Annotated in this window: 59 protein-coding genes and 4 pseudogenes (1 of these 63 running past the window's edge); 16 read left to right on the plus strand and 47 right to left on the minus strand. The window is 61.5% G+C overall.

Going from position 1 to position 53630, the window contains the following annotated elements; all coding sequences use genetic code 11:
• Positions 1 to 169: 169 nt before the first annotated feature.
• Both rimK and EGJ22_RS10215 read right to left on the minus strand, forming a co-directional pair.
• The gene (gene rimK / locus EGJ22_RS10210) at positions 170 to 1075 is read right to left on the minus strand and encodes a 30S ribosomal protein S6--L-glutamate ligase (protein ID WP_009681234.1); all 906 of its coding nucleotides are present in this window, start codon (positions 1073 to 1075) and stop codon (positions 170 to 172) included.
• Positions 1072 to 1554: an ATP-dependent zinc protease gene (locus EGJ22_RS10215; protein ID WP_009681235.1), complete on the minus strand. Its 483-nt coding sequence runs from the start codon at positions 1552 to 1554 to the stop codon at positions 1072 to 1074. The genes rimK and EGJ22_RS10215 overlap by 4 nt, the downstream gene beginning before the upstream one ends.
• Positions 1555 to 1663: 109 nt before the next feature.
• Between EGJ22_RS10215 and EGJ22_RS10220 the strand changes: the two genes are divergently transcribed.
• Entirely contained in the window at positions 1664 to 2065 is a 402-nt protein-coding gene (locus EGJ22_RS10220) for an RNA-binding S4 domain-containing protein (protein ID WP_029887607.1), read from the plus strand.
• An 83-nt stretch (positions 2066 to 2148) separates the two neighbouring features.
• Here the strand turns inward: EGJ22_RS10220 and EGJ22_RS10225 are convergent, their stop codons facing one another.
• Positions 2149 to 2943, minus strand: coding sequence for a phosphatase PAP2 family protein (locus EGJ22_RS10225; RefSeq protein WP_009681237.1), 795 nt, complete (start codon positions 2941 to 2943; stop codon positions 2149 to 2151).
• 109 nt (positions 2944 to 3052) lie between these two features.
• On the opposite strand from EGJ22_RS10225, the gene hslO reads away from it, so the two are divergent.
• The 3 genes from hslO (at position 3053) to EGJ22_RS10240 (ending at position 6378) form a co-directional block, all read left to right on the plus strand.
• A complete protein-coding gene (hslO, locus tag EGJ22_RS10230; RefSeq protein WP_029887606.1) occupies positions 3053 to 3952 on the plus strand; it encodes an Hsp33 family molecular chaperone HslO in 900 nt (299 codons plus the stop codon).
• Between the two features lie 179 nt (positions 3953 to 4131).
• Positions 4132 to 5673, plus strand: a complete 1542-nt coding sequence (locus EGJ22_RS10235; RefSeq protein ID WP_009681239.1) for a phosphoenolpyruvate carboxykinase — start codon at positions 4132 to 4134, stop codon at positions 5671 to 5673.
• Positions 5674 to 5937: 264 nt separating this feature from the next.
• Positions 5938 to 6378: a thioesterase family protein gene (locus tag EGJ22_RS10240; protein ID WP_029885612.1), complete on the plus strand. Its 441-nt coding sequence runs from the start codon at positions 5938 to 5940 to the stop codon at positions 6376 to 6378.
• A 54-nt stretch (positions 6379 to 6432) separates the two neighbouring features.
• Here EGJ22_RS10240 and EGJ22_RS10245 read toward each other — a convergent pair whose 3' ends face one another.
• From EGJ22_RS10245 to fdhD, 3 genes are all read right to left on the minus strand, one after another.
• Complete coding sequence (locus EGJ22_RS10245) at positions 6433 to 6855, minus strand: glycine zipper domain-containing protein (protein WP_125920221.1); 423 nt, start codon at positions 6853 to 6855, stop codon at positions 6433 to 6435.
• 290 nt (positions 6856 to 7145) lie between these two features.
• Complete coding sequence (locus EGJ22_RS10250; protein WP_029885611.1) at positions 7146 to 9491, minus strand: FdhF/YdeP family oxidoreductase; 2346 nt, start codon at positions 9489 to 9491, stop codon at positions 7146 to 7148.
• A 5-nt stretch (positions 9492 to 9496) separates the two neighbouring features.
• Complete coding sequence (gene fdhD / locus EGJ22_RS10255) at positions 9497 to 10327, minus strand: formate dehydrogenase accessory sulfurtransferase FdhD (RefSeq protein ID WP_029885610.1); 831 nt, start codon at positions 10325 to 10327, stop codon at positions 9497 to 9499.
• Between the two features lie 178 nt (positions 10328 to 10505).
• Between fdhD and lysM the strand changes: the two genes are divergently transcribed.
• Complete coding sequence (lysM, locus tag EGJ22_RS10260; protein WP_009683781.1) at positions 10506 to 10946, plus strand: peptidoglycan-binding protein LysM; 441 nt, start codon at positions 10506 to 10508, stop codon at positions 10944 to 10946.
• Between the two features lie 129 nt (positions 10947 to 11075).
• Here lysM and yrfG read toward each other — a convergent pair whose 3' ends face one another.
• Positions 11076 to 11738, minus strand: coding sequence for a GMP/IMP nucleotidase (gene yrfG, locus EGJ22_RS10265; RefSeq protein ID WP_029885609.1), 663 nt, complete (start codon positions 11736 to 11738; stop codon positions 11076 to 11078).
• Positions 11739 to 11802: 64 nt separating this feature from the next.
• Here yrfG and nudE point away from each other — a divergent pair, with 64 nt between their 5' ends.
• Positions 11803 to 12369: an ADP compounds hydrolase NudE gene (gene nudE, locus EGJ22_RS10270; protein WP_029885608.1), complete on the plus strand. Its 567-nt coding sequence runs from the start codon at positions 11803 to 11805 to the stop codon at positions 12367 to 12369.
• Positions 12366 to 13184: a 3'(2'),5'-bisphosphate nucleotidase CysQ gene (gene cysQ, locus EGJ22_RS10275; protein WP_029885607.1), complete on the plus strand. Its 819-nt coding sequence runs from the start codon at positions 12366 to 12368 to the stop codon at positions 13182 to 13184. Before nudE ends, cysQ begins: the two co-directional genes overlap by 4 nt.
• A 148-nt stretch (positions 13185 to 13332) precedes the next feature.
• On the opposite strand, the gene EGJ22_RS10280 is transcribed toward cysQ, so the two are convergent.
• From EGJ22_RS10280 to rfbC, 4 genes are read right to left on the minus strand one after another with little or no spacing between them, the layout of a single operon-like run.
• Positions 13333 to 13788, minus strand: a complete 456-nt coding sequence (locus EGJ22_RS10280) for a YiiD C-terminal domain-containing protein (protein ID WP_029885606.1) — start codon at positions 13786 to 13788, stop codon at positions 13333 to 13335.
• Entirely contained in the window at positions 13788 to 15194 is a 1407-nt protein-coding gene (locus EGJ22_RS10285; RefSeq protein ID WP_029885605.1) for a sigma-54 dependent transcriptional regulator, read from the minus strand. The genes EGJ22_RS10280 and EGJ22_RS10285 overlap by 1 nt, the downstream gene beginning before the upstream one ends.
• Positions 15191 to 17005, minus strand: coding sequence for an ATP-binding protein (locus EGJ22_RS10290; RefSeq protein WP_009684783.1), 1815 nt, complete (start codon positions 17003 to 17005; stop codon positions 15191 to 15193). Before EGJ22_RS10290 ends, EGJ22_RS10285 begins: the two co-directional genes overlap by 4 nt.
• Before the next feature lie 42 nt (positions 17006 to 17047).
• Positions 17048 to 17593, minus strand: coding sequence for a dTDP-4-dehydrorhamnose 3,5-epimerase (rfbC, locus tag EGJ22_RS10295; protein ID WP_029885604.1), 546 nt, complete (start codon positions 17591 to 17593; stop codon positions 17048 to 17050).
• A gap of 277 nt (positions 17594 to 17870) precedes the next feature.
• Between rfbC and aguA the strand changes: the two genes are divergently transcribed.
• From aguA to EGJ22_RS10310, 3 genes are all read left to right on the plus strand, one after another.
• Positions 17871 to 18977: an agmatine deiminase gene (gene aguA, locus EGJ22_RS10300; protein WP_009684781.1), complete on the plus strand. Its 1107-nt coding sequence runs from the start codon at positions 17871 to 17873 to the stop codon at positions 18975 to 18977.
• 184 nt (positions 18978 to 19161) lie between these two features.
• Positions 19162 to 19359: a hypothetical protein gene (locus EGJ22_RS26475; RefSeq protein ID WP_080709188.1), complete on the plus strand. Its 198-nt coding sequence runs from the start codon at positions 19162 to 19164 to the stop codon at positions 19357 to 19359.
• A gap of 406 nt (positions 19360 to 19765) precedes the next feature.
• Positions 19766 to 21085, plus strand: coding sequence for an OprD family porin (locus tag EGJ22_RS10310; RefSeq protein WP_029885603.1), 1320 nt, complete (start codon positions 19766 to 19768; stop codon positions 21083 to 21085).
• A 185-nt stretch (positions 21086 to 21270) separates the two neighbouring features.
• Here the strand turns inward: EGJ22_RS10310 and EGJ22_RS10315 are convergent, their stop codons facing one another.
• Both EGJ22_RS10315 and EGJ22_RS10320 read right to left on the minus strand, forming a co-directional pair.
• Positions 21271 to 22647 (minus strand): ATP-binding protein, encoded by a 1377-nt coding sequence (locus EGJ22_RS10315; protein WP_033744427.1) that lies wholly within the window; start codon positions 22645 to 22647, stop codon positions 21271 to 21273.
• The gene (locus EGJ22_RS10320) at positions 22640 to 23362 is read right to left on the minus strand and encodes a response regulator (RefSeq protein WP_029885601.1); all 723 of its coding nucleotides are present in this window, start codon (positions 23360 to 23362) and stop codon (positions 22640 to 22642) included. The genes EGJ22_RS10315 and EGJ22_RS10320 overlap by 8 nt, the downstream gene beginning before the upstream one ends.
• A gap of 139 nt (positions 23363 to 23501) precedes the next feature.
• On the opposite strand from EGJ22_RS10320, the gene EGJ22_RS10325 reads away from it, so the two are divergent.
• Together EGJ22_RS10325 and EGJ22_RS26890 are read left to right on the plus strand one after the other, a co-directional pair.
• Entirely contained in the window at positions 23502 to 25799 is a 2298-nt protein-coding gene (locus EGJ22_RS10325) for a TonB-dependent siderophore receptor (protein ID WP_029885600.1), read from the plus strand.
• Between the two features lie 154 nt (positions 25800 to 25953).
• A pseudogene (locus tag EGJ22_RS26890) lies at positions 25954 to 26137 on the plus strand (IS110 family transposase); the annotation flags it as partial.
• Between the two features lie 438 nt (positions 26138 to 26575).
• On the opposite strand, the pseudogene EGJ22_RS10340 reads toward EGJ22_RS26890, so the two are convergent.
• Positions 26576 to 26893: pseudogene (locus EGJ22_RS10340) on the minus strand (tyrosine-type recombinase/integrase); the annotation flags it as partial.
• 216 nt (positions 26894 to 27109) lie between these two features.
• Between EGJ22_RS10340 and EGJ22_RS10345 the strand changes: the two are divergent.
• On the plus strand, positions 27110 to 27337 hold the full coding sequence (locus EGJ22_RS10345; protein WP_029885598.1) for a hypothetical protein: 228 nt from the start codon (positions 27110 to 27112) through the stop codon (positions 27335 to 27337).
• On the opposite strand, the gene EGJ22_RS10350 is transcribed toward EGJ22_RS10345, so the two are convergent.
• Entirely contained in the window at positions 27334 to 27657 is a 324-nt protein-coding gene (locus tag EGJ22_RS10350; RefSeq protein WP_029885597.1) for a helix-turn-helix domain-containing protein, read from the minus strand. The genes EGJ22_RS10345 and EGJ22_RS10350 overlap by 4 nt on opposite strands.
• Before the next feature lie 721 nt (positions 27658 to 28378).
• Here EGJ22_RS10350 and EGJ22_RS10355 point away from each other — a divergent pair.
• Positions 28379 to 29431: a hypothetical protein gene (locus EGJ22_RS10355; RefSeq protein ID WP_125920188.1), complete on the plus strand. Its 1053-nt coding sequence runs from the start codon at positions 28379 to 28381 to the stop codon at positions 29429 to 29431.
• A 107-nt stretch (positions 29432 to 29538) separates the two neighbouring features.
• On the opposite strand, the gene xerC is transcribed toward EGJ22_RS10355, so the two are convergent.
• The 12 genes from xerC to EGJ22_RS10415 all read right to left on the minus strand — a co-directional run bounded on the left by xerC (position 29539) and on the right by EGJ22_RS10415 (position 37161).
• A complete protein-coding gene (gene xerC / locus EGJ22_RS10360) occupies positions 29539 to 30714 on the minus strand; it encodes a tyrosine recombinase XerC (RefSeq protein ID WP_125920189.1) in 1176 nt (391 codons plus the stop codon).
• Positions 30711 to 30923 (minus strand): DUF4224 domain-containing protein, encoded by a 213-nt coding sequence (locus tag EGJ22_RS26480; protein WP_029885336.1) that lies wholly within the window; start codon positions 30921 to 30923, stop codon positions 30711 to 30713. The genes xerC and EGJ22_RS26480 overlap by 4 nt, the downstream gene beginning before the upstream one ends.
• A 101-nt stretch (positions 30924 to 31024) precedes the next feature.
• The gene (locus EGJ22_RS10370) at positions 31025 to 31663 is read right to left on the minus strand and encodes a hypothetical protein (protein ID WP_125920190.1); all 639 of its coding nucleotides are present in this window, start codon (positions 31661 to 31663) and stop codon (positions 31025 to 31027) included.
• Positions 31664 to 31675: 12 nt separating this feature from the next.
• On the minus strand, positions 31676 to 31912 hold the full coding sequence (locus EGJ22_RS10375; RefSeq protein WP_125920191.1) for a hypothetical protein: 237 nt from the start codon (positions 31910 to 31912) through the stop codon (positions 31676 to 31678).
• A 166-nt stretch (positions 31913 to 32078) separates the two neighbouring features.
• The gene (locus EGJ22_RS10380; RefSeq protein ID WP_125920192.1) at positions 32079 to 32279 is read right to left on the minus strand and encodes a hypothetical protein; all 201 of its coding nucleotides are present in this window, start codon (positions 32277 to 32279) and stop codon (positions 32079 to 32081) included.
• Between the two features lie 63 nt (positions 32280 to 32342).
• Positions 32343 to 32636: a hypothetical protein gene (locus EGJ22_RS10385; RefSeq protein WP_029885333.1), complete on the minus strand. Its 294-nt coding sequence runs from the start codon at positions 32634 to 32636 to the stop codon at positions 32343 to 32345.
• A 13-nt stretch (positions 32637 to 32649) separates the two neighbouring features.
• A complete protein-coding gene (locus EGJ22_RS10390) occupies positions 32650 to 35448 on the minus strand; it encodes a toprim domain-containing protein (protein ID WP_177432061.1) in 2799 nt (932 codons plus the stop codon).
• Positions 35449 to 35459: 11 nt separating this feature from the next.
• Entirely contained in the window at positions 35460 to 35702 is a 243-nt protein-coding gene (locus tag EGJ22_RS10395) for a hypothetical protein (protein WP_125920194.1), read from the minus strand.
• A 78-nt stretch (positions 35703 to 35780) separates the two neighbouring features.
• Positions 35781 to 36149 (minus strand): hypothetical protein, encoded by a 369-nt coding sequence (locus EGJ22_RS10400; protein WP_125920195.1) that lies wholly within the window; start codon positions 36147 to 36149, stop codon positions 35781 to 35783.
• A complete protein-coding gene (locus EGJ22_RS10405; protein ID WP_125920196.1) occupies positions 36146 to 36448 on the minus strand; it encodes an ogr/Delta-like zinc finger family protein in 303 nt (100 codons plus the stop codon). Before EGJ22_RS10405 ends, EGJ22_RS10400 begins: the two co-directional genes overlap by 4 nt.
• Positions 36445 to 36930 (minus strand): YmfL family putative regulatory protein, encoded by a 486-nt coding sequence (locus EGJ22_RS10410; RefSeq protein WP_125920197.1) that lies wholly within the window; start codon positions 36928 to 36930, stop codon positions 36445 to 36447. Before EGJ22_RS10410 ends, EGJ22_RS10405 begins: the two co-directional genes overlap by 4 nt.
• 30 nt (positions 36931 to 36960) lie before the next feature.
• Entirely contained in the window at positions 36961 to 37161 is a 201-nt protein-coding gene (locus tag EGJ22_RS10415; protein ID WP_125920222.1) for a DNA-binding protein, read from the minus strand.
• 85 nt (positions 37162 to 37246) lie between these two features.
• Between EGJ22_RS10415 and EGJ22_RS10420 the strand changes: the two genes are divergently transcribed.
• On the plus strand, positions 37247 to 37570 hold the full coding sequence (locus EGJ22_RS10420; protein ID WP_125920198.1) for a helix-turn-helix domain-containing protein: 324 nt from the start codon (positions 37247 to 37249) through the stop codon (positions 37568 to 37570).
• A gap of 80 nt (positions 37571 to 37650) precedes the next feature.
• Positions 37651 to 38121: a hypothetical protein gene (locus tag EGJ22_RS10425; protein ID WP_125920199.1), complete on the plus strand. Its 471-nt coding sequence runs from the start codon at positions 37651 to 37653 to the stop codon at positions 38119 to 38121.
• 284 nt (positions 38122 to 38405) lie between these two features.
• Here EGJ22_RS10425 and EGJ22_RS10430 read toward each other — a convergent pair whose 3' ends face one another.
• From EGJ22_RS10430 to EGJ22_RS10520, 20 genes and pseudogenes are all read right to left on the minus strand, one after another.
• Positions 38406 to 39629, minus strand: coding sequence for a phage late control D family protein (locus EGJ22_RS10430; protein WP_125920223.1), 1224 nt, complete (start codon positions 39627 to 39629; stop codon positions 38406 to 38408).
• Between the two features lie 38 nt (positions 39630 to 39667).
• Complete coding sequence (locus EGJ22_RS10435; RefSeq protein WP_125920200.1) at positions 39668 to 40108, minus strand: phage tail protein; 441 nt, start codon at positions 40106 to 40108, stop codon at positions 39668 to 39670.
• A 6-nt stretch (positions 40109 to 40114) separates the two neighbouring features.
• Positions 40115 to 43924 carry a phage tail tape measure protein gene (locus EGJ22_RS10440; RefSeq protein ID WP_125920201.1) on the minus strand — a complete coding sequence of 1270 codons (3810 nt, stop codon included), beginning with the start codon at positions 43922 to 43924 and terminating at the stop codon, positions 40115 to 40117.
• Complete coding sequence (locus tag EGJ22_RS10445) at positions 43914 to 44033, minus strand: GpE family phage tail protein (protein ID WP_125920202.1); 120 nt, start codon at positions 44031 to 44033, stop codon at positions 43914 to 43916. The genes EGJ22_RS10440 and EGJ22_RS10445 overlap by 11 nt, the downstream gene beginning before the upstream one ends.
• Before the next feature lie 8 nt (positions 44034 to 44041).
• The gene (locus EGJ22_RS10450; protein ID WP_063424009.1) at positions 44042 to 44380 is read right to left on the minus strand and encodes a phage tail assembly protein; all 339 of its coding nucleotides are present in this window, start codon (positions 44378 to 44380) and stop codon (positions 44042 to 44044) included.
• A gap of 20 nt (positions 44381 to 44400) precedes the next feature.
• Entirely contained in the window at positions 44401 to 44916 is a 516-nt protein-coding gene (locus EGJ22_RS10455; RefSeq protein ID WP_125920203.1) for a phage major tail tube protein, read from the minus strand.
• A gap of 14 nt (positions 44917 to 44930) precedes the next feature.
• Positions 44931 to 46103: a phage tail sheath protein gene (locus EGJ22_RS10460; protein WP_125920204.1), complete on the minus strand. Its 1173-nt coding sequence runs from the start codon at positions 46101 to 46103 to the stop codon at positions 44931 to 44933.
• Between the two features lie 101 nt (positions 46104 to 46204).
• Positions 46205 to 46669: a hypothetical protein gene (locus EGJ22_RS10465; protein WP_125920205.1), complete on the minus strand. Its 465-nt coding sequence runs from the start codon at positions 46667 to 46669 to the stop codon at positions 46205 to 46207.
• 22 nt (positions 46670 to 46691) lie between these two features.
• Positions 46692 to 47432: a hypothetical protein gene (locus tag EGJ22_RS10470; protein ID WP_125920206.1), complete on the minus strand. Its 741-nt coding sequence runs from the start codon at positions 47430 to 47432 to the stop codon at positions 46692 to 46694.
• Between the two features lie 6 nt (positions 47433 to 47438).
• Complete coding sequence (locus EGJ22_RS10475; protein WP_125920207.1) at positions 47439 to 48317, minus strand: phage tail protein; 879 nt, start codon at positions 48315 to 48317, stop codon at positions 47439 to 47441.
• On the minus strand, positions 48314 to 49126 hold the full coding sequence (locus EGJ22_RS10480; RefSeq protein ID WP_125920208.1) for a phage tail protein I: 813 nt from the start codon (positions 49124 to 49126) through the stop codon (positions 48314 to 48316). Before EGJ22_RS10480 ends, EGJ22_RS10475 begins: the two co-directional genes overlap by 4 nt.
• Positions 49123 to 50136 carry a baseplate J/gp47 family protein gene (locus EGJ22_RS10485; protein ID WP_371921042.1) on the minus strand — a complete coding sequence of 338 codons (1014 nt, stop codon included), beginning with the start codon at positions 50134 to 50136 and terminating at the stop codon, positions 49123 to 49125. The genes EGJ22_RS10480 and EGJ22_RS10485 overlap by 4 nt, the downstream gene beginning before the upstream one ends.
• Positions 50133 to 50477: a GPW/gp25 family protein gene (locus EGJ22_RS10490; RefSeq protein ID WP_125920209.1), complete on the minus strand. Its 345-nt coding sequence runs from the start codon at positions 50475 to 50477 to the stop codon at positions 50133 to 50135. Before EGJ22_RS10490 ends, EGJ22_RS10485 begins: the two co-directional genes overlap by 4 nt.
• Positions 50474 to 51048: pseudogene (locus EGJ22_RS10495) on the minus strand (phage baseplate assembly protein V). The gene EGJ22_RS10490 and the pseudogene EGJ22_RS10495 overlap by 4 nt, the downstream one beginning before the upstream one ends.
• 60 nt (positions 51049 to 51108) lie before the next feature.
• Positions 51109 to 51564, minus strand: a complete 456-nt coding sequence (locus tag EGJ22_RS10500) for a phage virion morphogenesis protein (protein WP_125920210.1) — start codon at positions 51562 to 51564, stop codon at positions 51109 to 51111.
• On the minus strand, positions 51557 to 52090 hold the full coding sequence (locus tag EGJ22_RS10505) for a phage tail protein (protein WP_125920211.1): 534 nt from the start codon (positions 52088 to 52090) through the stop codon (positions 51557 to 51559). The genes EGJ22_RS10500 and EGJ22_RS10505 overlap by 8 nt, the downstream gene beginning before the upstream one ends.
• The gene (gene lysC / locus EGJ22_RS26255; protein ID WP_218568204.1) at positions 52074 to 52340 is read right to left on the minus strand and encodes an Rz1-like lysis system protein LysC; all 267 of its coding nucleotides are present in this window, start codon (positions 52338 to 52340) and stop codon (positions 52074 to 52076) included. The genes EGJ22_RS10505 and lysC overlap by 17 nt, the downstream gene beginning before the upstream one ends.
• A pseudogene (locus EGJ22_RS26485) lies at positions 52264 to 52617 on the minus strand (LysB family phage lysis regulatory protein); the annotation flags it as partial. The pseudogene EGJ22_RS26485 and the gene lysC, both read right to left, overlap by 77 nt.
• Positions 52617 to 53450: an N-acetylmuramidase family protein gene (locus tag EGJ22_RS10515; protein WP_125920213.1), complete on the minus strand. Its 834-nt coding sequence runs from the start codon at positions 53448 to 53450 to the stop codon at positions 52617 to 52619. The gene EGJ22_RS10515 and the pseudogene EGJ22_RS26485, both read right to left, overlap by 1 nt.
• Positions 53447 to 53630, minus strand: partial view of a phage holin, lambda family gene (locus EGJ22_RS10520; protein WP_016484478.1) — the 3' portion only. It continues 134 nt past the right edge of the window; only the last 184 of its 318 coding nucleotides appear in the window; its start codon lies beyond the right edge, outside the window; the stop codon is at positions 53447 to 53449. Before EGJ22_RS10520 ends, EGJ22_RS10515 begins: the two co-directional genes overlap by 4 nt.

Raw genomic sequence — 53630 nt, forward strand, 5'->3', positions numbered from 1 at the left:
GAGCGCAGCTCGCGATTGCGCCGCGCGGGCGGCGCTCAATCTCACAGGCACTGAAGATGCAGCGGCTACCCTTGCCAGGAACCATAGAATCTCCCACAGGTCATGCACAAGGTCTGAAAATGTGCAGTACCTGTGGGCTTGCCGGCGCTAGGGCCGGTGCAGGCTTGAATCAGCCTTTCCCTTTGGTCCGGGTCTGATTCGGCCCGCCATTTTTCTCCAGGTGCTCGATGATCATCCCGGCCACGTTCTTGCCAGTGGTCACTTCAATGCCTTCCAGGCCTGGCGATGAGTTCACCTCCATCACCAACGGCCCATGGTTGGAGCGCAGGATATCCACGCCCGCGACACTCAAACCCATCACCTTGGCTGCGCGAATCGCGGTGATGCGCTCTTCGGGGGTGATCTTGATCAGGCTGGCGACCCCGCCACGGTGCAGATTGGAACGAAACTCACCGGGCTTGGCCTGGCGCTTCATTGAGGCAATCACCTTGTCCCCCACCACGAAGCAGCGGATGTCCGCACCGCCGGCCTCCTTGATGTACTCCTGCACCATGATGTTCTGCTTCAGGCCCATGAACGCCTCGATCACCGACTCGGCTGCCTGCGGGGTTTCGCACAGCACCACGCCGATACCCTGCGTGCCTTCCAGCACCTTGATCACCAGGGGGGCACCGTTGACCATGCGGATCAGGTCGGGAATATCGTCGGGCGAGTGGGCGAAACCGGTGATCGGCAGGCCAATACCGCGCCGTGACAACAGCTGCAGCGAGCGCAGCTTGTCGCGCGAGCGGGCGATAGCCACCGACTCGTTGAGCGGGTACACGCCCATCATTTCGAACTGGCGCAGCACCGCACAGCCGTAGAAGGTTACCGAGGCGCCAATACGCGGGATCACGGCATCGAAACCTTCCAGCGGCTTGCCGCGGTAGTGGATCTGCGGCTTGTGGCTGGCAATGTTCATGTAGGCCCGCAAGGTATCGATCACCACCATTTCGTGGCCACGCTGAGTACCGGCTTCGACCAGGCGGCGGGTGGAATACAGACGCGGATTGCGCGACAGCACAGCGATCTTCATGCAGCACCTGTGACAGGGGAAAGGGTGGCCGGGAAGGCCGGTTTGTCTTGCACGTACTTTACGCCTGGGTTGACCACCAGCTGGCCCTGCACCAGGGCCTTCGAGCCGAGCAGCAGGCGGTAGCGCATGCTCTTGCGGCAGGCCAGGGTGAATTCGACCTCCCACACACGGTCACCCAACGCCAGTGGCGTGCGAATGACATAACGGGTCTGGGCATGCCCGTTAGAGCTGCGGATGATCTTTCTGTTCACCAAAGGTGCTTCGCAGCGGCGATGGCGCAACTGCACTACTGTGCCCAGGTGCGCGGTGAAGCGCACCCAGGGTTGGCCATTACGCTCGAAGGGTTCGATATCGGTGGCGTGCAGGCTGGAGGTGCTGGCGCCGGTGTCGATCTTGGCGCGCAGCCCGGCCACACCGAGGTCGGGCAAGGCGACCCACTCACGCAGGCCGATTACAGTCAAATGGTCAAATGTCTTCACTAAGCACACCCTGCGAATGAGGTGGTGAACTGTAAGCACGGCGGGGACTTTTTGCATCCGTAAGTGAAGGTAGTACAGTTCAATGAAAGACAGAATCCGAGGTAACGCAATGGCACAAAAAGCCGAAGACGACGATAAGGTGCGCCTGGACAAATGGCTGTGGGCGGCTCGTTTCTACAAGACGCGGGCGTTGGCCAAGGCCGCGATCGAGAACGGCAAGGTGCATTGCCGGGGCGAGCGTTGCAAGCCGGGCAAGGAGCCGCGCGTGGGCGACGAATTCGTGCTGCGTACCGGCTTCGATGAGCGCACCGTGGTGGTGAAGGCGTTGTCGGTGGTGCGGCGTGGGGCGCCCGAGGCGCAGACGCTGTACGAAGAGACCGAAGAGAGTGTGCGGCGCAGGGAGCAGGCAGCCGAAATGCGCAAGGCAGGGGCGATGGGGGTAACTACCGATGGCCGGCCGAACAAGAAGCAGCGGCGGCAGATTCACCAGCTGCATGGGAACTTCGAATAGCCGAGGCCGCTTCTACAAGGGTGCAGGCAGTGCTGTAGGAGCGGCCTCGTGTCGCGATGGGCTGCGCAGCAGCCCCCAGGGGTCTAGCGGACTACCGCCAACCGCCCGACCAACGGCAATTTCGCAGCAATCGAGAATAACGGCGCCGTCCAGCGCATCAGTGCCGCGCTACCCTTGGCCGCCAACGGCGTGTAATAGCTCCAGCCCAACGCCAGCACTGCCATCAGCAACCCGCCGATGTAGTCATCTTGCCCCCAGTGCGCGCCGGCCACCAGGCGCGGCAGCATGAACAGCACCGCCAGCGCCCAGATCACCACGAACTGCATCAGGCGGCGGCTGAACACGCTCATGAACAATGCCCAGATCAACAACACCGAGGCGTGGTCGCCGGGGAAACTCTTGCTGGAGCGGTCCTTCAGCTCCCACTTGGCTTCCAGGTGGGGGTAGTAGTCGCTCAGGTGCACCACGTCGTCGAACATCATCGAGGGGCTCTTGTGTTGCCAGCCCGCGGCATCCACCCACTTGGAAAACAGCGCGCGAATCACCACTAAGAGAAGCAGCGTGACCAGAAAGCCGAAAAACGCCTGGCGAACCTGCGCTGCCTTGAACACCCAATCACCGCGGATCAGCAGTGCCAGCAGGATCAGGCCGACCACGATGTCGAACGGGCGCATGCTGCCCACGGTCCAGATATAGCGCCAGGTGGTGTTGTCAGCCAACGGTGCATTGAGGCTGTGGAACAGCCACTCGTCGAAAGTCAGGCACAGGATCTGGCCAAAAGGCCATAACCAGAAACACAGTAGAGCGATCGGCAGCAGCGTGCAGGCTGCCAGCGGTCCCCAGGACCACCTTGCTTGGAACAGTGGTCGATTATCCATAAGATACCTCTATCTCCTATAAGGGAAACGAGCGCCTGAAGGCGCTCTGCGATGGGATTACCGATTCCCTTCCATTATTTTGTCATCATTTTCAGATAGCCAGACAACCATGAGCGACTTGCCAGAAAAAGATTTCACCCAACGTTTCATCTTCGACGAGCGCGATGTGCGCGGCGAGTGGGTGTCTCTCGATGACAGCTACGCTGCAGTGCTGGCGCGTCATGAATACCCACAGCCGGTGCAAACCCTGCTTGGCGAGCTGATGGCCGCCACCGCTTTGCTGGTCGGTGCCTTGAAGTTCGACGGCCTGCTGATACTGCAGGCGCGCTCCGCCGGGCCGATCCCGCTGCTGATGGTCGAGTGCTCCGGTGACCGTGATATCCGCGGCATGGCCCGATACGAGGCGGATCAGATCCCGGCCGACGCCAGCCTGGCGCAGCTGATGCCCGACGGCCACCTGACCCTGACCATCGACCCGGTCAAGGGCCAGCGTTATCAGGGGACCGTCGACCTCGATGGTGCCAACCTCTCGGAGTGCTTCACCAACTACTTCGTTCAGTCCCAGCAGTTGAACACGCGGTTCTGGCTGAATGCCGACGCTGGCAAGGCGCGCGGCCTGCTGCTGCAGCAACTGCCACGCGATCGCCAGCCGGACGATGAAGAGCGCGAAGACAGCTGGCAGCACGTGGTTGCCCTGGCCCAGACCCTCAAGCCGCAAGAGTGGGCAGAAGCCAATGAAACCCTGCTGCACCGCCTGTACCACGAAGATGCCGTGCGCCTGTTCGATGAACAGCCGCTGCGCTTCAAATGCAGCTGCTCACGCGAACGTTCCGGCAATGCCCTGGTCAGCCTGGGTGAGCATGACGCCAAGGCTCTGGTGCAAGAGTGCGGTGGGCAGGTAGAGATCGATTGCCAGTTCTGCAACCAGCGCTATTTCTTCGACGCCAGCGATGTGGCGCAACTGTTTGCCGGCGGCGGCACGGACGTAGCCTCAGAAACTCGCCACTGAAACGTTTAAGCTCAGGAAAATCTCCTGTCGAATTGCGCAAAAACGCAGTTCTGACAGGAGGGGCCTACTTTTTTTGGGCTTTTCTGGCATAATCCGGCCACTTTTTTCGCTGTAGTAGTTTTTTCGGAACAACTACAAAACGTTTGGAGCACTCGGCCTCGGGCCGGATGGGGTATCTCATGACGCAAGCCAATAACACCGTGTACACCGACCTGAGCGTCGATGAGCTGGTAAAAGAAGCGCTGCAACGCGGTGAAGGTGTACTAGCCGATACCGGCGCGCTGGTCGTGGAGACCGGTCACCGTACTGGCCGTTCGCCGGCTGACCGTTTCATCGTCGAAGAGCCTTCCACCCAGGACGCCATCGCCTGGGGCCCGATCAACCGCAAGTTCCCGGCCGACAAGTTCGATGCCCTGTGGGACCGCGTCGAGGCGTTCAACAACGCCCAGGATCACTTCGTTTCCTACGTTCACGTAGGGGCTGCCGCCGAGCACTACCTGCCGGTGAAAATGACCACCCAGACTGCCTGGCAGAACCTGTTCGGCCGTTGCCTGTTCATCAACCCTGAGCAGTACAACCCGGCGGGTCGCGGCGAGTGGCAGGTGCTCAACGTCGCCAACTTCGAGTGCGTACCTGAGCGTGATGGTACCAACTCCGACGGTTGCGTGATCATCAACTTCGCGCAGAAGAAAGTGCTGATCGCCGGCATGCGCTACGCCGGTGAAATGAAGAAAGCCATGTTCTCGGTGCAGAACTTCCTGCTGCCGGCTGCCGACGTGCTGCCAATGCACTGCGCCGCCAACATCGGCGAAGCAGGCGATGTAACCCTGTTCTTCGGCCTGTCCGGCACCGGCAAAACCACCCTGTCGGCCGACGAAAGCCGTTACCTGATCGGTGACGACGAGCACGGTTGGGGCGAAGGCGTTGTCTTCAACATCGAAGGCGGCTGCTATGCCAAGTGCATCGACCTGTCCGAGAAGAACGAGCCGGTCATCTGGAAAGCCATCAAGCACGGTGCTGTGCTGGAAAACGTCGTTCTCGACGCCAACAAGCACGCTGACTACACCGATGTCAGCTTGACCCAGAACAGCCGTGCGGCCTACCCGCTGGAGCACGTTGCCAAGCGTTCGGAAAAGAACCTGGGCGGTGAGCCAAACGCAGTGATCTTCCTGACCTGCGACCTGACCGGTGTTCTGCCTCCGGTGTCGATCCTGAACAACGAACAGGCTGCCTACCACTTCCTGTCCGGTTACACCGCGCTGGTCGGTTCCACCGAAATGGGCTCGGGCGGCGGCATCAAGTCGACCTTCTCGACCTGCTTCGGTGCACCGTTCTTCCCACGCCCGGCTGGCGAGTACGCCGAGCTGCTGATCAAGCGTATCAACGGCTTCAACTCCAAGGTCTACCTGGTCAACACCGGCTGGACCGGTGGTGGCTACGGCGTTGGCAAGCGCTTCAGCATTCCGACCACCCGCGCGGTGATCGCTGCCATCCAGAGCGGCGCGCTGGTCGGTGCCGAAACCGAGCACCTGGACATCATCAACCTGGACGTACCGAAGGCCGTCCCAGGCGTTGATACCGAACTGCTCAACCCGCGTACCAACTGGGCTGACAAAGCTGCCTACGACGAGGCCGCCAAAGGCCTGGCCAAGCTGTTCATCGAGAACTTCAAGAAGTTTGAAGTTTCCGACGCCATCAAGGCCGCTGGTCCGCAGCTGTAAGCTGCAACCAGCCGCAATGAGAAAGCCGCCAGAATTGGCGGCTTTTTTGTTATCCGTGCTGATGCAATGCCTTGTAGGGGCGGCCTTGTGTCGCGATGGGCCGCATAGCGGCCCCGGGGTTTTAGCGTCACTGCATAAATTGTCGGGGCCGCTTTGCGGCCCATCGCGACACAAGGCCGCTCCTACAGGGTAAGGTGCAGGCAGCGGGAACCTGGTTTTTCTGTTTCACTGTCAGCATCCATTGCGAAGACAAGAGTCAGCCAGATGACCGAATCCCCTCAGCGCACTGCCTTCTCCCACTTTCACCCGATTCTCACCCGCCCGCAGGACAACGACCTCAATGGCCATATCGCCGGGGCCACGGTGCACGGCTTCTTCGAAACGGCGATCCAGGCGTTTCTCGTCGAGCAGGCCGAGCTGGACCTGCGTGACGGCGAGCTGGCGGCTTTCGTGGTCAGTTCGGCAGCAGATTTCTATGCATTGCCGGGCTTCCCGGACGTGCTGGAAGTTGGGCTGGGCGTAACGCGCCTGGCGGGCAGTACGGTGGAGTACCGCCTGGCGTTGTATCGCCCAGGTGAGCCCGAGGCCTGCGCGGCCGGCACGGTGGTGCAAGTCTTCATCGAGCGTCTCAGTGGCCGGCCTGTGGCGTTGCCAGAGGCGCTTCAGGTGATTCTTTCCGGCTTGGTGCTGGAACAACACGTATAAAAAACCCCGCCGGAAGGGGCGGGGTTCTTGTTGCCGGGGCAGGGCCCTCAGGCGTTAGTCGCGCCAGTGGCGCTTGTGCTTGCGGTGGCCGTAGTGATGGCCACGGTCGTAGTGGCGACGGTCGTCGTAGCCACGGCGGTAGCGACGGTCGTCATGGCGCTCATCGGCGTCGGCCTTGTTGCCCAGGTAGTTACCCAGCGCACCACCAGCACCGCCGCCGGCAGCCGCGCCGATGTAGCTACCGGTAGTACCGCCTACCGAGCGACCCACCACGTTACCGCCTGCCGCGCCCAGGGCACCGCCAATAGCGGCTTCACCGCGCTGGCGCTTGTCGGCACCCAGCGCACCGCCGGCCGCACCGCCCAGGCCGGCACCAATGGCGCCGCCGGTGCTACCGCCGATGGAGTTACCGACAACGGAGCCCAGTACCCCACCCAATGCGCCGCCAATGCCGGCCTCGGTGGTGCCGCCTGCCATGGCAACGCCGCTGAGCAAGCTGAAAGACAACAACAAAATCGAGGATTACTTCTTCATCAAGAGAGCCTCATAAGGATGACGAGGCGAATTTGAGGCTAAGCGAGGTGGCTGGCAACGGAAATCCGACGAGTAACACGAGTTGTACACAATTCTGTAAGTGACTGTATTTGTTGTGAAACTTAAACCGTTTTCGGCTGTCTGAGGTCTTTATGGCAAAAGCCCTGAACCTTGCGGAACAGGGCTTTTTGGTTTTTGACGTTGGGGCTTCTGGCCTCTTCGCGGCAACTTTATTACAGAATACGCCCGTCGTCCCGCGCCCGCTCCAGCTTGATGGCGATGAACTTCGAGGTTGGCGTATGGCTGCCATCGCCAATGCTCTCCAGCGGCACCAGCGGGTTCACCTCCGGGTAATACGCCGCCGCCTGCCCGGCCGGAATATCGAACGCCAGCAGGGTAAAGCCGTGCACCCGGCGGACGTGTTCATCCCCCCACAACGATACGATGTCGACCTTCTGCCCCGGCTGGAAGCCCAGGCGGATGATGTCGGCTTCGTTGGCGAACAGCACCTCGCGTTGGCCGCGCACGCCACGGTAGCGGTCGTCCAGGCCGTAGATGGTGGTGTTGTACTGATCGTGCGAACGCATCGACTGCATGATCAGGTCCGGTAACTGGCCGCTGGCACGCACACGGTCGTCAAGCAGCGTATCGGGCAGCAGGTTGGCCTTGAAGTTGGCGCGGCCGGTGTTGGTCTTCCATGTGCGGCTGGCGGCGTTATTGCCCAGGTAGAAGCCGCCTGGGTGTTGCAGGCGTTGGTTGAAGCCGCTGAAGCCCGTGATGGTGTCGGCGATCAGGTCGCGAATGCGCGCATAGTCGGCGACCAGCCAGTGCCAGTCCACGGGTTTCTTGCCCAGCGTAGCGGCGGCGATGCCAGCAATGACCGCCGGCTCCGAGCGCATCTGCGAAGACAGCGGTTTGAGCTGGCCGTTGGATGCGTGCACCATGCTGAACGAGTCTTCGACCGTTACCGCTTGTGGCCCGTCGGCCTGCAGGTCGATGTCGGTACGGCCCAGGCACGGCAAAATCAGCGCTTGCTTGCCATGAACCAGGTGGCTGCGGTTGAGCTTGGTGCTGATGTGCACGGTCAGCTCGCAGTTGCGCAGCGCCTGCGCCGTGCGCTCGGTGTCCGGCGTGGCCCGGGCGAAATTGCCGCCCAGGCCGATGAACACCTTGGCCCGGCCGTCGAGCATGGCGTGAATCGCTTCGACCGTGTTGTGGCCGTTGTGCCGTGGCACGGGGAAGCCGAAGCGCTTTTCCATGGCCTCGAGCAGCGCCATGGGTGGGCGCTCGTTGATGCCCATGGTGCGGTCGCCCTGCACGTTGCTGTGGCCACGTACCGGGCACAGGCCTGCGCCTGGTGCGCCGATATTGCCGCGCAGCATCTGCAGGTTGACGATTTCCTGAATGGTCGGCACCGAGTGGCGGTGTTGGGTGATACCCATCGCCCAGCACATGATGACCCGCTCGGCGCGGCAGTACATGCGCGCCGCCAGTTCGATGTCGGCCATGGGCAGGCCGGATTGCGCCTGGATATGGTCCCATGGCGTGGCATCTACCACGGCCAGGTAATCGTCCACGCCATGGCCGTGCTCGGCGATGAAGGCATGGTCGAACACCGCCGGTTCACCCTTGGCCTGGGCTTCACGCTCCCACTGCAGGGCGAACTTGGCCATGCCACGCAGCAGCGCCATGTCGCCACCCAGCGCCGGTCGGAAGAATGCCGTGTTGGTTGGGCGGTCGCTGTTGGTCAGCATTTCCAGCGGGTTCTGCGGGTGCTGGAAGCGCTCCAGGTCCCGCTCCTTGAGCGGGTTGATGCAAACTACCTGAGCGCCACGTTTCACCGCGTCGCGCAGCGGGTCGAGCATGCGCGGGTGGTTGGTGCCGGGGTTCTGGCCCCAGACAAAAATCGCGTCGGCATGTTCGAAGTCGTCGAACGTGACCGTGCCCTTGCCCACCCCGATGCTTTGCCCCAACGCCACGCCGCTGGCCTCGTGGCACATGTTCGAGCAGTCGGGAAAGTTGTTGGTACCGAAGGCGCGCACGAACAGCTGGTACAGGTAGGCTGCTTCGTTGCTGGCCCGCCCCGAGGTATAGAACTCGGCCTGGTCAGGTGTGGCCAACTTGTTCAGCTCGCGGGCGACCAGGGCAAAAGCGGCGTCCCAGCTGATCGGCTGATAGCGGTCGCTGGTCGCGTCGTAGACCATCGGCTCGGTGAGGCGGCCCTGATACTCCAGCCAGTAGTCGCTTTGCTGCAGCAAGGCGGTGACGCTGTAACGGGCGAAGAAGGCAGCGTCGACACGGCGCTTGGTGGCCTCCCAGTTCACGGCCTTGGCGCCGTTCTCGCAGAACTTGACCATGCCGCTTTCTGGCGAATCGCCCCAGGCGCAGCCTGGGCAGTCGAAACCGCCGTTCTGGTTGGTCTTGAGCAGGGCGCGAATGTTCTTCAGCGCGTTATCGCTGCCGACCCAGGCCTTGGCCACGCTGCGCAGCGCGCCCCAGCCACCGGCAGGGCCGTGGTAGGGCTTGTAGCGAGGGGTTGAGGCTGGGGCATTGTCCGGTAGGTGCTGGTACGAGGTCACGACTGTTACGACTCCGCCGCCGGGCTGTAGACCCGCGGTGCGCTGTGCTTGGGGAGATGAATGAGGTTGAGGTTGTGCTTGCGCGCCCACTGCAGGGCAAGCCCGGTGGGGGCGGACAGGCTGACCAAGGTCTGGATGCCGGCGCGCAGCACCTTCTGGATCAGTTCCAGGCTGCAGCGGCTGGTGACGATCGCAAGGCCGCCCTGGCTGTCGATGCCCTGGCGCAGCAGCGCGCCGATCAGCTTGTCGAGGGCGTTGTGCCGGCCAATGTCTTCACGGCCCAGCAGCAGTTCGCCGTGGCGGTCCATGAACAGCGCGGCATGCACCGCCCCGCAGTGCTGGCCCAGCGGCTGAAATGCATCGATGCGCTCGCGCAGGCCCACCAGCCACGCTGCCGGTGGCAGCGGCGCACCGGGCAGCACGGCCAGTTCTGGTAACGCCTGCTCCAGCGCCTCGACCCCGCACAGGCCGCAGCCGCTGGTGCCGGCCAGCTGCCGGCGCTGGTTTTTCAGGTTCCAGAAGGCTCGGCTGGATATTTCCAGGTCTGCATACAGGGCCGAGCCACTGCCCGAGAGCTTCAGGTCGTAGACTTCCGAGGTGCCTTCGACGATGCCGCTGCCCACGCTGAAACCGACGGCGAAATCTTCCAGGTCGGTCGGGCTGACCAGCATCACTGCCTGGTTGAGGCCGTTGTAGACGATGGCCAACGCAACCTCTTCGGCCAGCGGCGTGCTGTCACCTTTACCGTCGCTGAGCTGGACGTATGCGTAGGTGTTGCTGGCGGCCGGCAGGGACAAGGGCGATGAGGCCGTGCAGACCGGAGGTTTGCTGTTCATCGGGGCAGGCTGTTCATTAGGCGGCTTGGTGTAGCACAAGCCTAGGCGCGTGGGCCTGTGGCGTCTAATCGCTAGCCTCTATCCCTTGATAGAGCGCGTCGATTGGTCGCAGGCGGGCGGCATGAGCAAAGCTGGCCTAGACTGCTGGGTTCGAGGTTTCGTGAACAAGGAGAGTGCTATGAGCTTGATCAGTTTCGTGAAGGAAGCAGGCGAGAAGTTGATCGACCTGCTGACCCCGGGCAATGCCAAAGCCGAAGAGCAGTTGAAGAAACACGTGGAGAATGTCGGCCTCGGCAACCCGAACATCACGGCGACCGTGGAGGGCGACAAAGTGATCCTCAAGGGTGAAGTCGCCAGCCAGGAAGAGAAGGAGAAGATTGTGCTGGCAGCGGGCAACATCGAGGGTGTGGCCAGCGTCGATGACCAGATCACTGTGACCGGGCCGGTCGTGACAGCCGCACGCCTGGTCACGGTCAAGAAGGGTGACACGCTGTCGGCGATTGCCCTGGTGGTGTATGGCAATGCCAATCAGTTCAACAAGATCTTCGAGGCCAACAAGCCGATGCTCAAGCACCCGGACAAGATCTATCCGGGGCAGGTACTGCGTATTCCTGACTGATTTTTGCAGGCTTTATCGGCCCTATCGCCGGCAAGCCGGCTCCCACAAGGTTGCTGCAAGGCGTGAGGCCGGTGGTCACCTGTGGGAGCGGGCGTGCCCGCGAACACCGGCGTGCCGGTGCCAGGGCCCTTACAGGCCAATCAATAGCTCCCGGTAATCCTCGACCGCAGCAAACTCTTCGGTATCGCGCGACTGCGCCTGGCTATCGGGCTGGCGCACGGCCAGCAGGTGCGCCACACCAAAGCGCCGTGCGCTGCGCAGTATCGCCAGGGTGTCATCGATGAACAGGCTACGCCCCGGCTCAAAACCGATGTCCGCCTGCAAGGCGTCCCAGAACTGTGGGCTTTCCTTCGGGTAACCATAATCATGCGAGCTGATCAGCCGCTCGAAATACGGTGCCAGTTCCACCCGTTCGAGCTTCAGCGACAGCGAATCACGGTGGGCATTGGTGATCATCACCACGCGCTTGCCGGCATTTCGAATCGCCGCCAGGAACGTGTCGGCATCCGGGCGCAACGCGATCAGGTCGGCAATTTCCCGCTTCAGCTCCCGGATCGGCAGGCGCAGCTCCCGGCTCCAGAAGTCCAGGCAGTACCAGTTCAGCGTGCCGGCATTGCGCTCGAACAGCGGCTGCAGCTCCATTTCCGCCATGGCCCGGCTCACGCCATGCAGCTCTGCATAGCGCTGGGGCAGGTGGTCGAGCCAGAAGCGGTTGTCGTAATGCAGGTCGAGCAGGGTGCCGTCCATATCCAGCAGGACGGTATCGATGGCAGACCAGGGAAGAACAGGCATGGGAAACTCTCGATCAGTCGGCAAGCCACGGTATAGTAACCCGTTCACGCCAAGGAGCCGCCCCATGCGCCAGAAACCCACCGTCCTCAGCCGCGAAATCGTCGCCAGCAGCCGCCTGTTCCGCGTAGAGGCTGTGCAATTGCGCTTCAGCAATGGTGCCGAGCGCACCTATGAGCGCCTGGTAGGCCGGGGTAACGGCTATGGCGCGGTGATGATCGTGGCCATGCTCGACGCCGAGCACGCCGTGCTGGTGGAAGAGTATTGCGGTGGTACCGACGAGTACGAGCTGTCGCTGCCCAAGGGCCTGATCGAGCCCGGCGAAGATGTGCTGGCAGCCGCCAACCGCGAGCTCAAGGAAGAGGCCGGGCTTGGCGCGCGCCAGCTTGAGCACCTGACCGAGCTGTCGCTTTCGCCGGGCTACATGAGCCAGAAAATCCAGGTGGTGCTGGCCACCGATCTGTACGAAGAGCGCCTGGAGGGCGATGAGCCGGAGCCGATGCGGGTCGACAAGGTCAACCTGCGCGAGCTGTCGGCCTTGGCCATGCACCCGCAGTTCACCGAAGGCCGCGCCCTGGCGGCGCTCTACCTGGCGCGTGACCTGATGATTCAGCGGGGGCTGCTGGCGCTATGAACGACAATCAACTGATGCGTGAAGTGGTCAAGTTGGCGTTGACTGCGGGCGAGGCGATCCTGCCGTTCTGGGGTGCCGATGTGGCAGTGACCAACAAGGCCGATGATTCGCCGGTGACTGCCGCCGACCTGGCAGCGCACCGGGTGATTGCCGATGGCCTGCTGGCGCTGGCGCCGCAGATTCCGGTGTTGTCCGAAGAGGACTGCAATATTGCGCTGGCCGAGCGCCAGGGCTGGAGCCGCTGGTGGCTGGTGGACCCGCTGGATGGCACCAAGGAATTCATTGCCGGCAGCGAGGAGTTCACAGTCAATATCGCCTTGATCGAAAAAGGCGAGGTGGTGTTCGGCGTGGTATCGATGCCCACGAATGGCCGCTGCTACTTTGGGGGCCGCGAATTGGGGGCTTGGCGGGCAGACGCGGGTGAGGCGGCCCGGCCGATCCAGGTGCGCAACGCTCCGCCAGTGGGTGAGCGGTTTACCGTGGTTGCCAGCCGCCGGCACTCCAGCCCCGAACAGGAAGCATTGTTGGCGGGCCTGGGTGCGGCAGTGGGTGAACTGGAGCTGGCCAACATTGGTAGCTCGTTGAAGTTCTGCCTGTTGGCCGAGGGCAGCGCCGATTGTTATCCACGCCTGGCGCCGACTTCGCAGTGGGATACGGCGGCGGCCCAGGGTGTGGTGGAAGGGGCGGGTGGTGAAGTGATCGGGCTGGACGGTTTGCCGTTCCGTTACCCGGCGCGCGAGTCTTTGCTCAACCCGTATTTCCTGGCGTTGCCGGCCAAGGCAGCGTGGCGCCAGGCCTTTCTTGAGCTGATCTAGCGGGCCTGGCCTTGTAGGAGCGGCCTTGTGTCGCGATGGGCTGCAAAGGAGCCCCGGCAATTTGTGCACCATGCCCAAACCCTGGGGCTGCTTTGCAGCCCATCGCGACACAAGGCCGCTCCTACAGGGGGCGCGACAGCCTTCGTTCTTAGCGGTGCAGCACGTACTGGCCGCTGAAGGTGACGGCCGGCTCATCAGTCCCGGTATTGCTTACCGTGGTCTGCAGCGTCAACCGCGCCCGGCCACGACGCTGGTACATGTTGAGGAAGCGTTCCCAGGCTTTCTCTTCCGGCGCCGGGCAACGGGCTATTGCCGCCCCGGTAACCGGCAGCGGGTAGCTGATTTGCCCTTCCTGGATGACGATATGCCCGTCATCTATCCCCAGTTCGCGCAGCCGCATGTGCAACCAGCCCCAGCCCACCAGCACCGCTGCACAGTACAGGCTGCCGCCGAACATGGTGCTCTTGTGGTTGACGTTGGCCGCCAGCGGCAATTGCAGGCGCAGGGTGTGGTGTTGCCAATCAATGACCTCCAGGCCCATTTCGCGGGTCAGCGGGATGTCGCCATGCAGTACGGACTGCAGGTACTGGCTATCGGTGCTCATCAACGGTTGTCCTCATGGTCGTCGTGCCCGCCGCTACCGCCCTCGAAGCTCAAGCCATGCTTGCGCAGCTTGTCGTGCAAGGTTTTGCGGGGGATGCCCAGCGCCTCTGCCAGGCTGCGCATGGAGCTGTGGGGCTGGGCCAGCTCGGCGGCGATCAGCGAGCGCTCGAATTGCTCGACCTGTTCGCTCAGGTTGCCACTCAACACCGAAGGCGCCGCAGCCGCAGCCGCTGACAGCTGGCCATCCAGCGCCAGTTCAAGGCCCAGGGCGAAACGCTCGGCGGCGTTCTGCAATTCACGCACGTTACCTGGCCAGGTGTGGCGCAGCAGCATCGCCCGCTGCGCCGGCAGCAAGGCGTGTGGCGCCAGGCTGTGGCGCTGGCTGGCAGCGTCGGCAAAATGCTGGAACAGCACCAGGATGTCGTCGCCGCGGTCCCGCAGCGGCGGGATACGCAGTGGCGCTACGTTCAGCCGGTAGTACAGGTCGGCACGGAAGCGGCCTTGGTCGGCGGCCTGGCGCAGGTCTTCCTTGGTGGCGGCGATAATGCGGATATCCAGCGGGATCAACTGGTTACCGCCCAGGCGTTCCACCACCCGCTCCTGCAACATGCGCAGCAGCTTGACCTGCACGTCCAGGCTCATGCTCTCGATTTCGTCGAGGAACAGCGTGCCGCCGTTGGCGAACTCGAATTTGCCGATGCGCCGTTTTTGCGCCCCGGTGAACGCCCCGGGCTCATGGCCGAACAGTTCGCTTTCGACCACCGATTCGGCCAGTGCCCCGGCGTTGATCGCCACGAACGGCCCGTCACGGCGGCTGGACAGGTCATGCAGCGCACGGGCGACCACCTCCTTGCCAGCACCGGTTTCACCCAGGATCAGCACATCGGCGCGGGTTCCGGCCAAGGCGCCGATCTGCTCGCGCAGGCGCTGCATGGCCGGCGAATGGCCGACCAGGCGCGTGGCCAGTTGCTGGCGGTCGCTCAGCGCCAGGCGCAGGCTGCGGTTGTCCAGCACCAGGCGGCGCAGGGCCAAGGCACGGCGCACGCTGTCGAGCAGGGCGTCGCTGGCGAAAGGCTTTTCCAGAAAGTCATAGGCACCGGCGCGCATTGCCTGTACCGCCAGGGGCACATCCCCGTGGCCGGTAATCAGCAGCACGGGCAGTTCGCTGTCGCGGCCGTGCAGTTGCTCCAGCAGCTGCAGGCCATCGATGCCGGGCATGCGAATGTCGCTGACCACCACGCCGGGCCAGTCGCTCTCGATACGCTCAGCCAGGCCTTGGGCATCGCCCAGCGCGACCACTTTCAGCCCGGCCAGGTCCAAGGTCTGGCTCAGGGCCTGGCGCAGGTGTGGGTCATCGTCGACCAGGATGACCTGGGCTTGGCTGTCGATCTGTGTCTCGGGGGTCATGCCGAGGGGTCCTCCGAATTGGGCAAGGTTGCGCCAGGCGCAGCCTTGCGTAGCTGCAGGGTCAGCAGAGCACCACCTTCCGGGTGGTTGGCCAGCAGCAGTTCACCCCCCAGGGCGCGCATCAGGCTTTCGCAGATGGCCAACCCCAGGCCCAGGCCCTGGGTGCGGGTCTTGGTGGTGAAGAACGGCTCCTTGGCATGCTCCAGGGCCTGGCGGCTGAAGCCGGGGCCATTGTCGCGGATGTACAGGTAGACGCAGTCATCACGCTGTTCGGCACTTAGCCACAGGCGGCGCGGGTTGGCTTTTTCGGTCAGGGCGTCCAGGGCATTGGCCAGCAGGTTGCCCAGCACCTGGCGCAGGCGGGTTTCACCGGCCTGTACCCACAAGGTGGCTTCCGGCAGGTCGCGGATCAGCTCCACGGCCATTGCCCGGCGGCGCTTGGCCAGCAGCGCCAGGGCATCGTCCAGGGCTGGCTGCAGGGCCACGCTTTCCGGGGCGTGCCGGTCACGGCGGGCGAAGGCCCGCAAGTGGGCGATGATCGACGCCATGCGCCCGGTCAGCTCGCCAATCAGCTTGAGGTTGCCGCGGGCGTCCTCGGTGCGTTGGTGGTCGAGCAGGATCTCGGCATTTTCTGCGTAGCTGCGAATCGCCGCCAGCGGCTGGTTGAGTTCGTGGCTGATACTGGCCGACATGGTGCCAAGCACCGACAGCTTGCCGGCCTGCACCAGCTCGTCCTGGGCGCGCACCGCCTCTTGCTGGGCATTTTCGCGCTCCAGTACGGCGCGCTTGAGGCGGGTGTTGAGGCCCTCGAGGTCGGCGGTGCGTTCGGCTACGCGCTTTTCCAGCTCCTGACGGGCGCGGGCTTCGAAGTCGATGCGGTCGATGTAGTGGCGGCGCCGTTGCATCACCAGCCCGGCCAGCAGCATTGCTACCAGCAGGGTGCCGGCGCCAATGGCCATTACCGTTTGTACCGAACGGTCTACCAGCATGCGCGGGGCAAGGATGCTGACTTGCCAGCCGGTCTCCTTGATGTCGCGGGTCTGGGTGATCCAGGCGTCCGGGGCGAGCACCAGCGGTTGCGGTGCCTGGGTAGGGTAGGGCTGGATGGCGATGATGGCCTGGCGCTCGGCATCGCTCAGTGCGCGGGTGGCACGGAAGCGCCAATCGGGCCGCGAAGTGAGGATGACCACGCCATTGTGATCGGTCAGCAACAGCTGCTCCGGCGTGCGGCCCCACAGGGTTTCGGTGTGGTCGAGGTCGACCTTGACCACCAGCACGCCCACGATGCGCTCGCGATCACGTACGGCGGCGGCAAAGAAGTAGCCGCGTTTGGCCGACGTTGTGCCCTGGCCGAAGAAGCGGCCCAGGTGGCCCGCCATGGCTTCGTTGAAGTACGGGCGGAAGGCGAAGTTGCGGCCCACGAAGCTGTCGTGCTTGTCCCAGTTGGAGGCCGCCAGGGTGTTGCCGCTGACGTCCATCAGGTACATCACCTCGGCGCCGGTCTGCTGCACAATGCCCTTGAGCAGGCGGTTGGCGTTGGTCACCGCCTCCAGGCGGAAGGGGTCGGCCAGTACGCTGCGCAGTGCCGGCAGGTCGCCGAGGATCTGCGGCAAGGTTTCATAGCGGTGCAGGGTGCCGAGCAGGTTGGCCACGTACAGGTCCAGGGTCTGGCGGTTCTGCGAGGCCAATTCCTGCTGGTAGTAACGTTCGGCCAGGTGGTGCAAGGGCCACAGTAACGGCGCCAGGCACAGGGCCAGCAAGGCCAGGCTGCGCCAGCGGGGACGGCGTGGGGGCGTGGGTTTAGCAATCATCACGTAAATGCGCCAGAAAGGTCTGGCGCAATTATGCGCTAGTTACGGCAGCAGTTCCGCCTCTGCCCATGCCCGGCCAAGCTTGTCCTTGTCTGACAGCAGCGGTGGTTGCTGCAGCCCCCAGTCGATGGCCAGGTGCGGATCGTCCCAGCGGATGCAGCGGTCGGCGCCGGGGTTGTAGTAATCGGTGGTCTTGTAGAGGAACTCGGCCGACTCGCTCAGCACCGCAAAGCCGTGGGCGAAGCCTGCTGGTATCCACAACTGGCGATGGTTGGCTGCGGACAGATCCACCGCGACCCACTGGCCGAAGGTTGGCGAGCTTTTGCGCACATCCACGGCGACATCGCGGATTTCGCCCTGAACCACGCGCACCAGCTTGCCCTGGGTATTCTCCACCTGAAAATGCAGCCCGCGGAGCACGCCCTTGACCGAGCGCGAGTGGTTATCCTGGACGAATTCGACATTCACCCCGGTCTGCCTTGCGAACTCGCGGGCGTTGAACGCTTCGAAGAAAAAGCCACGGCTGTCACCGTAAACCGTGGGCTCGATGATCAGTACATCGGGGATTTCAGTCGGGATGATGTTCATGGCGGTTCGCTTGCCGTTCGTTAACTATTGACCCTAGTCGCCCTTCCTGGAAATTTCCGCATGCAGCAGTGACAGGATGCGTACGATATGGCCAGGGTAGGCGGCCAAGCGACGGGTGCTAACGGGCGAACACGCATTAAATTCGATTTCTATCGACATTAGCATGGCGGATAGCCTGAAAATCCGACGTATAAGGCTTTAAATATCGATATGTATCGGTTATAAATAGATCAATGTCTCACCGCAATCCGGCCCAGGGCCATCACAGAGGTCAACCATGAAAACCCTCAACTCCACGCCACGTGCCGATGGTTTCCACATGCCCGCCGAGTGGGCCCCGCAAACCCAGGTATGGATGGTTTGGCCGGAGCGTTCGGACAACTGGCGCCTGGGCGGCAAACCGGCGCAGGCAGCCCATGTAGCCCTGGCCAAGGCCATTGCCCGTTTTGAGCCGGTTACCGTTGCGGTTTCCGCTGGCCAGTACGAGAACGCGCGTCGCCAGCTCGACCAGCCGAACATTCGGGTGGTCGAAATCAGCAACGACGACGCCTGGGTGCGTGACACCGGCCCGACCTTCGTCATCAACGACCAAGGCGAAGTGCGCGGTGTGGACTGGGGCTTCAACGCCTGGGGCGGCTTCGATGGTGGCCTGTATGCGCCATGGAACCGCGACGAGGAGCTGGCGGCCAAGGTGCTGGAAATGGAGCGCTGCCAGCGCTACCACACCGAAGGCTTCGTGCTCGAGGGCGGCTCGATCCACGTGGACGGTGAAGGCACGCTGATCACCACCGAGGAATGCCTGCTCAACCGCAACCGCAACCCGCACCTGACCCGCGAGCAGATCGAAGCGGTGCTGCGCGACCACCTGGCGGTGGATACCGTGGTGTGGTTGCCCGATGGCCTGTACAACGATGAAACCGACGGCCACGTCGACAATTTCTGCTGTTACGTGCGCCCGGGCGAAGTGTTACTGGCCTGGACCGATGATTCCAACGACCCCAATTACGCCCGTTGCCATGCCGCCATGGAGGTGTTGCAGAACACCCGTGACGCCAAGGGCCGAGCACTAATCGTGCACAAAATGCCCATTCCCGGGCCGCTGTACGCCACGGCTGAAGAATGTGCCGGTGTCGACCACGTTGCCGGCAGCCAGGAGCGTGACCCATCGGTGCGCCTGGCCGGCTCCTACGTGAACTTCCTGATCGTCAACGGCGGCATTATTGCGCCAAGCTTCGATGACCCGGCAGATGCCGAAGCCAGAGCGATCCTTGCGCGGATATTCCCCGACCACGAAGTGGTGATGATTCCCGGGCGCGAGCTGCTGTTGGGCGGTGGCAACATCCACTGCCTGACCCAGCAGCAGCCGGCACCGGTGACGCGCTGAGTGCCAGCCCGGTGACAAAGAGGCCCGTCAGTAGACGGGTCTTTTTTCGCACGACGCCCGGCGGCTGGTTTGGCATAGGTTTTGTATTGTTTTTCAAGGAGATAGCTTGGGTCTGCCAGGTTATCCGAGCTGTAACATTACCTACGTAGATTAGCCGCTCACGGGTTAGGGAGTACGTGTAGACATGAACGCAGCAAGTGAGTCGGCTTTGCGCCCATCGGCAGTTGGTCACCCATCGCTCAAGCGGGTCGCGGCGTGGTTGAAACACCATGGAAGCATCAGGGTCAGGACGACCGACCCACGACGTCTGCTTGCCGGACGCTACCCGCAAGGTTTGCTCAGCGATGCTGAAATGCAGGCGCTGATGGCGGTGTGGCACTAATCGACTACAGCTGTGCCGACCTCTTGGCGGCGATAGCCGCGAAGAGGCCGGTACCTGCCACACGCCCCTGGTAAATTGTCGGGGCAGTCAAGATGCCGTTTCTGACAAAAAGATAAAATCCCCGCCTACAGCGCCGACATGCATTGAAATGCCTCGTATCACGGGATGATCTTGGTTATATCAACCTGCATTTCACGACTTTTTGACATTTGTAATCGCACACGGCTAGGATTCGGCCCAACGCCTGCTGGCCAGTTCCGTTGGCCATGCTGCTGCCAGAGGCCGCCCGTGCAATTGCCGGCCGGCCTTCAAGTCTGGATCCGCATAGCGTCGAACCTACGTAAGGGGCGTTGGTTCCTGGCGTTGTATTGCAGCGCGTTTTTGATTAAGCGATAAGGAAAATAACATGTTGAAAACCAGGATCAGCCTGGTCGCCCTGGCGATGATCGCCGCGACCCAGGCACAGGCCAATGATCAGGCCGAGAGCAAGGGCTTCATCGAGGACAGCCACGCCAACGTCCTTCTGCGCAACGCTTACATCAACCGTGACAAGAAGCACGGCACCGACGACCAGATCGAATGGGGCCAGGCAGTCATCGGCAACTTCTCCTCCGGTTTCACCCAAGGCACTGTCGGTGTCGGCGTCGACGCATTCGGCCTGTACGCCCTGCGCCTCGATGGCGGCAAAGGCCATAACGGTGGCGCGGGTGTCGACTTCTTCAAGCCGCACGAAACCACCAACGCCGACGGCAACGCCAGCTCGCCGCACAACCTGGCGCGTGGTGGCGCAGCCGTGAAGTTCCGCATTTCCAATACCGTGCTCAAGTACGGTGACCAGATGCCAGCACTGCCAGTGCTGCAGTACGACGACGCACGTCTGCTGCCAGAAAGCTTCACCGGCACCCTGATCACCTCCAAGGAAATCAAGGGCCTGGAGCTGAACGCCGGCCGCTTCACCCAGGAAGCGCGCAAAAGCGCCGAGCGTCGTGATGGTGGTGGCCTGAAGTCGATCAACGTGCTGGGTGGTAGCTACAAGTTCAGCGACAACTTCACCGGCTCGCTGTACACCGCAGACAACGAAGACGTGATGCGCAAGCACTACCTGGGCTTGAACTACGTCTTCCCGATCGCCAGCGACCAGTCCCTGACCCTGGACTTCAACGGCTACAAGTCGGACATCAACAACAAGTACGTCAAGGCCGCCGGCCTGAACGGCGACTCCAACACCATCTGGAGCCTGGCGGCCACCTACGCGTATGGTGCGCACTCGTTCACCCTCGCCCACCAGCGCAGCACTGGCAGCACCGGCTACAACTACGGCTGGTATCAGAACCAGGGCGGCGTGGGTGACGGTGGTTCGACCATCTACCTGGCCAACTCGTACTGGTCCGACTTCAACGCCGAGGACGAGCGTTCCTGGCAGCTGGGCTACGGTCTGGACTTCGGTGCCTACGGCATCCCTGGCCTGACCTACAAGCTGGCCTACGTAGTGGGTGACAACATCAACACCCGCAACAACGCCAACCCGCAGGGCTTCGGCGAAGGCAAGGAACGCGAGATCTTCAACCAGGTCCGTTACGTGGTGCAGGACGGCCCGGCCAAAGACCTGTCCATCAAGCTGCGTAGCTCGTTCGTGCGTACCAACAACGCCGTACAGCAGAACGGCTACAACGACGATGGCAACGAAGTACGCGTATTCGTCGAGTACCCGATCAGCATCTTCTGATGCTGAGCTGAGGGTGCTGGGGGCTGCTTTGCAGCCCATCGCGACGCAAGGCCGCTCCTACAGGCATGCCCCGAACCGGGCCCCTTGTGGGAACGGCCTTGTGTCGCAAAAGGGCCGTATCGCGGCCCCGGCGATCTGCGCCCCAACCTCAAAAAACGAGCTGCCACGCCCCCTCGGGATTCGGCTCAACCCGGTAGCGCCACGCTAACCCGCAATCCACCCCCTTCGCGGTTCATCAGCAGCAGCTCACCGCCATGGCTGCCAGCGATGCGTTGCGCAATGCTCAACCCCAACCCGTATCCCCCGGAGGACTGGTTGCGCGACCCTTCGCCGCGTACGAACGGGTCGGTAACGGTCGCCAGCAGCCCCGGCGCAATCCCCGGGCCACGGTCGTCGATATGGATCAGCACCCCGCTGTTCGCCCGTTCCAGTGTGACCGAAACCTCCTTGGCATAACGCAGTGCATTGACCAGCAGGTTCTGCAGGCAACGCTGCAACAGCAACGCATCCACACGCACGCCGCCTGCCTGGCCATGCACTGGCAATGGCTCTTTTTCGGTCGCCAGGTCGGCGCACAGGCGTGCCACCAGTCGGTCCAGGTCCACCTGCTGCAAGTTCTGCTGTTCCCCGGCGCGCAGGTAGTCGAGCACCTGGCCGATCATGTCGTCCATCTGCCTGATGTTCTGCCGCAGGCGCTGGTGGTGTTCATCCTCCGGCAAGCGCTCCAGGCGCAGGCGCATGCGGGTCAAGGGGGTGCGCAGGTCATGGGACACAGCGGCGAGGAAGTAGGCCTTGTCGTTGACCATGGCAATCAGACGCTGCTGCATGGCGTTGAACGCCTGGGCAGCCTGGCGTACCTCCTGCGGGCCATCCAGCACCAGTGGCGGCTGCTCAAGATTGGTGCCCAGGCCACGGGCAGCATCGGCCAGGCGCTGCAACGGGCGCAGGCACAGGCGCACGGCAATCAGGCAGACCAGCAGCACCGCGACAATGCGCAGGGCATACACCCGCAACAGGTAATCGCTGATCAGCACCCAGGCCGACTCGCCGCTCCAGCCCTGCAGTTCTTGGCCCTCGATGATAAGCCAGTGGCCATCGGCCAATGGCACCGCAAACTGCATATGGGCCTGGGCCGTGCGCAAACCGAACAGGCTGCGCCAGACTATCGGTTGGCCCGACGCGTCGGTCAGTTGCACATTCATCAGGCGTACCGCCTGAGCATGGCCCAGCTCGTACTTGAGGGCCTGGCGCAGCAGCAATTCGACCCGCCGGCGCTCACGGCGCTGATCATGCTTTGGCTCGGGCAGGTGCTCGGCACAGCGCACCTGGTAATGAGCCGGCACTGGCAGCGCGGCATCGTGGCAGTCGGCCCGGGCGATCAGGGGCGCACTGCGCGCGGCGATCAGCCGCACGGGGGCTTCGAACACCTGGGCGAAGCGCACATCGAACCAGATGCTGCTCGACATCAGCTGCACCACCAGCGTGCCGCTGACCATGATCAGCAATAGCTGGCCGAACAGGGTGCGCGGCCACAGCCGGCGAAGCCAGCGCACCTCAGGCATCGGCCTGGTGCTGGCCCATGGTCAGCAAGTAGCCTTCGTTGCGGATGGTGAGGATCTGCGCGGCCCCGTCCGGTGCGCGCCGCAGGTGCTGGCGCAGGCGGCTGACGCACATGTCCACCGAGCGGTCATCAGGCAGGTGGTCGCGGCCGAATGCGCTGCGCGTCAGCTGGTCGCGGGAGACCACGCGGTTGTTAGCCTCCAGCAACTCGCGCAGCACCCGGTAGTCGGAGCGTGGCAGGGCCAGGGTCTGGCCATCGGGGCGCGTGAGCAGGCGCTTGACGTGCTCCAGGCGGAAGCCGGCGAACAGTTGTGCGTCGGCCCCTGCAGTGCCCTGCGCCTGGGTTTCCAGGCGTTGCGGGCGTCGCAGCACCGCCTTGATCCGGGCAATCAGCTCGCGTGGTTCGAAAGGCTTGGCCAGGTAATCGTCGGCACCCACCTCCAGGCCGATGATGCGGTCCAGCGTACTGCCTTTGGCCGACAACATGATCACCGCCAGCCCGGGCTTGCCCTGCAATTGGCGACAAAGGCTGAGCCCGTCTTCGCCGGGCAGCATCAAGTCGAGTACCACCAGATCCACCGTGTGCCTGGCCAATTGCGCGCGCATCTGCTCACCGTCGGCCGCCTCCAGCACGTTGTAACCGGCGTCGGCCAGGTAATCACAAAGAAGTTCGCGGATCTCGTCGTCATCGTCGACGACCAGCAGGGTCGTGCTCATGCGGAAAACACCTGTCGGGTGAGGCCCAGGGGCGCTCATTACATTCAATTACATCCCCGTACATGTCGGGTCTGGCGCCGGGAGGGCCGATCCCCAGAATCCTAACAAAAAATCATCTGCAAATACGAAGCCTTCCCAAATGAATCCCTACAGCATTCCGAACGCGCTCACCCCCACCCTTGCAAACGGCAACCGCCTCAAGCCACTGGCGTTCTGCATTGCCGTGGCTATCAGTGGTGGTGCCATGGCCGCCGACAGCCAACCCCTGGAGCTGGACGCCACGCAAATCGAAGACAGCGCGCTGCTGCCCGCCGACGCTGCAGGCCAGCTGGGCTACACCGTCGAGAGCACACGCAGCTCCACCGGCCTGAACCTGACGCCACGGCAGACCCCGCAGTCAGTCACCACCATCACCCGCCAGCAGATGGAAGACCGTGGCATCCACACCATCGAACAGGCCCTGGAAACCACCCCAGGGGTAACGGCCAACAAGTCCGAAGTGGGCGGGCGTACCGATTATCGCGCCCGTGGCTATTCGATCAGCAACTGGAAGGTCGATGGCCTGCAGACCCAAGGCGGTTCTGACTTCAGCGGCAGCGGCAATGCCTTGAACATGGACCTGTACGAGCGCATCGACATCGTGCGCGGGGCCAACGGCCTGCTTGGCGGCACCGGTGACCCTTCGGCCACCGTCAACCTGATCCGCAAGGCGCCGACCAAGACCTTTGGCGGTAGCGCCTACGCCACCTACGGCAGCTGGGACAAACGCCGCCTGGGTGCCGACCTCAACCTGCCGCTGTCCGAGGACGGGCGCCTGCGCTCGCGTTTCGTGATGACCCAGCAGGACGCCAACTCGTTCCGCGACAACCAGTCCGACCGCTCCCGCGCGGCGCTGGCCAATTTCGAATTCGACCTGGACGACGCCACCACCCTCGGTGCCGGCTACCAGTACGAGTACAACAAGGTGGTGGGTGGCGGCTGGGGCGCGAACATTCCGCTGTGGTACCGCGACGGCAGCAAGACCGACCTGCCACGCAGCACCAACGTGGTGCCCAGCTGGAGCTTTGGCGAGTACATCACGCGCACCGCTTTCGGCTCGCTGCAGCACCGCTTCGACAACGACTGGACGCTGGACCTGAAGGCCTCCCAGGCCACCACCGAAGCCCTCAACCACCGCGGCCTGGCCAAGGTCAACTCGGCAGGGCGCGGCACCTATGGCGGCTACTGGGACCAGGATGGCAGCGGCGCCGTACTGAACGGCCTGCACAGCTCCACCGACACCACCCAGCAATCGGCGCAGATCGACCTGTCTGGCCCATTCCAGCTGTTCGGCCGCACCCACCAGGCCATGGTGGGCTATAACGACAGCCGCACCGTGGGTTGGTCGCCGCAGTACACCTGCACCATGGTGGGCGACGGCATGGCCAGTGCACCGGCGTTGGGGTGCCAGTTCCGCGCCAACAACGGTTTCCCGGTCACCGACTGGCACAACGGCGTGGATGACGACTACGGCCTCATCGCCTCGCGCACCGGCCTGCACAGCAAGACCACCACGCGCTTGCAGGGCATGTACGCCGCTACCCGCCTGAGCATTACCGACCCGCTGTCGGTGATTGTCGGCGTGCGCACCAGCAACTACGCGTCGGTGACCCGTAGCGTGGCCGGCGAGCGCAGCAGCCAGGAAGAGAACGGCATCGTCACCCCATACCTGGGCGCGGTGTACGACCTCAACGACACCTACTCGCTGTACGCCAGCTACACCGACATCTTCACCCCGCAAACATCGGAAACCGTGAGCGGCAGCAAAGTCGAGCCGATTCGTGGGCAAAGCTATGAAACGGGTATCAAGGGTGAATGGTTCGACGGCCGCCTGAACGCCTCGGCAGCGTACTTCCGCACCAAGCAGGAAAACAAAGCCGTGCTCGATGGCGACCTGACCACCCCGACCGGTGCCAGCGCCTATAAGGCCGGCTCGGGTGTGGAAACCGACGGTATCGACCTGGAAGTGGCAGGCGCGTTGACGCCTGAATGGAACGTGTACGCCGGCTACACCTACCTGCACTTCCGCCGTGTCGACAGCGACGGCCGCAGCGACCCGTCGCACCTGTTCAGAGCCTCCACCACCTACCGCCTGAGCGGCCCGCTCGACCGCCTGACCGTAGGTGCCGGTGTAACAGCGCAGAGCAACATCCGCGCTATTTCCAGCCCTGCAGGCCAGCCGGTCAACGGCGTGAGCAGCGGTGCAACCGATGTGAACTGGTCGGGTTATGCCATCTGGAACGCCATGGCCAAGTACCAGGTGACCGATGCCACCAGCGTTACCCTCAACGCCAACAACCTGTTCGACAAGCACTACTACACCCAGTACGGGTTCTATGCCGGCGGCATCTACGGTGACCCGCGCAACCTGTCGCTGACGGTAAGCACTGCCTTCTGATGTGTAGGGGCGGCCTTGCGTCGCCGCCCTACGAGTTGCGCTGTCGCGCAGAGAACTCAATTCGTAAGCGCGACGCGGCCGGTGTGGGAGCGGGCGCGCCCGCTCCCACAAGGGCCCTGCTAAATCAAGCAGTTATGTATCGTTCCATGAGAGCTTCAACCACGACAGAGGAAAATCCGTAGGCAAACGCTCTATTTCAGGGGGGGCGGCTTGAAGCCCGGCTTGCCAAGGTCGCTATCGTGGCCTGCATGCGGATCTTCCTGGTGCGACTCAATGCCATGCTCAGGAATGGCGAGCCTTGGCTGGATCTGGTGTTGCCTCAGCCGAAGAGGGCGTAGATCAACAGCCAAAATGCAGGACTCGACGATTACACGGTTCCTGTGGGAGCGGGCGTGCCCGCGAACACCGGCGCAGCCGGTGCCAGACACCGCGTCGCCTGCTTCGCGGGCAAGCCCGCTCCCACAATAAATCGCACAGGCTTTTCAAATTTTGAGAAAGACAGTTGCTCCTGCATCAAGCGAGTTGAGCGGGGCTCTGGGGCGTGGGCTGGAAACAAAAAAGGCCCACCTTGCGGTGGGCCTTTTGAGTACTGCGTATGGTGCGGCACCAGGAGTCGAATATTAATATATGTCATTGAAAATCTATGATTTATTTGTAGTGGTTAATCGAAATATCTCTAAAGCTATCGTTTTATATATAGCCGTCCGTTTAAGGTGACGAGAGATCTTTGCGTCTCTCATTATAGTGCGTGAAGGTTGGGGATTTTGAGTTTTACTCGTGACGTTCTCGCCTATCTGCTTGGCAAACTCATGCGGCGTCACATGGTCCTCGCGGTTCGCCCCCAGAAACCGGCTCCACCAGGTCATGATCATCCGGCGCTTTTCGAGGAACTCGGCCTTGTGGGTATAGGCGGCGCGCACGTTGTTGCGTTCCTTGTGGCTCATCTGCCGTTCGATAGCCGTCTCCGACTACAGCCCGGACTCGACCAGCGCACTGCACGCCATGGCTCGGAACCCGTGGCCGCAGATATCCACTTAGGTGTCGTAGTCCATCGCCCCGTATGCCGCATTCACCCGGTTCGCGGAAATCGTTTTCACAGTTTGGCACCCTATACGAACACCACATTCAGGCCACCTCAAGTTGCCGAGTTACAGATCGAACTCGTTTCAGCAGGTAGGACGCAACACGATATTTCAAGCTTAAACCGCGCAACATTTCTATTTCCACCAACTACAAGCGACTGCGCTAAATTCCCCACCCTCTGGCAACGATGCCGCCCCCAAACTCACTATCTCGCCGTGAGTAGACCATTGAAAAAATTTGCCTTTGTAAGTGCAGCCGCGGAGCGTGAGTACAAAGAACTGCCCAAGGACGTTCAGGACGATTTCGGCAAGGACCTGCGGCGCATTCAGTATGGCCAGGACCCTGTTCGGCCGTTCAAGACTTTGACGGAATCAGTAGGGGCGGGGGTGCAGGTCGCCCAAGAGCGAATGAAGGAGCTCAAGCACGAGTTGCGCAAGATGGGGTACAGGATTTAGCCGCCCGGCGCTTGAGTGATCACGATCTGGGGAGGTGAACTGCCATCGTCTATGGGAAGGTTCAGGCTGGTGCGAAAGCCAAGCTTGTCCAGCATGTCCATCATGGCGTCCAAAGTGAATTTCTCGATTTTGCCATTAGCCAACTCGGATACCCGGGACTGGGTTACGTTCAGCCTGGCGGCCGCCTCGTGTTGTTTGAGGCCCATTTTTTTGATGCAGTCGGTAATGAAGATGGAAAGGTCCATTTTCAAGGCCATTTTGCTGGCCGTTTCTGCATCGTGGGTGGCGTGGAAGGGGCTTTCGTGGAATTGAAGCGGCATGGGCTTGCCTCAGCAGAAATATCTAAAATTTACGATAAAATCTTAGGTGGGCTCGATGGGCAAGTCGAAGCGTTTGTGTGTGGGGGCTTTTCTTGATGGTCAGAGAATGCGCCACTTGAGATTGCTGGGGATGCTGCGCAGCCCCTCGCGAGGCAAGGGTCCTACATTGGTGGGTGGTGGGCACATATCTGCGGCTCGGCACCGCCCGATATACACCGCCCGAAGGAGCGGCCCGCGAACACCGGCGGAGCCGGTGCCAGACGCCGCGTCGCCTGCTTCGCGGGCAAGCCCGCTCCCACAATGAATCGCACAGGCTTTTCAAATTTTGAGAAAGACAGTTGCTCCTGCATCAAGCGAGTTGAGCGGGGCTCTGGGGCGTGGGCTGGAAACAAAAAAGGCCCACCTTGCGGTGAGCCTTTTGAGTACTGCGTATGGTGCCGGCACCAGGAATCGAACCCGGGACCTACTGATTACAAGTCACCTACGCAAAACAATGAAATCAACGACTTACGTCACTTCGTTGTTACGTGACAGCCTTCGTCTTGCCAGTGATTTCGGGGGATGATCGAGGGTTGTTACGCCGAGCCCAGCGCTTGGCGGCCAGGCGCTGATCGGCACCGAGGGTGGTTATGTCCTCAGCTCCTCTGTTGCAAGAGCGACTTCGCGCAGTTTTTTTCGATAAAATGGATCACATCCACTAATCTTGTTCAGCGGGGGCGTTTTGGAATATTTTTACTTGTTTCTTCATGTTGTGTTGCCAGTTCTGCTACCAATTACATTGTTTTTCCTCTTGGGGGTGGGCAATTTTCGGTCTAGACTTACAGGTTTATTCTCGCTGCATTCAGACGAGAGCTTGATAAGGCAGAAGTTATTCTGGATTAGTTTGAGTGTGCCTGTGGCATTGTTTGTATCTTTTGGGATCGTTTGTTGGAAGGGGTATCAGCTTGACCTGAGTTCATCCGGGATTTCAACTTTTTTAACCATCAGCACTTTCCCTCTTGCCTTGCTTTCTGCTGCAATTCCACTGGGCGTGGTGGTCGCCAGTTTTCATTCGACGCAGCAAACAGCTGAGCAAATAAGGCAGGCCAGTCTTAAAAATAATTTAGAAGCGTACTATCTTCACCGGACTGAATTTTTTAAGCACTTTGAGCGGCATGAAAGAGTTAATTACTTAGATGTCCTTGTAGGGCAGTTCGAGCCGCATCCGCTGCTCTATGTGAATTGCTCTCCCGGCTCGCCAGAAGAAGGCGTTCCTAAGCGCAATGACGCATATTTTAGAGATATTGACGCTAGTTTTAGTTCGGCGGCCATGTTCATGGATATTGTATTTCGTAGGGAATATTCTGATTTTGTATTCGATGCCTATTTGGCTAACGCTTGCGTTTCAATTCATGCTATTTCACACCTGCTAGGTCTGCCCGAAATATATCGTGAGCTTGCCGGTGAAAGCTTGTTGGTGGAGCCGCCTCCACAGCAAGGGCAAGAAGTAATAAAATATTTAACGGTTGGGACGAAATCTGCTCATATCGTAGCTGCTTTTAGATATGCGTGGGATTTCTATGCAAACTTGGCTGCATTTTACGGTTACAAGGTTCCAGAGCTCCCGCAACATCTCCAGTATATTAGTACAGGGGGCAAGGTATTCAGTCTTCCAGGGTGGTCAAATGTCTCAAGGTTCAAGGAAGAACTACAGGAAAACTACGTTAAGTATCATGGTTTTAAAGTGACAAACCCCTCAGACATTATCCCAGAAGAGATCGTCTCATCTGAGTAGCTTAGCGTCTATGCGCTCCCCAGCACTGCAATCAATTTCTGCGCAAGCGACAGGGGCAGTCAGTAGCCTGTATTGCAGCGCTGAGGAGCGGCCTGCCAGCTTTTAAATCAGCGCACGGGTTGTGTGGGCCTAGGCGTGTCGGAGGGATCAACGACGGGCAGACTAAGATCGTAGATGTCCAGCATAGCCTCGTCGCGATGGCCGCTGGCCTCCTGCTTTTCTGCACGTGTACCTGGTGTGTCGGTAATGCCACGACGCTTGAGGTCGTGCAGGCCATAGCGCTCCTCCTCGAGGAGCACGCTGGCTTCGACTGCCTTCGTCATGAAGCGCTGCCAGGCGGTGTCCAGCCCTGACTTACTCAGAGCCATGCCTTGGCTGCCGACGATGAGCGGCCGTCGCTCCGGGCGCAGGGGAACGGGGAAGCTGCGAGCGGTCCAGATCCTTAGTCGATAGGCCTTGGCCTCGTCCCATACTGCGCGCAGACGTGGCGTCCAACGGACGATGTTGTCTCTGCTGCCTTTTCGGCGATTGGTCTGAACACCCTCCTCGAGTTCGTTGGCGTCGGTCAATGTGACGACCTCGATGCCGCGCAATCGGCACAGGTAAGCCAGCTCCATTGCGATGCTCAGGTAGACCGGGCAGCTGCCCGGCTCGTTGCGATGCAGGCGGCCGAGCGCCTTGGCCCGATCAATCATTTCTTCCATGACCGCGACTGACGGCAGGCGGCGCTGCTTACGTTCTGTCGGCGCTTCCACGCCCTGGGCGGGATTGTTGTCCACGTAGCCTCGATTTCGGCCCCATTGCAGGACTCGTCGCAGGTAGCGCAGAACATGGGCTGCTTTCGACGGAGTACCCTCGGCAGCGATCTTGTCGACCAGCCGCTGAACGAGAGCGGGAGAAAAGCGGCGTACGGCCAGATCGCCCAATGGTTTGCCCATCCTGGTGTCTTGGTTCACCAGGACATCGCGGCAATAGACGTAGTCTTCTTTGGTCCGAGGCGCGAGCTCATTCTTAAACTTGGGGCTTCCGTGGAATTGCTGGCATAGGTAGCTCAGGGTTTCGCGATCGGTATTGCCGAACTCCTCCATCATGCGGTGCAGCTCGGCCAGCGTTGCGTCTGCTGGTGCCAAGTTACGCCGGCGCTGCTTGCCTTGTTCGTCACGGTGGGAGGTGTACCAGATTCCGGATCCCCGGTGGTCAAAGTAAATAGCCGCGGGCAGCGCGGCTTGATCGATGTGGCTTGGGATGTGCGGGTTGTGCTTCCGCTTGCGGGCCTTCTTCATAGGATGTCGGCGTCGTATCGCTCCGATTGGCCAGGGCCAACGCCGCCGGCACGGTTGATAAGGTCAATGGTAGTCCAAGGCCCAGACTTACCGCGGAACATGCGAATGCCCTGCTGGACCAGAGTTCGTTCAACGTCCGATCGACGCTGGTAGCCGGTGATGCGTTGGAGGTCCTCAAAGCTGAGAACGTCGCTGATTCCATTCCCCATACTATGTCTCGCAAAAGCGCCCGCCGGCATTGTGATACATGGCCGGCGGGGTGGTTATTAGAAGTTGTGGGCAGAGTTTCTAGGCTTGTTACGTGGTCCCTCTATTCCGGCACAGCTCGGTTCAGTGCGGCCCGAGCTTTCCATCCTGTCCACATGTCGCTCCACCCGGTCGCCGAGTACTTCTCTCCGCGCCTTGCAGCTAGCATCCATTCCACCTTCATTGGAATCCTGGGGTTGCAGCAACGGTTGAACGAATCAACGCAAAACCTCTCGAACGCTTCCCGCTCATCGCGTTCAACCGGTCTGTCGAATCCCTCCAGGAACTCAATGATCTGCTGGCGGGGTGCGTCATCCATACCCACCCATCGCGCGAGATGAATGCCGGCGGTGTGCAGCAGGCTCTTGGCTATTGCCAGTTCGGCGGTCAGCTCTAACACCTCGGCCCTTAATAAGTCGTACGCAGCCCGATCGATAAGCTCAGTACCCACAGGCAGTGAGTGAATACCTTCGCACTGAATAACGTCAGTCAACTGGTTCCTGTCCTCCGCGACTAAAGCGACGACTACCGGTTCGGTGCTGGTTGGAGGTTTCGGCGCAGCTGCCACCATCGCTTCGTAAATCACCCACAAATTATTACTGCCAGTGCGCCTGTAGAACTCGCCGGCTGCCTCGGCGCCGGCCTGCTCCATGTCTCGATTCGCTTTGGTTGGAAGTGTTTTCCACTGAACTTTATCGGTCATTTGGGCGCTCCTTTAGCTGCTGCGCTGTGCGGTGAATTGAACATGTGGGTCAGTGCTGTAGCGGTTGCCGGCGAACAGATCCGGCTGTGCCATCTGTACGCCAAGCTTGTTGGCCAAAGCGCGTGCAGCTGCATCGGCGCTGATGGTGCTACTGGCTGTAGTCTTCTCGCCGCGTGCCCGAGCGGTGTAAGTGCCGGCGCTGAGGCGAACGCTGATGACCAGATCGTTTGTTCTTTGGATGCAGTTCATTCGGCACCGCCATGGTCCGCCAGACCTGGGTTTCCGTACTTCGCAGCACCGCATTTGCAGCGGTAGAGTCCAATCTTGGTGATGCGGCCCACACGGCCTTTAAGGTGGCTGGTTACGACGTTGCGCACGAATGTCCAGCTGTGGCGTTTGCCAAGCGTGCAGGCCTTCATACTGCAACTCCCTGATCCTCGACGAACTCTTCCAGAGCCTCCATGGCCGCGAGCTCGTGACCCCGACTCCAGGCAACAACCTCGCCACCGTCGAACTCTCGCGGGATCGTTGTGCCCAGGGCACCACGTATGACAAGGGTGTCATACCGTGGTGTGATAGCCTGTTCGGCGCCGACTTTTGGGATTTCTACTTGCATGTGGTTCTCCTTGGGTTTGGCTGGTGCCCGGGAGCTGCAACTCCTTGGCACCACTTCTTTCAATCAGTTCCGGCGGGCCAGGTGTACAACCAGGTCGTCAAACTGGGCGTCATCCTCGACAGAGGACTGCCAAGCCAGCACGTTGTGAATCTGGGCGCGGGTGCAGTCGTCGACCAGGATCTCGCGCTGGCCACCGTTCACCCGGACTTCCAGGATCGTCAGCAGCCCATCCTCGGCGTATGCGCCGGCGTTGATGACGGGGTAGTTGTGGCCGGCCTGGACCAGACGGTCTTGCTCCTGCTGCAGCTGGCTGCGGCCGCAGGCGCTGGCGTTTCCGATCAACACACGAATTTGCATAACGACTCCTTGCTCAGGCCTGGAACATCCAGCACTTGACGATGGGTTGTTTGGTGACGGTGTAGTTGCTGCTCTTGGCCTGGTGGGCACGTACGGCGCTGTCGACGGCCTTGTTGACCTCGATGAGCTTGCGGGAGCGGGAATCTTTGAGTCGGTCGCGCAGCTCGTTGATGTCGGCCAGCTTCTGCCGGTGCTCGACTGCGCACTTGACGAAGTCGTTAAGATTGATGGCGATGAGGTGGTCTTTCTTACTGTGGTTGACCACTGGCCCGTCAGCGTCCAGGCCTTGCAGGTACTCATACACCTCCCAGAACTCAGCCACGACGGGGTGATCCGAGCTGATTGAGGCCTGCCGCTCGATCGCCATCCGTACGAGCTGGGCGCGGGTGTGGCTCACCTGGCCATCGCTGAGGGGCAGCACCAGGCACAGGCAGTCGAGCAGGGCCAGCATTTGCGCGTGGTTGTAGATGATCCGCTCTACGCGGATATAACCGCTGAGCTTGTTGCCGCAGTGGTTACAATGGTTTTCCTCACCCTGGAACTGGGTACCGCAGGCAAAACAGTGCGAGTGCAGCGCACGCAACTTGGCCTCGTAGACCGGTAAGCGTTCCGCGAACAGCTCCAGGACCTCGGCCTCTTTCCGCACGGCACGCAGCAGGAAGTTACTGAGCAGTGCACCGTCTAGGCCATTCAGCCGGTCGGCCGCGGCTCGGCTTTCAACCGTTACCTGGGGGCGAACAAAGTGCAGCTTCACGATACGGGTCATGATCGCTTCGGATGCCACCACGGGGGCGTTCTGGCTGATCGCGATGGTGCCTCGGAAGGGAGGCTCATAGGTTTCGTTGCCGGCGGTCTTGACGCCCTTGGTCGCCAGCGTGCCGCCGCCGAAGTAATCCTTCAGTTCGTCCCACTCAAAGGTCTTGGCATGGCTCTTGTCGTCGCCGCTGCGGTCGGATTCGAGCAGAACCACTGGCATGCCGGAAACTTGTCCCATCAGGCGGCTGCGGCCTGCCTTGGTCGACTTTGCAGGGTCGAAGCCTTCGTAGCCTTCGCGGCCGAACAACTTCCACAGCAGGGTTAGCAAGGTGGTCTTGCCGGCGCCGGCCTCGCCGGTGGCCTCCAGGAAGGGGAAAGACTGGTACCGGTGGCGGATCTGCTCGGCGAACAGTGAACCGAACCAGAAGTTGAGCGCGACGATGCCCTGGGCGCCGAAGCAGGTCCACAGCAGGTCCAGCCATTCCGGGCTATAGCGTTTGTCGTCCCGCTGCAGCGCCATCTTCACGCCCTTCTGCAAGCTCTTGAGCTTGAGCTTGCCCATCTCGAAGAATTCCTCTTCGTTTACTCCCACGATCTGGCCATCACGGACAGCCACTTCGTTGAACACGTAGCAGCCGTATTCGCGGCTGTAGCCGATGTAATCAATGGTCTGGACGGTTTTGATGCCGAAAAGCTGGTCTTTCATGATCTTGTCCAATTGCTGTCCACTACCGGTGAACACGGCTCCGGCACCCATGCCGAGAAGTCTTTTCTTGAATTCGCTTGCGGTGGCCACCTGGCTGCCAGTGAAGGTGTTCTTCACTGCCGCGCCGTCATGTGGGAAGTCGACGCGGAAGAAGTACCAGGACTCGTCGGTGATCTCGTTCCGCTGGTAGTACAGGGCCTTCGGGTAGCAGTTCGCGATCTCGACCACGCAGCCGGACATGCGCAGTGCCTTGGCCCGGCGCCCTTTGTCGTTGAGCAACTGGTCTTCCTGGCTCTCGCTCGAATCGAGCGCCTGCATGGCGCTGTTGAACTTGGAAATGTCGAGGCGCCACCAGTACAGGCGGGAGTCGAAACCGAAGTGGAATTCCTCGCGCTCGCGCCACTGGTACAGCAACAGCGCCTTTTCCACCGCGCTCTCAGCGATCAGTAGTGCGCCGTGGTGCTTGGCCTCGTCCAGGTCGTGCTTGATGCGGTCGGCACGGGCTTCGCCGTCGTCAAGAAACGCCCAGCGCTGATGGAGATCGTTCCAGTCGACCTTGCGGGCGTCTGGCTGTGGGATCTGGGCTGCTTCGCATGTAAAACCGAGCGCTCGGGCCTGCTTAACCCAGGCCTTGGTGTACTTGTGCGCACCTGGTTCGTTGTCGAGGGCCCAGATCAGCTTCGGCGTCTTGCCCTCGCAGGTGGCAATCAGGGCCTTGAGCGACTCCTCGGGATAGGCGTTCGATGAGAGCGCAGCCACGGCAGCGATACCGTTATGCAGCAGTGCGATGGCGTCGAAGATGCCCTCGACGATCCACAGCTCTTTGACCTCCTGCAGGTCGACACAGGGCGGGCACCACCAGTGGCCTTTGTAGCTCTTGCCTGGCTGGAAGCGCGCCTTCTTTTTGCCGAACCGTGCCGGCTGATCGATCAGGCGCTCCCAGTACCCACCGTGCTCGAGCGGAAAGCGCACGGTGGCCGAACCGATGCCCAGCTCGCGGTCGAAGTAGTTCTCCTGGGTATACCAGCCCTTGACCAGGTTCAGGTCGAAGCCGCGGGCAAAGGTGAGGTAGGCGATAGCGCTTGCTGCCGGCTCTTTGTCGGTGGCAGGTGCACGCTTGCTCCAGTCGTCGAACAGATCCGGGTAGATCTCTTTGACGGGTGCCATGTAACGGCACTTTTCCTCACGACCACAGCGGATGAACCAGGGGTTATCGTGTCGGGAGAACAGGCGTTTCTGGCTGCACTGCGGGCAGGTGCCCTTGCGCATGTAATCGGTGCCAGCCATGTGCTGCAGGCCGAAGTCGCTTTCCAGGCGCTGCAGTACGTCTGCGCGCAGCTGGAGTTCCATGGGCTGTCGAATCACCGCGAACGCTCCACAGCCGAGCCCAGCTTTCGTTCCAGCGCCTTGCGAGTACGGCAAATGCCCTGCAAGTGAGGCACATCAGCGAGCACCTTCGGACCGCGCTCCCCAACGGGCACGTTGCGGTACCGATCGGAATACCAAACCTCAGCCATCGTCAGGGTGTACTGGCTGTTGAGCCATTGCAGGTAGTGCTCAGCCTGCTGCTCGTCCAGCTCGATTTGAAGGTTGATCTTGCTCATTTCTGCCACCAGTGGAATGCAGTTTCCCCTTACCCACGCAGAACGGGGCACAGGGAAGGGGGTTTGTTCGGGGTTACTTCAGATGTCGCGGTGTTGGAGCATGCGGCGCGGCAGATAGCGTGCCGGCACCTGGTAGCGGTGCTGGGTGATGGTGTCCAACAAGATGAGTTGAGGGCGGTAGATCCCGCTGGAGGGGGAGACGCCAATCATCTGCAGGCGCTTGGTGGTCTTGCTCTCGAACTCAGCAACGGCAAGTTCGGCAATGCGCTGTACCAGGTGGGTTGGGACCTCCAGAGACTGGGCCAAGTACACGCGGCAGCTCTCCAGCACCTGGTTATCGCCAGAAAGATGCATACCTTCACGGCGGAACAGGTAGGCCACTGCGGCGCGCTGCATAGCGTCCCGGTAGTCAGTTTCGTGGTCGGTGATCAAGGCGATGGCGTTCATGCGGTTGCTTCCTCCATGTCCAACTGGTCGAGCAGATCGGGTTGTTTGTCCTGTGACGCGGATTTCATGGCCTGACGGCGAATTGCCACTGGGGCAACAGGCAGTCGAACGGACGGGTTCGGCATGCCGCTTGGACTCATTTCGTGGGTCATCTCGAACTCAGCCCGAACGGACCAGCCGCAAGCCTCGTTCACGCATTGCAGGTAGGCGATACGCAGGAAAATGTGGGTGCCTTCACTGGTGCGGATACGCATCTTGCTGCTGCAGTGCGGGCATACGAGTTTGTAGGCGCTGCTCATTTGCTGCGCCCCCGCTTCTTCTGCTTGCCGTACAGCTGGATGGTCGCTGCGACCTCTGCCGTGCGTGCAGCCATGTAGCAGGTGAGCGCCTGGATGATGGCCATCGCTTCGTGAGGCTCGATGACGCCATCCTCGATCGACGCTGCAATGAGCTGATCAATGTGCCCAAGCTTCGCGTCGGTTTTGAGAGAACGCTGGTACAGCTCGACGTTGTCCAGATCTTCCGGTCTGGTCAGGGGCACAAACATACCGCCATACAGCCTGGCAACGAATTCCGGCAGGTGCGTGGTGTTGGTGTCCTGCTCCAGCTGGTGAATCTGCTCGTAGCTCAGCGGACGGCTACCAGCGTTCTCGTACATGCGGTTGTCGAATTGCTTGAGCTGAAGACCAAGGCGTTGGGAGGCGCATTCGCGACCGCCTGGATAAGCGCAGACAACGGCGCTCACTACCTGGCGCAGGCTCTCTAGAACGGGGGATTTCATGTTCTGGTTTCTTCCTTGGGCCAGGGATGGCTATTTTTCGATCTCGCCGATCTTGATACCGAGCAAAACAGCAGCCCGGTGGGCCTCTCCGAACCGGCCTTTTTTGCGACCGTTGAGGAGATCGCTGACCAGGTTCTTGTTGAGGTCGTGCTTGCGACAGAACTCGGCGATGGAGATGCCGGCTCGATCGAGCTTTTCTCGTGCTTGATCCAGCGTAAGGGGGGCGGGCATAGTGTTCATCTGTGTTCAAACGTGTTCATGTAGCGGTGATGATGGTTCAATAAATTGGACCAGTCAATGCCTAAGGTTTAAAAAAATGGCCATTGGCTATCGGCTGAAGGAAGAAAGGTCGCGCCTGGGCTTTAGCCAGACGGACTTAGCTCGGGTGGGCGGCGTGGGGAAAACCACGCAGATCAACTACGAGAAGGGCGAAAGAAGCCCTGATGCGAGCTACCTAGCAGCTGTTGCTGAGATAGGTGTGGACGTTCTGTATGTCGTGTCCGGACAACGCCAACCCCAGGCGCACGGGAATCTTTCTGCGGAGGAGAGTCTCCTGGTTGAAAGGTATCGCCTCATGTCCACCGAAGCCCGCGCGACCATCAACTCCGTCAGCGAAGCGCTGGCTACGTTTCGCAAGTAACTGAACAGGATAGGCGGGCGCCGGCCCGAGCTTCTGAGCCGCTCGCAGTCCGGCGGCTGCGAAGGTGTGGAATCCAAGGAATGAATAGGTTCGGACGTGCTGTATTGCGTGGCACTGGGGCGCTTCTGGTTGCGCTCGCGGTAGGGAATACCTGGGCTGGAGAGTTCAGTGACAAGGTTGAGCGGGTCTTCTCTCCCTCTGTTATCAAGTCTGCGGAAGAGTCGGGGTCAACAGGAAGGGTTGAGTTCAAAAAGCCGGACCGGCAACCGGATTACTTTGAGAATGGGGATAAAGCGAACAAGGTTTTCGCGATCGATTCGGTACGGGTTTTCCGGGACTTACCTACGATTCAGCGGCTGATTTTCAAGGTGCCTAGAGCAGGCTCCATTCAAACTCTGGATGTGACCAGATCTCAAGTCGAACAGCACTATGAGATCAGCCTTTCCGATTTGGCTACCAATCCGTCCAACTGGCGAGAAGGTTTCATCCAGCCATTCGACAACAAAAAATCGCGAGCAGACTTTGCCGAACGGTTCGTTACACAAAAATAGTGCCACTTGGCCAGCAAGTGGGCTGGTGGCACGTCGCGTCATGCAGAAAATAGGTGACTCCCGAGCGTTAAATACGATGCCATGGTGGCGTCGAGCGCTTGAAATGGAGTTTCTATGCTGGATCGCAAGTGCCCAAGTTTAAAGGACCTGTTTCGTGTTGTATGGCTGTTCTGTCGTAGAAGCGAGGAACAGCGCCGGCACATCGCGATGATTCTTGAAGCGTTCGAAAAGCAGGACGTCACCTGACGTGACCACGGCCCCGGACCTCTAACCCCGGGGCTGTTTCATTGCGTGCTGGCCTTCAGCTTTTCCCATTCCCGATCTGCTGCTTTCTGCGCAGCTTCCTTGTTATCAAAGACACGTTTGATCCGCTTCGGTCGAGTTGCGTCGCCAGCTGTCACCGAAGCCTCTTTGCCGGTGGCCTTGTCGCGATAGAACGCCACCACCCCCGTGTATATTCCGCCTTTTTCCTCTTCGTACAGCCCATCAACGGAGTCTTCCGGCAATTTGCTTTCCAGCTCCAGGCTGGTGGTGTAGCCGTTGTCTGCCGTGAGGCTGTGCTGAACATTCCCCCCGTACCAGACGATGGCGTCGATCTCACTTTTGACGCCTAGCAGGCTGTAGGTCAGCTCTGGGATAAGGTCTGCACGACCTTTGGCCAAGGTGTAACTGAGGGTCGCGCTCCCTCGCTGCAGGCGGTTGAGTTCGGAGCGTGCTGCTCGCAGGGCCGAGTCACGATCGCTGTAGGTGTGGCGCAGTTCCTTGACCTTCTCGCCGCCGCCGGCAATGGCTTCCTGCTTTTTGGTGCTGCCGACGTCGTAGTAATAGGCCTTCACTGAATCGTAGCTATCCCGATCGGCCTGCAGGAAGCGATGACCATCACCATCCGACCTGGTCAGCGTAATGTGTGGCAAAGCTACGCCACCGGCTGTCTTTCCTCCGCCGGCCTGCAGGCAGATGAGGCAGCCGGCTTTCACACTGATAACCGCGTCGTGCAACTCGCCCAGGCGCGTGAGCATGTTGGCATCCGACTCGTTGGCCTGGTCGAGATGCTTCACTGCGCGTGCTGCGACCTCTGCTGCAATTTTCGGTGTGAGCCCATACGCGCTGGCGATCTCGGTGAGGACTGCGCCCAGCGTGACTTCGCTCCAGCTGCGTTCACGTTTGGTTTTCAGAGACCCACGCAGGTCTGCGGATCGAGCCCGGATGCTGAGGATGTCGGGAGCACCGCTGTGCTCGGTTTCGTCGACCGTGTAGGAGCCTTTATCGACAAGTCCTGTGTCGCTCCAGCCCAGCCACAGCTTCACTACGGCGCCCTTCGGGGGAATCTCCAGCAGGCCGTCGTGGTCGCTGAGGGTAATGCTCAACTGATCAGCCTCCAGACCGCGGTTGTCGGTGAGTTCAAGTGACATCAACCGTGGACTGATGAGCCTGGCGATGTCCTTACCATCAACGGTCAAGCGGAATGCGGGCACGCCGTACGCGCTGTCACGCTGCAGTCCCTGCATCGCATCGGTTAGGTACCCGGTCAGTTGGTCCAGTCCGGTCACAGCAGCGCCCTCAGAATATTGGATGACGTCGCGACGACAGCCCCCATCAGGTCGACTCGGCCGTCATCGACCCGCTTGAGCGTCAGGCTGAACTCGATGCGGCGTGCGGTGCCGTCCTGGAAGAACAGGGATCGTGTTTCGCTGAGGCTCTCGATGACAAACAGCCCGTAGACCCTGCCGGTGCCCTCGACCAGAGCCCAGGCTTTGCCGGTGTTCGCCATGGCCCGGATCTCGTCAAGGCTCATCATCGACCCGGCCAGCTCGGGCAGCAGCACGCCAGGTAGAGTGAAGTCGTCTTCCCCTCGGCCGAGAAACTGGCGCGCAGGTTGTGCGCCGATGCGTGAGTTCGCGGCATGGCGCCAGTCGGTTTGGCGCTGCAGCTGCTGATACGCCAGTGTAGGCAGACTGAAAATGAACATGCCCAGGGCAAGCATCATGTGGTTTTACTCCAGATCGGTCAGGCTGCTGCGCTGACGCGCAGATTTCGATCGCTCTCGGCGATCCAGTTCGGCGCTGACTGCTCGCGCAATGGCTTGAGCATCCATTCCAGGGCTGGTCGGAATCGAGATGTGATAGACGTCGTGGCTGTCATATGTGACGGGTGGCGTCGCCGCGATCGGCGGACGGCGGTCCACGGTTACCGTAACCGGGACGATTGACTGCGGATCAGCACTCGCAGCCTGTACTGTCGGGATTTGCGGTACCACTGGACGCGCATCAACGCCGCCGGCGTGAGCTAGTTGCAGCGTAACGGCGGTCAGCGCGCCGACCAGTGACTTGGTACCAACTGTCAGGCCCAGGGCAAGGTTGGCTGATAGTCCTGGCACCGGGTCGGGATAGGACTGCTGCACCGTACTGGTTGGTTGGGTGGCTGGCAGTAGTGGGGCTTCGCGGCCCGGGGCCGGCCACAGATTTCGCGGCGTAAGGGCGCTTGTCAGCGCGCGCAGGCCATCACCAATACTGGAACTGGCGTTTGTGGCATCCCCAGCCTCGCCTGCAGCCGTCACCTGTGCCACTGGCGTCTGCTGGGCTACCGGCTTGGCCTCGACGCCCCGAGTTTTGTCCAACATACGGCTCAAAGCGGTGAGGCCGGCGTCCTCCGAGTCGGCATTAGTAGGCGCCTTGTAAACAATGGCTTTGAGCGCGTCATGTGAGCCACCGCCGGTGTGTTGCTCGGTGACCAACTGTTGCGGTGCTTCTGGCCTGGAAGTGTCCAAACCTCGAACGAGCGTGCGTCCTATCGTGGTAAGTGCGGCGATCACCCAGCTCGGTTCGGTCTCCTGAATCGGGCCTCTGGTGCTTGGCTCGATCGGTGGCGCCCCCACAGCGATGGGCTGAACCACGGGAGTTTTCGGCACCGCTGGGGTGTTCTCGTTACCCTTGAGCAGGATGCGATTGATACCAGTTAGAGCGGCGATCAACTCATTAGGGGCGGGCGCCGGGCCACCAACAGGCTCACCTGGTGCAGTCGGCGAGGCTGCCATCACAAGTGGGTGGGAGACTGGCGGTCGCACCAGCGGTTTTCCATCATCCTCCTGGGCAAGGGTGCGGCTCATACCCGTAAGCGCTGCAATCAGTGGAGCCGTATCGGCCTGCAATGCGGGGGCGTCCGCTGTAGATGTAACGATCGGAGCCTCGACCGATAGCGGCAAGGGCACAGAAGGCCGCGACACTTTTGCCTGGGCTTCGATCGCTGGGGCCTGCGCCACCTTGGTGCTCTTGAGTGCTTCGCGGAGTGAATCAGTACTGGCGGTCAGCCCTTGCGGAATCGCTGCAAACTGACTCGGCAAACCGGCACCTGCCAGCGGGGGCTGCACGCGAGCAAACTCCTTGGCGGTTGGATTGACGTTGTCCACCTGGAGCGCCGCGGCTTTCAGGTCAAACGAACCCGCCTTACTCAGCTGCTGCCCCATCTTCGTGACCGCGTCGATAGGTTGCTGGGCACCGTTGTTCAGGCCTTGAGCGAGCCCTTCGGTGGTGAAGCCACCCAGTTCAGCAAATACCCGGGAAGGACTGTGGATCCCGAGCTTTTCCTTGAACCAGCCAATGGCCGAGCTACCGATGCTGGAAACCGCATCCTTCACCGCGCCCAGCCCTGCCGTCAGTCCGTTGACCAGGCCGTTGACGATCATGCCGCCGAACTCGGTGAAGCGTGACGGCAGGTCGATGCCCAGGTAACTCAGCACCCCGGCGAAGGCTTGGTAGATCAGCCCGATCGGGCTGAAATTGGCCAGGACCGTGAGAATCCCGGCAACTCCACCGCTGAAGCCGGCTTTGATCTCAGCCCAGGCAGTCGAGAAGTAGGCCTTCACCTGGTCCCAGTTCTGGTAGAGCAAGTAACCGGCCCCGGCAATCGCTACTACAGCAGCTGCGATCGCCATGGTTGCAGGGTTGGCGGCAAGCCCCCACAAGGCAATGGACACACCCCGGATGGCGGTCAGTAGTGCGCCAGACAGGACACCAATCAGCTTGCCCACCACCGGCAGGATGGCGCCGCCCTTGATGGCGAACATCGCCATCCCGTATCTGGCCAACGCAAACGGGCCGAGAAGGCTCGCCATGGCTATGGTCAAGGCACCCATGCCAGTGACCAGAACAGCCACGGCTGCCGCGCCTTTGGCCAGGCTGGCTGCAAGCTCCGGGTTCGCCTCGATCCAAGCGCGTGCCGCGCCGACTATGCCGGTGATGGTCTGGACGAGATCGCGAAGCGGGCCGTTTTGCCCGTCCATGAGCGAGCCGATCATCGCGCTCCAGGTCCCGGTGAGCTTGTCCAGGTCACCACTCAGGTTGTCCCGGAATGTCCTACCCATCTTGTCGGCCGCGCCGGTGATGTCGCCTAGGGCGGTTGTTCCGCCTGCCAGTGCCTTCAAAAAGTCAGGGATCTGGTCGACGGCAAGATCTTCCACCGGCGTACCGAATAGCGCGATCGCGGCATTGGCTCGCTCGGCCGGATCTTTAATGCGTAGCAGTGCACTGGCCGTCTTGGTCAGAGCGTCACGGGCAGAGGGGCCACCTTTTGCGATGGCAGAGGACATCTTCGTAGCATTGAGGCCAATGGATTTGTACGCTTCCTGGCTCGCTTTCGACATGTCAGAGCCGCGGATCGAGAACTCTTTGATGGCATCCCCTGTCTTGTCCAGGGCGAACTTGCCTTGCTTGGACATCTCGACCAGCAGGCTCATGGCCTCGGATCCAGTGAACCCCATCCCACGGAAGTGGGTGGAGTATTCGTGCAGGATTTCGGGAATCTCACCACGCATTTGCGTGGAGACCTTCTGCAGGCCGGCCGCGACCAGGTCGAACGCCTGATCGCTGCTGCTGACCAGGCCGTTTTTCATCAGGATGCCGACCATCTGGATGCTTTCACCGACATCCAGCTCCATCACTTTGGATAGATCCAGCGCCTTCCGCGCCGCGCTGTCCAGCTCCTGGTCTCCCAGGCTGCCCAGTGCGCCCAGGGTGCTCTTGGCTGCTGACACGGCATCGCCGATTTCGGCAATGTCCGAACTCTGGCCATCTGCCCGTATGTTGCGGATGATTTCACTGTACTGCTTGCCCTGGTCCGCAGATTCACCGGACTGGGCGGCGATCCTGGATCCCTGGTGTGCAACTTCAAGTTGCGGTGCAAGGATCGCGGCACCGGCCACTGCCATGCCAGCGCCGGCGGCGAGGCCTGCCGCACCTGCTCCTGCCATCTTGCCGGCTCGGTCTTGTGCTTTCTCCAGCCGGCCTTTGGCCTCGGCAGCTTTCCGCTGGGCAGCCGCCAGCCGCTTCAGCTGGGCCTCCTGCTGCTCAATGGTGTTGTTGGTTTGGGCCATTTGCTGGCGAAGGGCGGCGTTGTGCTGGTTCAGCTTTCGGGTATCAATCCCGGCTTCACCGAGCCGCCGTTGGAGGCCTCGCAACGTCTCCTGCTCGGCCTTCTGCTGCTGTTTGAGCTCATTGGTGGCGCGGATGGCGGCCTGAAATTCGGCCGTCATCTGTTTGGTCGGGGCGTTCACTGCTGACATCGCCCGGCCCATTTCCTTCACCTTGGCCCGAGCGGCATCCAAGGCCTGGGCTGTCTGGCGTGCCTGGGCGTTCTGCTGACGCCAGGCGCCGACGTCCTTCTGCTGAGCATTCAGCTCTTTCAGGCGATCGCGCGTCGCTTTGAGCGCGCGGGCGGTCTCCTGTCCGCCCTTGTTGATCTGTCGCAGCGGAGCGGTGGCTTTGTCCACGGTGTCCAGTAGCAATCTCAGCCGTAGATCATTTGCCATCGTTGCTGCTCCTAACCCGCGCTCGCTCGCGCCAATCCATCAAATCTCGGACGGGCAGCCGGTCCATGTCGGCTGGCGTCCAGTGGAAAACCACGGCCAGGTCGGCCATGGCGTCTTCTACGCAACCAGGGATGCGTCCTTCTTCGTCTGCTTCTGCAGCAAAAAACCGGTGACCTTGCCGCCCAGGGCAACCAGGTCAGCAGGGTCCAGCTGGGCCACTTCCTGGGCGTTCAGCTCACAGATCCGTGGCAGCAGCTTGATGAGGCTGGCCACATCCCAGTTCAGCAGCTCGGCCAGGTGCAGGCCGCGCAGCTCGCCGGAACTTGGCTTGCGCAGGGTCACGGTGTCGATGACGGTGTTGCCACGTTTGACCGGGGTGTCCAGTTCGACGGTGTTCTCGCCCAAGGCAGCGGCCTTGGCTTCGACTTCGATGGTTGCTTCGTTAACTTTTTCCATGATGACTCCGGTTACCAGGTTCAGATGCCGAGGGCGCGGCGTTGCTCAGCGAGCAGGTCGACGCCGTTGACGATTTCGATGAAGTTGAGGATGTCGATCTCGATGATGACCTCACCGTTGACGGTGAGCTTGTAGTACGTGAGGGGAGAGGTGATCGAATGCTCGGTGTCCTCACCAGGCGTGGCTTCGCCCATGTCGATGGTTTCGTGACGGCCACGGACTACCACCTCGACACTGGCGTATTCGCCGGTATCGTCCTGCTGGTAGGTCCCGGTGAAGCGCAGCAGCACTCCGTCAGCCTTTACGGCGCCAAACTGGCGCATCGCGATGAGGTCGAACCCGCCCAGCTTCCACTCCAGCTGCAGGCCGTCGTCGGACAGGCCCAGATCTGCCTTGGCGGTACCGTTCATGCCGCCACCGCGGTAGGCCTCCATTTTCCGGGCCAGGACGGGGAGGGTGACGGACTTGCATACGCCCAAGTAGCTGTTGCCGTCGTTGAAGAGGTTCATGTTCTTGAGCTTGCGTGGCATTGCCATAGCAGCGGTCTCCGTCAGCTATTGATGCTGCTGGCGAAGTTCGCCAGGTAGCGGTCAGTGATGCGCTGGCGCAGCGTCAGGTCTTCCAACGGCGGCACAGGCGTGTAGTCGTAATCGATGAAGAGCTTGCCTTCCTTAAGCGTGGTGGCGCTGTTGGCTTCCTCGTCGTACCAGGCGCTGCCACCGAGGATGTAACCGCCGGCGACCAGCTCGCGGAACTTGGCGTTGATGCCTTCCAGGATGTCCCGCACCAGAGAGCTGTGCATGGGTTTGTCCATCGCCCACAGGTGTGCGTCGGCAATGCTGTCAGCCAGTACCTGGGCCGTACGGGTGTAGTTTTCGAAGGCGAACAGCGGGTCGTCAGTGCAGGTGCGGCTACCCCAGAAGCGGAAACCGCTCTCGTTGATGAGGGTGGTCACCTCGTTGCCGTTGAGGTAGTTCGCATCGGTGGCGGGGTTCTGCAGGTCCCAGAAAACGTCGGCACTGATACCGGTCACGCCGTCGACCGGAATGTTGGACAGGGTTTTGTGCCAGCCGACCTCTTGGTCCAGCTTCGCCCGCAGTCCCAGGGCACGGGCTACGGCCGGTGCGGTAACGGTGGCGTTGGTGGTGGTGCTCCATTGCAGGAAGTCTGGCCAGATCACCATGGCTTCGCGGGCGCCGAAGTTCTCCCGGTAGGCGGTGGCTTCTTCCTTGGTCTTGCAGCCGTAGGCGCTGAGATACGCAAAACCACGCAGCTGCTGAGCGATCGAGACCAGTGCAGTGGCCACAGGCAGGCTGTCCAGGCCTGGCACACCGAGGATCCGCGGCTTGACCTTCAGTTGAGACTGGGCGGCCAGCAGCGCCTTCATGCCGGTGTACTTGCCCGAGGCATTGGTGCCGCCAATGATGTTGCTGGTGGTCTCGGCAGCCGTTGTGCCGGTCGCAACGCGGACGACGATGGTGAGGGGCTTGGTCTGGTCCGCGATAGCTTGCAGGGTGGACGCCAGGGTGCCCTTGGTGCCGGCTTTCGCGATTGCGCTCTGGACGTTGGTCAGCAGCACGGGGGTGTTGAGGGGGAACATCGTCGCATCGGCATCTTCTGCGGTGCAGACGACGCCGACAACGGCGGTGGAAACGGTGCGGATCGGCCTGGTGCCCTCGTTGATTTCGAGGACACGCACGCCGTGGTGATATTCGCCGGCCATGGTAGGTGCCTGTGCAGTGGTGGGATGACACTGCACAGGCTGCCGCGCGCGACGAGGTGAAGCGATGAACAGGGCTTGTACTGAGCGACCCTACAGGATCTTTAGGCGTTGCCGACCCCGACCACGCTTGCGTTGATCGCGAAGATCGCCGCATCAGCAACGGCCTCGGCCTCGGCGTGACTGGTTGCCTTGAGCGCCTCCTGCTTGCCCTTCAGGCGGGCAGCGCGGATGGTGGACAGCGCACCTTTCCAGGCGGCTGCCTCGGCCAGGATGTTTTCGGCTGCGGCTTGCGGATCCAGGCCGGCGGCATCGACCCAGGCCTGCACAGTGGCAGGCACAGCGCTCTCGAAGCCAGCCGCCTGGAAGGCCTGGGCCTCTTGCTCGGCCAGCTGGTACTCGACAACTCGCAGCGAGTTACCGACCACGGCGACGCGGGCGCTGTCGGCCGCTTCGTCGATCTGCTGGGCCGCGTACAGCAGCGCGGCCCCAAGCGGCAACGCTTCGTATTTCTCGAAGCCGGTGTAGTTGTTGCCGTTGAACGTAACGTTCAGATTGTCTTTACGCATGATGACCTCAGAGTCAGAAGGGTTAAAGCTTGGTGATGTTGGTTGTCAGCCAAGGGATGGTGTTTGGATCCTTGCCCGCTGCCACGCCCTGAACCAGGTACCCTTCAAGCGCTGCAGGAATGGTGCAGTTCACCGCACTCAGCGACACGCAAGGGAGGCCAGAGCCAACGATCTTGCCGGTGAACGTGCCACGCAAGGCAAACGCCACGTTGTAGAACTTGATTGGAATGAAACCTGGCAGCTTGCTGCCGCCGGCATACGTCATCGAGTAGTAAGCGTCCTGGGCCGCCGACAGCCCACCCGCAGAATCGGGCAGCGAGACGGTCATATCGGCGAAGTCCAGCGATCCGCCCATGTTCACCTGAAAACCGCCGAACCGCTTCATGCCGTTTGCACCCAGGTACTCGTTCAGGGTGAGTTTCCGGGTGTTGGCATCCACATTGTCACCGCGAACGATGATGCGACGGCTGCCTACGGACGCTGCCTCGCCGTGGGTGTAGTCGCCCTGGAGGATGAAGTCACCCACACCACCACTCGGCGTTGCCGCAATGGCTCGGGCGAGAGTCTTGAATGGGGTGTCCGCATTGCCCAGCGCGTTGTCGTCGCCGGTCAGCGGGTTGATGTAGAAGGTACGCGAGATGGCAGGTGCAGCGCTTACCGCATCGGCAATTGCCTTCGCGGCCGCAGTTCTGAAGGTGGTGAAGTAATCGAGCAGCGCTGTGGCCTTACTGGTGAGGGCTGCAATTTCGGTTTCGAGACTCATAGGATCTTATGCTCCGTGGATCAGTTTGGTCAGTTGGGTTTGGGTGGAAATGGTGGCTTCTGCAGCAGCAATACCCATGCTGCGCAGACCGTCGTGGTCGACTTCATGGCGGCGCTCAGCTGTTGCCAGGCGCACGTCTCGCCAGTCGCCTTGCTCGATCACCAGTCGCAACTGTCGGGTGAGCAAGGTGATCTGGTCTTGCAGGTCCAGACTGCGCAGTTGCTCGCTCAGCGCGGCCTCGACCGCGCGAATGCCAACAGCCAGCGCCCCCTCATGGTCGAGTGCATTCCGGTACTCGGCAGTGCCCAAACGCTCGGTGAGGCTGGCCACTTGGCGTGTCATCTGCTCGGCGGTGCTCTGCTGCTGTCGGGCCAGATCGGTGATTTGATCTTGCTGCTGCAGGCTGCGCAGTTGTTCACCGACGAGGGCACTGGCCATGGCAGCCAATGGCGCCGCCAGGGACAGGTTCAAGCCTGCAGGGCTGCTGACGATGGTGACGCTATTCGCCGGCAGCGCCGTCAAGGACAAGTCGTAGGCCAGCAGCAAGTCGGTATTGGCCGGCTTGTAGGTCAGCGCATCAGTCGCATGCGACCAGACCGCCAGCAGCGTGCCGTCGGCCAACAGAAAGCCGATTTCCCGCACCCAGAACGCTGCCGGGCCATCAGCAATGGCAGTGACATGAATTAAGCTGTCGCTCAGCCGCTCGCCGCCGGCAATCGGGTACTTGGCCACCTGGGCGCGCAAGCTGGTTTGCTCATTGGTCGGGGTGTAACCCGACGTACCGAGCGCGATGTGGGTGATCTCGGCAGAGAGGCCTGTGCTGGTGGCATTCCAGACTCCAGCCAGACCTTTCTTGGTGATCACCGGTTGTAAAGGGGTACTCATAAAACAGCCTCCATCGTGCCCCGCACGACGATACGGGTACGGATCGAATTGGCGACCAAGATGGGCGCCTCAGCATGGATAGGGACGGGCTGCGCCTCGGCGTAACCCTTGATCACCGCGCACAGTTGGGAAGCACTGGCCAGCTGCAGCGCTTGCGTAGAGAGCGGGATCGGCACGACCGGCGCGTCCATCGTTTGCCGGTGCAGCGCACGCACCTGGCCGGTGTTGGCGAGCTGCAGGGCTTGCGCCGATGGATCAACCGGAACGGGCGCAGGCTCCACCGTTTTGCGGTGCAGCATCTGGCCCTGACTGGCCCCGGCCGCGACCAGGCCGCCATCGAACCGGGCGCCAAGTCGGAAGGTGTAGTGGCTTCGCTCGTTCTTGGCCGCGTCGACCAGGGCACGCAGGCGTTGCTCCAGTTGCGGCGAGATGATCGAACCTTCGCCCGGCCGGTTTTCGTTAGCCCAGGCCGTGACCCGGAACGTATAGGGCGCCGCGTTGGGGATCTGGTGCCACTCTTTGAAGTCCGCGTTGACCCGCACAGCCTTGAGCACCCGCCGGATCGCGCCGACCGTGCCCTTGGTCCGATGTACCGGTATTGCCTCGCTGATCAGCTCCCGGCGCTGGTCGTCGGTGTAGGCGGCTTCCCAGCCTTCAACCTTCAGTGCCCAGGCCAGCCAGGGCAGGAAGTTCGCCGGGCAGCGCGCTGAGTCAGCGACGCCACGGATAACGTCTGCATCGAGGTCTTGGTCCCGGGCAGCTTCTAACACTCGCTCCAGGAGCGTGGAATTTGATGGCAGAAGGCTCATGCGACCACCTTCGTGCTGAGGGAGATGGACACGCACTCGGGGTAGTGACGTTTGTCGCACACGATTTCAGCGGTGGGTTTCTGAAGGTCCACCCGGCGTACACCTTGCACATGCAAGGCCGCATAAATTGCTGACAGCGACAGCTGACCCTCCAAGTCCCTGGCAGCAGCGATAGCTTTGTCCAGGCTTGCCCGGGATGCAGCTTTGACCACAGAAGACTCTGGGCCCGCCTCCAGTTCCAAGATGGCCAGCACTTCGAAGTTGACCGGCTGGCCCAACTGCGCCCGGGGCCGATCGGTAACGGGCCGTACGCTCTCAGCGGAAAGGCCTGCTTGGACCTTGGCGACCAGATCCTCTGGAGTTTCTTGGCTATCAACCCGGGGCAGGACGGCCAGGGATACGTCGCCCGGCAAGGGATCGGTCAGGCCGGCGGTGTAATCGCACACCAGCACAATGGCGCCGGCCGGGAGCAGGGCTTTCAGCTCAGCGGGCACCGCCACGCCGCTGAATCGGGGGGAATCCACTGACACGCTGGCGATGTTGGCGGAAGCACTCAACCCATGAAACTCATACGCCCCGCGACTTCCGGCGCTGGAAAGGGCCTCAAGCGACAACCTGGTGCGGTACCGCAGGGCTTCGTCGCTTTCCATGACCGCAGACACGGGCGGCACAGCGTCAGGGTCTGCCGGGCGCAGGGTCAGCTTTTGCACGCCGTAGTCCGCCGCGCGGTTTTCCAGATCAGCGCCCGCGGCATACGCCAGAAGGCTGGCTTGGGCCGCATCATTCACGCGCTGCCGGAGTACGAGTTCGCGGTAAGTGCTCTCCTCGAGCAGCTTGGTAACTGGGTCCGACTTCAAGGCAAGCCGTGCTGCGATAGCTGGCTGCTCGGCTGCGGGGTAGCTGCTGAGGTACTGGGCCTTGCGTGTGACCAGGAGCGCTTCGTAGTCGAGCATCTCCACGACATCTGGCGGGGGCAGTAGGCTCAGGTCGATCATGCGGGTGGCGGTCATTGGGCAGCCCCCAGCTGGATCGGCGTTCGAATGTTCAAGGGCGCATTGGTGTCGTTTTGCTTCGCCTCGATCTCCAGCGTGGCGCTACCCGACAGAGAATCGACGTCCAGGCGCACGACGGCCAAAGTGATTCGGGGCTCCCACTGCATGATCGCCACGGCCGAAGCGGCGTAGAGCCGCAGGCGGTTGGCCGCATTGAGGGGCTGGTCGATCAGTTCGGGGACAAGGCTGCCGTAGTCGCGGCGCATTACCCGTGTACCGATTCGAGTTGTCAGGATGTCCACGATGGACTGGGCAATGTGGGCCTCTTCCGAGATTGCCTCGCCGGTGTGTCTGTTCATTTCACTGGCTTCCCGGTCTGACCTGGTCCAGGCATTACCCCCGCGTGTGGGTGCTGGACCAGGCTGATGCCTGCGGCGACGACGTCGATCGATACCTCAACCTTGCCGGTGACTTTCTGGTTGCCGGTCTGGGTGTAGTTCCCCTCATGCACGATGTCCCCGACGATGCGGATCCCGCCGTCGCTGATGACTTCGGACGTGCCACCAGCCGGCAGAATCGCGCGCAGGTGATGGGCGACGCTGTCGTACTCGACCACAGCGCCATCGGTGTAGGTTCGGCGCTTGAGGCCTGCGCGATCGCCGTTGGCCGGGATCTGGTCACTGAACAAGCCGGTGATCGCGATGCCGTTGGCCAGTTGTCCGCTGGGGGACAGCAGGATCACCTGCTCGTTTACTGTGGGCGGATCCCAATCCCTGTCGGCACCAGCTCGCGGGGCGAGCAGGGCAACCAGGTAGTCAGAATGCCGCCAGTCCGAACCTTTACGCGCGGCGGCGCGTGCTGCACCTCGGCAATCGTGCCAAGGCGCACCAGGTTTTCGAGTAGACGGCTGATTTCGGCGATTGAGTTCATGGCGCGATGGTCGCGCCACGCACGCGCAAGCGCAGCACGCTGCGCTTGTAACACGGGGGCCTACAGGCTGAGGTGGGCGAGAATGGCGTCCTTGAGGCTTTCCAGATCCGCGCTGCTGACGCCCAGCAACTGACGTTCTTCGTACTGGGCCGTTGGCCCGCGAGGGGCGATTCGGTCGCGCAAGCCGTATTGGTGCACGCGGGCTATGCGGCCAATCCGTCCGGAGAAACCGACCCCGATGCCTTTTGCATCGCCGCTGGCCTTCAGGTAGGTCGCTCGGCGTAGCTTCTGGAACATTTTGGCCTTGGCCTTCACGCGGCCGACCTTCTCGCGCAGTTTGTGGGGCCGTCGCGGGGCAAATGGGGTGCCGTCGGGATTCCGCTGGCTTGCGATCCGCGTCTGCTGCTGCCGGCGCAGCTGTTTCGCGAGGGTGCGGGCCAGTTTGATGCGGCCGGCTGGCTCAAGCCGCTGCAGCAGTGGACCGGCGAAGTCCTCCAGGTCGTTGAGGCTAGCCATGTGTTGGACGCCGTGGGTGCATGGCGGGAAGAGCCATGGTCTCTGCCGGGGCCGGTGGCTGCCACTCCGCCACAAGTTCGCCACCCGCATACAGGCTAATTGGTCCGTGTTCTTCGAAAGGCTCATAAGGCAGTTCGGGAGCGTGGGCAACCTGATACGTTCCATTGCCTTGGCGCTTCACCACCACCCGTTCGGTCAGCGGAAGTGTGATGCTCATGTCGACTTTCGAGCCATCCAGTATGTCGGCCTCGAACTTGATGCCTTCGGCTGACTTGTTCAGATTCTCCATCAAATCTGACTGGTTGACCCGCACCCAGCCCAGGATCGGCAGCATGACGCTGTCAGGGTCGCCGGCGAAGTCGGTCAGCATGATCTGCAAGGTGTAACCATATTCGAAGGACAGGCTTGCGGCCGCAGTGCACCTCACCTTGCCGGCATCGACAAACATGATCAGGCGCTCGGGGTTGTTCTTCAGTCCTGGTACTGCTGCGAGCAGATGCTCGCGAAGGCTATTTGGCTTGTCCATGGGTCACCTGGTGCTGGTAAACGAGGTCGACCTGGGCGGCACATTCGGCCCAGGCTAGTTCGGTGCGCTCCTGATCAGTCAGCAACTGGCCGTTGCGGCTCGGGGACGTCGCTTGCAGGGTGCACGGCACCACCACTGGACAACCATTGATGGTAAGCGTCGGCGCCGGTGATGGCGGGGCGCTGCCGCAGCCGGCGAGCAGCATCAGGCAAAGGCCGGTCAGCCCATTCCTGCAGTTCCTTGATTTCATGCTTGAGGTCCTCGATCTGCTGCTCGCGCTTCGCCAAGCCTGTGCGCAGCTCGCCCTGGAGCGTCAGCAGCTTGACTTGGCCGTCACGAACGGCTGTCAGGGTGGCTATGAGTTCGGTGGTGTTGGCGAGGTTTCGGTCCGCATCACCTTGGGCTCGATCACGCTGCTCTTCCAGGCGCTGCGCGTTTTCTTGGGAGGTCGTGAGCATTCTCTGCTGACCCCAACCCCACAAGCCGAGCGCGATGGCGACGGTCAGTGTTACGCCGCTGTAGTTCATTACGCCGCCACCAGCGCACGGTCCTGGTGGCGCTCGAAGGAACGTTGAAGCTTCACGTCATACAGGTTTCGCTGGTAGTTGGGGCCGTTATAGAGCTTGGCTACCGTCGCCCACTTCAGCGCTTTGAGCGCCTTGTGCAGCACCTGGTCGGTCTCGATAAACCGCACGAAGGCGTCCAGCTGGTCCGCTTCGCTGCGTTTCATGGCTGTCACAAAGTCTTGGACGCTGGAGTAGCCGAGCCTTTTCCAGTGGTAGCCCATCACCTGGAAGCCACCCCAACTGGCCGACTCCAGCGCGGCTTGTTCGTCGAACTGGCTCGCCTGGGCGAGGCGCTGATGCTCAGCAGTGCCTCCGATATAACCGCCGGCCTTGGGGTTGATCAGGTTAGGCACCTGCTTGGCCAGGTCGGCTGCGCGCAGTTGCAGTTGCTCCTGGTCATCTGCCGGATCCCGTGCCACCTGCAGGCGTTCGTACATCACGTGGCGCTCAAACAGGATGACTGGTTTGCCGTTGTCGAAGAATCCGCAACCTTGGGATTCAACCTCGTTCAAGGCATAGACCGCGGCTACTGGGATGCCAAGCCGCTGGGAGGCTTTGACCAGGTCCGAGTGTTTCAGCAGCTTCCGGACGTCCAGTCCCATCAGGCTGGCCTGAGTTTTTGGCCCGGCCACCCCATCCGATACCAGGCCGGCCTTGAGCTGGTAGGCGCGTACAGCGTCTTCGGTGGCGTCACCGTAGTCGCCATCGGTCCCAAGCTTGGCGCCCTTGGCATTCAGCTTGCGCTGTAGGTCGCGAACTGCTTGAGAGCGATCGCCGTGACGAAGTGTGATCATGTGGCGGTTTCCTCTTTGCGTGTGAAGAACTTCTTCGCGGTGGCGCGGGTGAACTCGACGCCCAGCAAGCCGATGACGCCGCCGAAGAACGGGGCTGCGCTGATCGGAATGCCGATCAAGGACAGTCCATGGCTAGCCGAAAGCGCCAGGGCACCGCACAGCGGGGCCTCAACCGCCACT

Origin of the sequence: Pseudomonas sp. p99-361 (genome assembly GCF_003935475.1) — a bacterium.
Classification (GTDB): Bacteria; Pseudomonadota; Gammaproteobacteria; order Pseudomonadales; family Pseudomonadaceae; genus Aquipseudomonas; species Aquipseudomonas juntendi.

Excerpts from the sequence above, each read along its gene's own strand:
- EGJ22_RS10245 (WP_125920221.1), bottom strand. The coding sequence starts at position 6,855 with ATGGCAGGCGGCACCACCGAGGCCGGCATTGGCGGCGCATTGGGTGGG.
- EGJ22_RS10285 (WP_029885605.1), bottom strand. The coding sequence starts at position 15,194 with ATGACCCCCGAGACACAGATCGACAGCCAAGCCCAGGTCATCCTGGTC.
- EGJ22_RS10315 (WP_033744427.1), bottom strand. The coding sequence starts at position 22,647 with ATGCCTGAGGTGCGCTGGCTTCGCCGGCTGTGGCCGCGCACCCTGTTC.
- EGJ22_RS10225 (WP_009681237.1), bottom strand. The coding sequence starts at position 2,943 with ATGGATAATCGACCACTGTTCCAAGCAAGGTGGTCCTGGGGACCGCTG.
- cysQ (WP_029885607.1), top strand. The coding sequence starts at position 12,366 with ATGAACGACAATCAACTGATGCGTGAAGTGGTCAAGTTGGCGTTGACT.
- EGJ22_RS10290 (WP_009684783.1), bottom strand. The coding sequence starts at position 17,005 with ATGATTGCTAAACCCACGCCCCCACGCCGTCCCCGCTGGCGCAGCCTG.
- EGJ22_RS10420 (WP_125920198.1), top strand. The coding sequence starts at position 37,247 with ATGGCCATTGGCTATCGGCTGAAGGAAGAAAGGTCGCGCCTGGGCTTT.
- EGJ22_RS10370 (WP_125920190.1), bottom strand. The coding sequence starts at position 31,663 with ATGACCGATAAAGTTCAGTGGAAAACACTTCCAACCAAAGCGAATCGA.
- hslO (WP_029887606.1), top strand. The coding sequence starts at position 3,053 with ATGAGCGACTTGCCAGAAAAAGATTTCACCCAACGTTTCATCTTCGAC.
- EGJ22_RS10395 (WP_125920194.1), bottom strand. The coding sequence starts at position 35,702 with ATGAGCAAGATCAACCTTCAAATCGAGCTGGACGAGCAGCAGGCTGAG.
- EGJ22_RS10320 (WP_029885601.1), bottom strand. The coding sequence starts at position 23,362 with ATGAGCACGACCCTGCTGGTCGTCGACGATGACGACGAGATCCGCGAA.
- EGJ22_RS10400 (WP_125920195.1), bottom strand. The coding sequence starts at position 36,149 with ATGAACGCCATCGCCTTGATCACCGACCACGAAACTGACTACCGGGAC.
- aguA (WP_009684781.1), top strand. The coding sequence starts at position 17,871 with ATGAAAACCCTCAACTCCACGCCACGTGCCGATGGTTTCCACATGCCC.
- EGJ22_RS10455 (WP_125920203.1), bottom strand. The coding sequence starts at position 44,916 with ATGGCAATGCCACGCAAGCTCAAGAACATGAACCTCTTCAACGACGGC.
- EGJ22_RS10280 (WP_029885606.1), bottom strand. The coding sequence starts at position 13,788 with ATGAGCACCGATAGCCAGTACCTGCAGTCCGTACTGCATGGCGACATC.
- EGJ22_RS10505 (WP_125920211.1), bottom strand. The coding sequence starts at position 52,090 with ATGGACAAGCCAAATAGCCTTCGCGAGCATCTGCTCGCAGCAGTACCA.
- EGJ22_RS10415 (WP_125920222.1), bottom strand. The coding sequence starts at position 37,161 with ATGCCCGCCCCCCTTACGCTGGATCAAGCACGAGAAAAGCTCGATCGA.
- EGJ22_RS10500 (WP_125920210.1), bottom strand. The coding sequence starts at position 51,564 with ATGGCTAGCCTCAACGACCTGGAGGACTTCGCCGGTCCACTGCTGCAG.
- EGJ22_RS10425 (WP_125920199.1), top strand. The coding sequence starts at position 37,651 with ATGAATAGGTTCGGACGTGCTGTATTGCGTGGCACTGGGGCGCTTCTG.
- xerC (WP_125920189.1), bottom strand. The coding sequence starts at position 30,714 with ATGAAGAAGGCCCGCAAGCGGAAGCACAACCCGCACATCCCAAGCCAC.
- EGJ22_RS10430 (WP_125920223.1), bottom strand. The coding sequence starts at position 39,629 with ATGCAGGGACTGCAGCGTGACAGCGCGTACGGCGTGCCCGCATTCCGC.
- EGJ22_RS10310 (WP_029885603.1), top strand. The coding sequence starts at position 19,766 with ATGTTGAAAACCAGGATCAGCCTGGTCGCCCTGGCGATGATCGCCGCG.
- rfbC (WP_029885604.1), bottom strand. The coding sequence starts at position 17,593 with ATGAACATCATCCCGACTGAAATCCCCGATGTACTGATCATCGAGCCC.
- EGJ22_RS10325 (WP_029885600.1), top strand. The coding sequence starts at position 23,502 with ATGAATCCCTACAGCATTCCGAACGCGCTCACCCCCACCCTTGCAAAC.
- EGJ22_RS10405 (WP_125920196.1), bottom strand. The coding sequence starts at position 36,448 with ATGAGCAGCGCCTACAAACTCGTATGCCCGCACTGCAGCAGCAAGATG.
- EGJ22_RS10435 (WP_125920200.1), bottom strand. The coding sequence starts at position 40,108 with ATGATGCTTGCCCTGGGCATGTTCATTTTCAGTCTGCCTACACTGGCG.
- EGJ22_RS10350 (WP_029885597.1), bottom strand. The coding sequence starts at position 27,657 with ATGCCGCTTCAATTCCACGAAAGCCCCTTCCACGCCACCCACGATGCA.
- EGJ22_RS10410 (WP_125920197.1), bottom strand. The coding sequence starts at position 36,930 with ATGAAATCCCCCGTTCTAGAGAGCCTGCGCCAGGTAGTGAGCGCCGTT.
- EGJ22_RS10485 (WP_371921042.1), bottom strand. The coding sequence starts at position 50,136 with ATGACCGCCACCCGCATGATCGACCTGAGCCTACTGCCCCCGCCAGAT.
- EGJ22_RS10465 (WP_125920205.1), bottom strand. The coding sequence starts at position 46,669 with ATGCGTAAAGACAATCTGAACGTTACGTTCAACGGCAACAACTACACC.
- EGJ22_RS10445 (WP_125920202.1), bottom strand. The coding sequence starts at position 44,033 with ATGGCCGACCTGGCCGTGGTTTTCCACTGGACGCCAGCCGACATGGAC.
- lysC (WP_218568204.1), bottom strand. The coding sequence starts at position 52,340 with ATGAAATCAAGGAACTGCAGGAATGGGCTGACCGGCCTTTGCCTGATG.
- EGJ22_RS10490 (WP_125920209.1), bottom strand. The coding sequence starts at position 50,477 with ATGAACAGACACACCGGCGAGGCAATCTCGGAAGAGGCCCACATTGCC.
- EGJ22_RS10220 (WP_029887607.1), top strand. The coding sequence starts at position 1,664 with ATGGCACAAAAAGCCGAAGACGACGATAAGGTGCGCCTGGACAAATGG.
- EGJ22_RS10375 (WP_125920191.1), bottom strand. The coding sequence starts at position 31,912 with ATGAACTGCATCCAAAGAACAAACGATCTGGTCATCAGCGTTCGCCTC.
- EGJ22_RS26475 (WP_080709188.1), top strand. The coding sequence starts at position 19,162 with ATGAACGCAGCAAGTGAGTCGGCTTTGCGCCCATCGGCAGTTGGTCAC.
- yrfG (WP_029885609.1), bottom strand. The coding sequence starts at position 11,738 with ATGCCTGTTCTTCCCTGGTCTGCCATCGATACCGTCCTGCTGGATATG.
- EGJ22_RS10235 (WP_009681239.1), top strand. The coding sequence starts at position 4,132 with ATGACGCAAGCCAATAACACCGTGTACACCGACCTGAGCGTCGATGAG.
- EGJ22_RS10515 (WP_125920213.1), bottom strand. The coding sequence starts at position 53,450 with ATGATCACACTTCGTCACGGCGATCGCTCTCAAGCAGTTCGCGACCTA.
- EGJ22_RS10380 (WP_125920192.1), bottom strand. The coding sequence starts at position 32,279 with ATGCAAGTAGAAATCCCAAAAGTCGGCGCCGAACAGGCTATCACACCA.
- EGJ22_RS10385 (WP_029885333.1), bottom strand. The coding sequence starts at position 32,636 with ATGCAAATTCGTGTGTTGATCGGAAACGCCAGCGCCTGCGGCCGCAGC.
- EGJ22_RS10240 (WP_029885612.1), top strand. The coding sequence starts at position 5,938 with ATGACCGAATCCCCTCAGCGCACTGCCTTCTCCCACTTTCACCCGATT.
- EGJ22_RS26480 (WP_029885336.1), bottom strand. The coding sequence starts at position 30,923 with ATGGGGAATGGAATCAGCGACGTTCTCAGCTTTGAGGACCTCCAACGC.
- EGJ22_RS10390 (WP_177432061.1), bottom strand. The coding sequence starts at position 35,448 with ATGGAACTCCAGCTGCGCGCAGACGTACTGCAGCGCCTGGAAAGCGAC.
- EGJ22_RS10480 (WP_125920208.1), bottom strand. The coding sequence starts at position 49,126 with ATGAGCCTTCTGCCATCAAATTCCACGCTCCTGGAGCGAGTGTTAGAA.
- EGJ22_RS10460 (WP_125920204.1), bottom strand. The coding sequence starts at position 46,103 with ATGGCCGGCGAATATCACCACGGCGTGCGTGTCCTCGAAATCAACGAG.
- fdhD (WP_029885610.1), bottom strand. The coding sequence starts at position 10,327 with ATGAACAGCAAACCTCCGGTCTGCACGGCCTCATCGCCCTTGTCCCTG.
- EGJ22_RS10450 (WP_063424009.1), bottom strand. The coding sequence starts at position 44,380 with ATGGAAAAAGTTAACGAAGCAACCATCGAAGTCGAAGCCAAGGCCGCT.
- EGJ22_RS10470 (WP_125920206.1), bottom strand. The coding sequence starts at position 47,432 with ATGAGTCTCGAAACCGAAATTGCAGCCCTCACCAGTAAGGCCACAGCG.
- nudE (WP_029885608.1), top strand. The coding sequence starts at position 11,803 with ATGCGCCAGAAACCCACCGTCCTCAGCCGCGAAATCGTCGCCAGCAGC.
- EGJ22_RS10440 (WP_125920201.1), bottom strand. The coding sequence starts at position 43,924 with ATGGCAAATGATCTACGGCTGAGATTGCTACTGGACACCGTGGACAAA.
- EGJ22_RS10475 (WP_125920207.1), bottom strand. The coding sequence starts at position 48,317 with ATGAGTACCCCTTTACAACCGGTGATCACCAAGAAAGGTCTGGCTGGA.
- rimK (WP_009681234.1), bottom strand. The coding sequence starts at position 1,075 with ATGAAGATCGCTGTGCTGTCGCGCAATCCGCGTCTGTATTCCACCCGC.
- lysM (WP_009683781.1), top strand. The coding sequence starts at position 10,506 with ATGAGCTTGATCAGTTTCGTGAAGGAAGCAGGCGAGAAGTTGATCGAC.